The sequence below is a fragment of the Massilia sp. ST3 genome, assembly GCF_018119405.1.
GTDB lineage: Bacteria > Pseudomonadota > Gammaproteobacteria > Burkholderiales > Burkholderiaceae_D > Telluria.
Window position 1 is genome coordinate 1 of record NZ_JAGPWC010000003.1, and the last position, 57,671, is coordinate 57,671.

Below are 57,671 nucleotides of genomic sequence, written 5' to 3' on the forward strand. Positions count from 1 at the left end.
CAGCGATGCAAGAGGGAGGCGGCAGCGCCTCCCTCGAACAGCATTGTCGGGTACGCGCGTACCGTGTATAATGCTGGATTCAGCGAGAAGTTTTCGTAGGGGTGTAGCTCAATTGGCAGAGCGTCGGTCTCCAAAACCGAAGGTCGCGGGTTCGATTCCCTCCGCCCCTGCCACCGAATTCTGGTGCCAGGCACCGAAAGAAAAAGTATGTCGAACCAATCCGTGCAAACTGTCAGCACCTCGAATGACAAGTTCAAGGTCGCCCTGGCGGTAGTTGCTACGATTGCAGGCGTTGTCGGGTTCTTTTACCTGAAAGGCCAGAACAAACCAGCCTTGGTCGCCGCCGGCGCCCTCTTGGCTGGTTTAGTTTTTGCTGTCCTGCTTTTGTGGACTTCCGCTACCGGTCGCGACTTCCTGAGCTTCGCCAAGGAATCGGTGCGCGAAACCAAGAAGGTTGTTTGGCCGACCCGTCGGGAAGCCACCCAGATCACCGGCATCGTGTTTGCCTTCGTGGTCGTGATGGCGATTTTCCTGTGGGGCACGGATAAATTGCTCGAATTCCTGTTGTACGACGTGATCCTGGGTTGGAAATAAACATGAGCGAAAACCAAGACAAGGTGCCGGGCGACGTCCCGGCACAAGACGCTGGTGCTCCCCTGAGTGTCCCGGTGAGCAACAAGCGCTGGTACGTCGTGCACGTCTATTCCGGTATGGAAAAGAGCGTGATGCGCGCCCTCACCGAGCGCATCGAGCGCGCGGGCATGCAGGAGCAGTTCGGCCAGATCCTGGTGCCGACCGAGGAAGTCGTCGAGATGCGCAACGGCTCGAAAGCCGTTTCCGAGCGCCGCTTCTTCCCGGGCTACGTCCTCGTCGAAATGGAAATGACCGACGAGACCTGGCACCTGGTCAAGAACACCAGCAAGGTCACCGGCTTCATCGGTGGCAAGTCGAACAAGCCGACGCCGATCCCGGCGCGCGAGATCGACAAAATCATGCAGCAGGTCCAGGAAGGCGTCGAAAAGCCGAGGCCGAAGGTCCTGTACGAAGTGGGCGAGCAAGTGCGTATCAAGGAAGGCCCCTTCACCGACTTCAACGGCAACGTCGAGGAAGTCAACTACGAAAAATCGAAGGTGCGTGTCTCTGTCACCATCTTCGGCCGCGCGACTCCGGTGGAGCTGGAGTTCGGGCAGGTAGAGAAAGTCTAAAACGCTTTAATCGGAGCGTCGCAGCAGCAAGGCGGAATCCGGTAAGAGGAGCCCCGCCGAGCGAGTAGTCGCGGTGGGGCGCTACTACTCAAGTCAAGATAGGAGCCATTCATGGCAAAGAAAATCATTGGCTTTATCAAGCTGCAAGTTCCGGCTGGTAAAGCAAACCCATCCCCTCCGATTGGCCCGGCACTGGGTCAGCGCGGCCTGAACATCATGGAATTCTGCAAGGCGTTCAACGCCCAGACCCAGGGTTTCGAGCCGGGCATGCCGATTCCGGTCGTGATCACCGCGTTCGCCGACAAGTCCTTCACCTTCGTGATGAAGACCCCGCCGGCAACCTACCTGATCAAGAAAGCCGCTGGCATCACCAAGGGTTCGCCGAAGCCGCATACCGACAAAGTCGGTACGCTGACCCGCGCCCAGGCTGAAGAAATCGCAAAAACCAAGCAGCCGGACCTGACCGCTGCCGACATGGACGCCGCTGTGCGTATCATCGCCGGCTCGGCACGTTCGATGGGCATCACGGTGGAGGGTGTGTAATGGCTAAGCTGTCCAAGCGCGTCAAAGAAATGAAAGCAAAAGTGGACCGTAACAAGGTCTACGCCTTCGACAACGCAGTGTCGATCGTCAAGGAATTCGCCACCGCCAAGTTCAACGAGTCGATCGACGTCGCCGTTCAACTGGGCGTGGACCCGAAGAAGTCGGACCAGGTCGTCCGCGGCTCCGTCGTGCTGCCAGCAGGCACCGGCAAGAGCGTGCGCGTCGCCGTGTTCGCCTCGGGCGACAAGGCCGAAGCTGCTAAAGCAGCCGGCGCCGACATCGTCGGCATGGAAGACCTGGCAGAACGCGTCAAGGCCGGCGACATGCCGTTCGACGTGGTCATCGCTTCGCCGGACACCATGCGTATCGTCGGTACCCTGGGCCAGATCCTGGGCCCGCGCGGCCTGATGCCGAACCCGAAGGTTGGCACCGTGACCCCGGACGTGGCTGGCGCCGTCAAGAACGCCAAGGCCGGTCAGGTCCAGTACCGTACCGACAAGGCAGGCATCATCCACGCCACCATCGGCCGCAAGTCGTTCAGCGATGAACAACTGAAGTCGAACCTGGTTGCGCTGATCGACGCCCTGAACAAGGCCAAGCCGGCCACCTCGAAGGGCGTGTACCTGCGCAAGGTCGCGATCTCGTCGACCATGGGCGCCGGCGTCCGCGTCGACCACGCTTCGATCGCTGCCTAATAGGCTGAAGACGGTGCACTAGGCACCGTCGTTCCGGCGAAGGCCGGAACCCAGGTTTGCAAGAATTAAGTCCTCGTATGCAGTACCACGGGGCAGATCTTTGGGCTGTCGGAGCAAACCACCGCTCCGGCAGGCAATCAAAGACCGTTGGGCCGAAGGCAGAGCGAGTTGTATTAGCCTGCCGGAGGTTAATAGACAAACCCAACGCAGATGGTGTACCCGAACAAGTTTTGTAGTCCACGCTGCGTGAGTTCATCCGCGTTAGATTGACTTCTTAACTTCGGACGCCGTGTTCGAACCGATGCAGACAATGTTGTCCGCATCATTTAAGGAGATTGACCGTGGGTCTTAATCTGAATGACAAAAAGGCCGTCGTCGAAGAGGTGAGCGCTAAGGTTGCAACCGCGCAAACCATCGTCGTGGCTGAGTACCGTGGCATCCAGGTTGCTCACTTGACCAAACTCCGTGCAACCGCACGCGCCCAGGGCGTCTACCTGCGTGTTCTGAAGAACACGCTGGCTCGTCGCTCGGTCGAAGGCACGCAGTTCGCCGCGCTGGCTGATTCCATGACCGGTCCGCTGATCTACTCGATCTCGGACGACGCCGTTGCTGCAGCAAAAGTCATCAATGACTTCGCTAAAACCAACGACAAGCTGGTCGTGAAAGCTGGTAACTACGCTGGTAAGGCACTGGATGTCGCCGGCGTGACCGCGCTGGCAAGCATCCCGAGCCGTGAAGTCCTCATCGCCCAGCTGCTGGGCGTCATGCAGGCACCGGTGTCGGGCTTTGCACGAGTTCTGGCTGCAGTCGCAGCACAAAAAGGCGAAGGCGCCGCTGCTCCGGCAGCGGAAGCCGCCGAAGCGTAATCGCTTCGCGACTTTTTGTTCAAGTAGAACCAATCCTGTACTACACACACACAATATTTGGAGTTTCAAATGGCAATTAGCAAAGAAGAGTTCCTGGACGCAGTTGGCGCAATGTCGGTCATGGAACTGAACGACCTGGTCAAGGCTTTCGAAGAGAAGTTCGGCGTGTCGGCAGCTGCAATGGCAGCACCGGCAGCTGGCGGCGCCGCTGGCGGCGCAGCTGCTGCTGAAGAGCAGACCGAGTTCAACGTTGTTCTGTCGGAAGTCGGCGCGAACAAGGTCGGCGTCATCAAGGCAGTCCGTGAAATCACCGGCCTGGGCCTGAAGGAAGCCAAGGATCTGGTCGACGGCGCACCGAAGACCGTGAAAGAAGCCCTGCCGAAAGCTGACGCTGAAGCCGCCAAGAAGAAGCTGGAAGAAGCTGGCGCCAAGGCCGAACTGAAGTAATACATTCGCTCCGGGCATTGTTCGCAGTGCCCAAGCGTAGGAGTCAAAGCTTGCGGAACCCGTCGGAAGGCGGGGGAAGCGGCTTTGGCTCTTTTGTCGTCCCTGCGCCAAACGTCTGTTCCACCCGTCTGGCATGCAGCAGCAGTACCGCGGTTCAGAAATATCGTATCACAGCAGTTCGGTGTCCTTTTCATCTGGCGTGAAAGTTCGAGGCTTCAGGCCTTGCGTGTGGTTTCTTAGTGACGTAGAGCAACCACTGGCAATTCCTGAATTCTCATCCTTTCTGTCACTCACGGAGTGTCCATGCACTACTCATTTACTGAGAAGAAGCGCATTCGCAAGTCGTTCGCGAAGCGCGCCAACGTTCACAACGTTCCCTACCTGCTGGCTACCCAGCTGGAATCCTACGAGAACTTCCTGCAAGCAGACTCCGTCCCCTCCGTCCGGAAGAACGAAGGCCTGCAGTCGGCCTTCACCTCGATCTTCCCGATCGTGTCGCACAACGGTTTCGCTCGCCTCGAATTCCTGTCCTATGTCCTGGGCGACCCCGCGTTTGACGTGAAAGAGTGCCAACAGCGTGGCCTGACCTTCGCGTCGCCGCTGCGCGCCAAGGTACGTCTGGTGATCCTGGACAAGGAATCGCCGACCAAGCCGGTCGTCAAGGAAATGAAAGAGCAGGAAGTCTACATGGGCGAACTGCCCCTGATGACCACCAACGGCTCCTTCGTGATCAACGGCACCGAGCGTGTCATCGTCTCGCAGCTGCACCGTTCGCCGGGCGTGTTCTTCGAGCACGACCGCGGCAAGACCCACTCGTCGGGCAAGCTGCTGTTCTCGGCGCGTATCATTCCTTACCGCGGCTCGTGGCTGGACTTCGAGTTCGACCCGAAGGACATCCTGTTCTTCCGCGTCGACCGCCGCCGCAAGATGCCGGTGACGATCCTGCTGAAGGCCATCGGCATGACGCCGGAACAGATCCTGGCGAACTTCTTCGTCTTCGACAACTTCACCCTCCGCAATGAAGGCGGCGAGCTGGAGTTCGTGTCCGAACGCCTGCGCGGCGAAGTCGCGCGCTTCGACATCGTCGATCCGAAGTCGGGCAAGACCATCGTGACCAAGGACAAGCGCATCAATGCCAAGCATGTGCGCGACATCGAAGCCGCCGGCATCAAGAGCATCTCCGTGCCGGAAGACTACCTGCTGGGCCGCGTGCTGGCGCGCAACATCGTCGACCAGGACACCGGCGAGATCATCGCCAGCGCCAACGACGAGCTGACCGACGAAGTGCTGGGCAAGCTGCGCGACGCCAGCGTGACCGACATCCAGACGCTCTACACGAACGACCTGGACCAGGGCGCCTACATCTCGCAGACCCTGCGCACCGACGACACCGCCGACCAGACCGCCGCTCGCGTCGCGATCTACCGCATGATGCGTCCTGGCGAACCGCCGACCGAAGAATCGGTGGAAGCCCTGTTCAACGGCCTGTTCTACAGCGCCGAGCGCTACGACCTGTCGGCCGTGGGCCGCATGAAGTTCAACCGCCGCATCGGCCGTGACGAACTGACCGGCGACATGACCCTGTCGAACGACGACATCCTGGCCGTGATCAAGATCCTGGTCGAGCTGCGCAATGGCCGCGGCGAAGTCGACGACATCGACCACCTGGGCAACCGCCGCGTGCGTTGCGTGGGCGAACTGGCCGAAAACCAGTTCCGCGCAGGCCTGGTGCGCGTCGAGCGCGCCGTCAAGGAACGCCTCGGCCAGGCCGAAGCGGACAACCTGATGCCGCACGACCTGATCAACAGCAAGCCGATCTCGGCCGCGATCCGCGAATTCTTCGGTTCGTCGCAGCTGTCGCAGTTCATGGACCAGACCAACCCGCTGTCGGAAGTCACCCACAAGCGCCGCGTCTCGGCCCTGGGCCCGGGCGGCCTGACCCGCGAACGCGCCGGCTTCGAGGTGCGCGACGTGCACCCGACCCACTATGGCCGCGTGTGCCCGATCGAAACGCCTGAAGGCCCGAACATCGGCCTGATCAACTCGCTGGCACTGTACGCCCGCCTGAACGAATACGGCTTCCTGGAGACCCCGTACCGCAAGGTCGAAGGTTCGAAGGTCACCGACCAGATCCACTACCTGTCGGCGATCGAAGAAGGCCGCTACATCATTGCCCAGGCTAACGCCAAGATCAATGACGAAGGCCAGCTGATCGACGAGCTGGTGTCGGCCCGCGAAGCCGGCGAGACCATCCTGGTGTCGCCGGAACGCATCCAGTACATGGACGTGGCGCCGGGCCAGATCGTGTCGGTTGCAGCTTCCTTGATTCCGTTCCTCGAGCACGATGACGCGAACCGTGCACTGATGGGCGCCAACATGCAGCGCCAGGCCGTGCCTTGCCTGCGTCCGGAAAAAGCCGTGGTCGGCACCGGCATCGAGCGCACCGTGGCGGTCGACTCGGGCACCACCGTGCAGGCCCTGCGCGGCGGCGTGGTCGACTACATCGACGCCGGCCGCGTGGTGATCCGCGTGAACGACGACGAGGCGCAGGCCGGCGAAGTCGGCGTGGACATCTACAACCTGATCAAGTACACCCGTTCGAACCAAAACACCAACATCAACCAGCGTCCGATCGTGCAAGTGGGCGACCGCGTGGCCCGTGGCGACGTGATCGCCGACGGCGCATCGACCGACCTGGGCGAACTGGCACTGGGCCAGAACATGCTGGTGGCCTTCATGCCGTGGAACGGCCTGAACTTCGAAGACTCGATCCTGATCTCGGAAAACGTGGTCAAGGACGACCGCTACACCTCGATCCACATCGAGGAACTGAGCGTCGTCGCACGCGACACCAAGCTGGGCGCGGAAGAAATCACCCGCGACATCTCGAACCTGGCCGAGAACCAGCTGGCTCGCCTGGACGAGTCGGGCATCGTCTACATCGGCGCCGAAGTGCAAGCCGGCGACGTGCTGGTCGGTAAGGTCACCCCGAAGGGCGAGACCCAGCTGACTCCGGAAGAAAAGCTGCTGCGCGCGATCTTCGGCGAAAAAGCGTCCGACGTGAAAGACACCTCGCTGCGCGTGCCGTCGGGCATGGTCGGCACCGTCATCGACGTGCAGGTCTTCACCCGCGAAGGCATCCAGCGCGACAAGCGCGCCCAGCAGATCATCGACGACGAGCTGAAGCGCTACCGCCTGGACCTGAACGACCAGATGCGTATCGTGGAGGGCGACGCCTTCCAGCGTCTGGAGCGTATGCTGGTCGGTAAGGTCGTCAACGGCGGTCCGAAGAAACTGGCGAAGGGCGCCGCGATCACCGCGGAATACCTGGCCGACCTGGACAAGTTCCACTGGTTCGACATCCGCCCGGCGGACGACGACACCGCCAACGCGCTGGAAGCGATCAAGGAATCGATCAACGAGAAGCGCCACCAGTTCGACCTGGCCTTCGAAGAGAAGCGCAAGAAGCTCACCCAAGGCGACGAGCTGCAGCCTGGCGTGCAGAAGATGGTCAAGGTCTACCTGGCCGTCAAGCGCCGCCTGCAGTCGGGCGACAAGATGGCGGGCCGCCACGGTAACAAGGGTGTGGTCTCGCGTATCGTGCCGGTGGAAGACATGCCGTTCATGGCCGACGGCCGTCCGGCAGACGTCGTGCTGAACCCGCTGGGCGTGCCGTCGCGTATGAACGTCGGCCAGATCCTGGAAACCCACCTCGGTTGGGCCGCCAAGGGCCTGGGCTGGCGCATCGGCGAAATGCTGGCCGCGCAAGCGCAGGCACAAGACCTGCGCACCTTCCTGGGCAAGATCTACAACGAAACCGGCCGCAAGGAAGACCTGGACAGCTTCAGCGATGAAGAAATCCTGAGCCTGGCGCACAACCTCAAGAACGGCGTGCCGTTCGCGACCCCGGTGTTCGACGGCGCCCACGAGGACGACATCCGCCGCATGCTGGACCTGGCCTTCCCGGACGACATCGCTGCCCACCTGGGCATGACCCCGTCGAAGAACCAGGTCACGATGTTCGACGGCCGCACCGGCGAAGCCTTCGAGCGCAAGGTCACCGTCGGCTTCATGCACATGCTGAAGCTGCACCACCTGGTCGACGACAAGATGCACGCCCGTTCGACCGGTCCGTACTCGCTGGTGACGCAGCAGCCGCTGGGCGGTAAAGCCCAGTTCGGTGGCCAGCGCTTCGGTGAGATGGAGGTGTGGGCACTGGAAGCGTACGGCGCATCGTACGTGCTGCAGGAAATGCTGACTGTGAAGTCGGACGACGTGAACGGCCGTACCAAGGTGTACGAGAACCTGGTCAAGGGCGATCACGTGATCGACGCCGGCATGCCGGAATCGTTCAACGTGCTGGTCAAGGAAATCCGCTCGCTGGGTATCGACATCGACCTCGAGCGCAGCTAATCAGCACGGCCGCCAGCCTTCGGGCTGGCCAGCGACCTTCGAGTCGTCGCCCCGGCGCAGGCCGGGGCCCAAGTTCGGTGATTAGCCGAAGAAATTGGATCCCGGCCTGCGCCGGGATGACGCCTTCTAAGGCAGGTGGTCCGCAAGCACCGGCGAAAATCGGTGAGAAGCCGGCGGTAGTAGTCAGTAAAGAATTCAATCACCTGGAGTGATAAATGAAAGCACTGCTCGATCTATTCAAGCAAGTTCAGCAAAACGAAAGCTTCGACGCCATCAAGATTGGCCTGGCGTCGCCCGAGAAAATCCGTTCGTGGTCCTTCGGCGAAGTCAAGAAGCCGGAAACCATCAACTACCGTACCTTCAAGCCTGAGCGCGACGGCCTGTTCTGCGCCAAGATCTTTGGCCCGATCAAGGACTACGAGTGCCTGTGCGGCAAGTACAAGCGCCTGAAGCACCGCGGCGTGATCTGCGAAAAGTGCGGCGTGGAAGTGACCCTGGCCAAGGTGCGCCGTGAGCGCATGGGCCACATCGAACTGGCTTCGCCGGTCGCCCACATCTGGTTCCTGAAGTCGCTGCCGTCGCGTCTGGGCATGGTCCTGGACATGACCCTGCGCGATATCGAACGCGTGCTGTACTTCGAAGCATACGTCGTGACCGATCCTGGCATGACCCCGCTGAAGAAGTGCCAGATCATGTCGGAAGACGACTACGCCGCCAAGTACGAAGAGTACGGCGACGACTTCACCGCATTCATGGGCGCCGAAGGCATCCGTGAACTGCTGCGCTCGATCGACATCCACCGCGATGCCGAAGCCCTGCGCGTGGAGCTGAAGGAATCGAAATCCGAAGCCAAGATCAAGAAATACGCCAAGCGCCTGAAAGTGCTCGAGGCGTTCCAGCGCTCGGGCATCAAGCCTGAGTGGATGATCATGGAAGTGCTCCCGGTCCTGCCGCCGGAGCTGCGTCCGCTCGTCCCGCTGGACGGTGGCCGTTTCGCGACCTCCGACCTGAACGACCTGTACCGCCGCGTCATCAACCGTAATAACCGCCTGAAGCGCCTGATGGAACTGCGCGCGCCGGAAATCATTACGCGTAACGAAAAGCGCATGCTGCAGGAAGCGGTCGACTCGCTGCTGGACAACGGCCGTCGCGGCAAGGCGATGACCGGCGCCAACAAGCGTCCGCTGAAGTCGCTGGCTGAAATGATCAAGGGTAAAGGCGGCCGTTTCCGTCAAAACCTGCTGGGCAAGCGCGTCGACTACTCGGGCCGTTCGGTCATCGTGGTGGGTCCGCAGCTGAAACTGCACCAGTGCGGCCTGCCGAAGCTGATGGCCCTGGAACTGTTCAAGCCCTTCATCTTCAACAAGCTCGAACTGATGGGTCTCGCGACCACCATCAAGGCAGCGAAGAAGCTGGTCGAGATCCAGGAACCGGTGGTCTGGGACATCCTGGAAGAAGTCATCAAAGAGCACCCGGTCATGCTGAACCGTGCGCCGACCCTGCACCGTCTCGGTATCCAGGCGTTCGAGCCGGTCCTGATCGAAGGCAAGGCGATCCAGCTGCACCCGCTGGTCTGCGCGGCGTTCAACGCCGACTTCGACGGCGACCAGATGGCAGTCCACGTCCCGCTGTCGATCGAAGCGCAGATGGAAGCCCGCACCCTGATGCTGGCTTCGAACAACATCCTGTTCCCGTCGAACGGCGAACCGTCGATCGTGCCGTCCCAGGATATCGTGCTGGGCCTGTACTACGCGTCGCGCGAGGCGATCAACGCCAAGGGCGAAGGCATGATGTTCCCGGACGTGTCGGAAGTCATCCGCGCGTACGACAACAAGGAAGTCGAACTGGCGACCCGCATCACCGTGCGTATCGTCGAGTTCCCGAAGAACGCCAATGGCGAATTCGAGCAGACCCTGACCCGCTACGAGACCACCGTCGGCCGTGCGATCCTGTCGGAGATCCTGCCGAAGGGCCTGCCGTTCTCGGTGCTGAACCGCGCGCTGAAGAAGAAAGAGATCTCGAAGCTGATCAACACGTCGTTCCGCAAGTGCGGCCTGCGTGCGACCGTCGTCTTCGCGGACAAGCTGATGCAGTCGGGCTTCCGCCTGGCGACCCGCGCCGGCATCTCGATCGCCGTCGACGACATGCTGATCCCGGACGTCAAGAAGGGCATGATCGCGACCGCCGAAGCGGAAGTGAAGCAGATCGAGCAGCAGTACGCCTCGGGTCTGGTCACCGCCGGCGAGCGTTACAACAAGGTCGTCGACATCTGGGGCAAGACCTCGGACGAAGTCGGCAAGGCGATGATGGACCAGCTGAAAGTGGAACCGGTCACCAAGCGTGACGGCACCGAAGGCACCCAGGAATCGTTCAACGCGATTTACATGATGGCCGACTCGGGCGCCCGTGGTTCGGCAGCCCAGATCCGCCAGCTGGCCGGTATGCGAGGCCTGATGGCCAAGCCGGACGGCTCGATTATCGAGACGCCGATTACCGCGAACTTCCGCGAAGGCCTGAACGTTCTTCAGTACTTCATCTCGACCCACGGCGCTCGTAAGGGCCTGGCCGACACCGCGCTGAAGACCGCGAACTCGGGTTACCTGACCCGTCGACTCGTCGACGTGACCCAGGACCTGGTGGTGATCGAGGACGATTGCGGCACCAGCAACGGCACGCACATGAAGGCGATGGTCGAGGGCGGTGAAGTCATCGAAGCCCTGCGCGACCGTATCCTCGGCCGCGTGACCGGCCAGGACGTCGTCAATCCGGAAACCCAGGAAACCGTGTTCGAAGCCGGCACCCTGCTGGACGAAGACATGGTCGAAGAGATCGAACGCCTCGGCATCGACGAAGTGAAGGTCCGCACCCCGCTGAACTGCGACACGCGCTTCGGCCTGTGCGCCAAGTGCTACGGCCGCGACCTGGGCCGCGGCATGCTGGTCAACAGCGGCGAAGCGGTCGGTGTGGTCGCTGCGCAGTCGATCGGTGAGCCGGGTACCCAGCTGACCATGCGTACCTTCCACATCGGTGGTGCGGCGTCGCGTGCGGCAGTGGCCTCGTCGGTCGAAGCCAAGTCGAACGGCACGGTCCGCTTCACCGCGACCATGCGTTACGTCACCAACGGCAAGGGCGCGCAGATCGTCATCTCGCGTTCGGGCGAAGTCCTGATCACCGACGACCACGGCCGTGAGCGCGAGCGCCACAAGGTGCCGTACGGCGCGACCCTGATCGTCAAGGATGGCATGACGGTGAAAGCCGGCGTGGCCCTGGCGACCTGGGATCCGCTGACCCGTCCGATCATTACCGAGTACGCCGGCACCATCAAGTTCGAAAACGTGGAAGAGGGCGTCACCGTCGCTCGCCAGGTGGACGAAGTGACCGGCCTGTCGACCCTGGTGGCGATCGATCCGAAGCGCCGTGGTTCGGGCAAGGTCCTGCGTCCGCAGGTCAAGCTGCTGAACGACGAAGGCCAGGAAGTGAAGATCGCCGGCACCGAACACGCCGTGACGATCGGCTTCCAGGTCGGCGCACTGATCATGGTGAAAGACGGCCAGCAAGTGTCGGTGGGTGAAGTGCTTGCACGTATCCCGACCGAATCGCAGAAGACCCGTGACATTACCGGTGGTCTGCCGCGCGTCGCCGAACTGTTCGAAGCACGTTCGCCGAAGGATGCGGGCATGCTGGCGGAAGTCACCGGTACCGTCGCCTTCGGTAAGGAAACCAAGGGCAAGCAGCGTCTGGAAATCACCGACATGGACGGCAACAAGCACGAGTTCCTGATTACCAAGGACAAGCAAGTGCTGGTGCACGACGGCCAGGTGGTGAACAAGGGCGAGATGATCGTGGACGGCCCGGCCGATCCGCAAGACATCCTGCGCCTGCTGGGTATCGAAGCGCTGGCTCGCTACATCGTGGACGAAGTGCAGGACGTGTACCGTCTGCAGGGCGTGAAGATCAACGACAAGCACATCGAGGTGATCGTTCGCCAGATGCTGCGTCGTGTTCAGATCACCGATGCTGGCGACACCGACTACATCGTCGGCGAGCAGGTCGAGCGTTCGGAGCTGCTGGAAGAGAACGATAAGGTCAACGCCGTTGGCAAGCTGCCGGCACAGTACGAAAACGTGCTGCTGGGTATTACGAAGGCATCGCTGTCGACCGACTCGTTCATCTCGGCCGCATCGTTCCAGGAGACCACCCGCGTGCTGACCGAAGCCGCGATCATGGGCAAGCGCGACGGTCTGCGCGGCCTGAAGGAAAACGTGATCGTCGGCCGTCTGATCCCGGGCGGTACCGGTCTGGCATTCCACCGCGCCCGCAAGGAGAAGGAAGTGTGGGAAGCGGAAGAGCGCCAGGCGCTGCTGCAGCAGGAGAAGGCCAACATGGCTGCCGAACTGCAGGCGATGGAAGACCAGCAGAATGCGACCGCTTCGGTCGAACAGCATCAGGGCGATGGCGAGTAATCGTCCTAGATGCTAATGAGAACGGCACCCTTCGGGGTGCCGTTTTTTTTTGCCGCGGTTTTAGCGAGGTGTGCCGGTCATTGGGAGGCGGCGTCTGCTGGTTGAAAAGTTTCAGCGGATCCAATGGCGCAGCTAATGGCCTCAAGCGACGCCTATCCTTGATCCAGATAAAGGAAACGCTGAGTTGTTACTTTCTTGCTTGGTCGAACTGACACAATAGCATTCCATGTGGGCCCAGCGTAAAGAGCTTTAGGTCGACATCGCGGCAGTAATATCCCAGCAAACTGGCTATGTGAGCACATCGTTCCGATTACATGACCGCGTCGACGTCCTCGATCGAGCGCATGCTGCTGCATGTCGCCTCTTTGTATATTGCTTTGTCTCGCGCGATTCGTCGCGCCTATCTCATTTCAGCTCGTTCCCTAGAACGAAACAAGAAATAAGGTGTCTTTGCAATGACCGATCTGAAAGAAACATTATCCCTGACCAGAGCACTCATCGATCAAACCGACCGGCTTCTTAAATTGACGACGCCTCTTGGCGACGACATCCTTCTGCCTCAACGTGGTATCGGTCACGATCGACTGGGAAGAAGCTATGACTACACGATCGATGTGATATCGGTACGCGACGATTTCAACTTAAAGGCGCTCGTTGCGCAGCCCGTCACGCTCTGGGTCCGCCAAGAAGATCGAAGTTACTTGCCCATCAATGGATATGTGCACACGATCAAGCGTCTCGGAAGTGATGGGCAGCTCACTTTTTGCCAGATATCGTTTGCGCCTTGGCTGCATTTTCTGAAGTTCCGCAAGGACGCCCGGATATGGCAAGACAAGAGCGCGGATGAGATTCTGACTGACATTTTCATCGCGCATCCGCAAGCAGGCAGCCGGTTTCGATTCGACCTGAGTGAACCTACGCTACCTCGTTCCTACTGTACACAGTATGAAACCGACTGGCATTTTGTCCACCGCCTGATGGAAGAAGAGGGCTGGTACGGTTACCACGAACAACAGCCCGATGGCAGTGGCCATCTGTTTGTTATCACTGACACGACACACCAGCTCAAGCAGCTTGTAACTGAGCGGGTTCACTTTCACGTCGCAGGGACCAAAGATGAGCTCCATAAAATTGTGCACTGGAGTGCAAGCCGAAAGCTAGCGCCGAGTCAGCTCACTACCCGAACTGACGACTACAAATCGCCTCACGACCATAAACAGAGCAATACTCCTGTGCTTAGGGAACATGGCGACTTGCCGAGTCAGCTGGAGGTCTACGAATACACAGGCGCCTATACGTATTCAAAACGCGAGCAAGGAGACCGGCAGTCCCGCATCCGAGTGGAGGAATGGGAGTCCAGAATGAAACGCTATAACGGAGTTTCCGGCGTGCGTTCTCTACGGGTAGGTAACTATTTCACACTTGAAGATCACCCGGCACATCAGCGCGACGCGGAAGAAGACCGCCGGTTTGTCGTCGTTGCAGTTGAATGGGGTATCGAGAACAATCTTCCCCTCTCAAACAAAGCTGGAGATCTTCCGGGCAGTCTTTCGGAGGAATTGGAAGCATTCAAGGCGACTATCCGACGTAAAAGGACGGTGCCGCATAGCAGCGAGGACGTTTCAGATACGGAATACGCCGGCTACTGCTTCAATCGGTTCGAAGTCCAGCGCCAAAAAGTCCCCTTCCGTAGTCCGGCTGAACACGCCAAGCCGGAGCTGCATCCACAGACTGCAGTGGTCGTAGGCCCGGCCGGCGAAGAGATCTATACCGATCACCTCAATCGCGTCAAAGTCCAGTTTCGCTGGGACAGGCAAAATCCTGGTGACGAGAAGGCCTCGTGTTGGGTACGCGTCAGTTATCCCAATGCAGGCCAAGGCTGGGGCGGGCTTAATGTACCGCGGATTCGACAAGAAGTCATCGTCACGTTCTTAGGGGGCGACGTGGATCGGCCGGTGATTACAGGCCGACTCTATAACGAAGACCAGGCTCCCCCGTGGCACACCAATGGCAAGCTATCAGGCTTCAAGTCCAAGGAGCACAAAGGAAATGGTTTCAATCAGCTAGTCCTTGATGACACAACCAATCAGAACAGGATACATCTCTATAGCACAAGCGCACATGCGCAGTTGAACCTCGGGTATCTGGTCACTCAGCGTGGCAACGAGAGAACGCGCTTCTACGGATCAGGTTTCGCGCTCAGTACCGATGATTTCGGTGCAATTGTTACGCACAAGGGCCTATACATCAGCGCATTCGGCCGCCCGGGCGCGCAGGGCTCGCAGCTGGACGTAAGCGAAGCTACCGGCCAACTCAAGGCAGGCGCATCACTCACAAAAACACTATCTGACACAGCGGCAAAAGCCGGCGCCGAAGTGCTTGCCGGGAAAGACGCGCTCAACAAATTCATCGAAGCGACCGAAGAACCTTATTCAGGCGAAGGGCAAACCGGTGCCAATCGGTTCAAAGAACCCATCCTTCTCGCAGGGGCTCCAGCGGGGATCGGCTTTGCCAGCACCCAGGGAACACATGTTCATGCCGGTGCTGAGGTTACCCTATCCTCAGGCATGGATACCAACGTTGCGGTAGGTAGGAGCTTGTTAGCCAGCGTCGCCGAAAAGATCAGTCTGTTTGCCTGCAACGCCGGTATCAAACTGTTCGCGGCGAAAGGCAAGGTCGACATACAGGCACAAAGCAATGATCTCGACATCATTGCCGAAAAAGTCCTGCGCCTGCTATCAACCACCTCTCGCATTGAAATCCACGCAAAGGACGAAGTCTCGATCTCTGCGGGAGGCTCTTCCATCAAGATTAACTCTTCAGGTATCACGAACAGTACGTCTGGTAAGTGGATCGCACAGGCGTCAATGCATACCATGCCAGGACCGGCAACCACTTCCTACGTAATGCCGCACTTGCCCAAGACCGAGCTTCAAAATACCGATCTGGAATTTCGGCATGTAACTGACTGGGGCGAGCCCTTAGCAGGTGCAGCGTATAAGGCAATACTGAGTGACGGCAGCATACGCAAAGGAACACTGGACGCACAAGGTATCGCCCGCATCAGTGATGTTCCGGCAGGCAGCGGTGCGAAAATCGAGTATGACTACAAATCGATGGGCGCAAGTTCGACCGTCGCAATGGAATTAGATGAGGACGTACATGAATTCTTAAACTGGACCGTTGGCAGTGCTGCCAAGAAAGGTACAGTGTGAGACAAGAGCGCCCAGCATCTGATCAGCAAACCGTACTAGACGATGCCTGGAAACAGGTAGTCGGCTGCATGGACTGGCTTCAATCGGTCCTCTACGGTGAGTTCGCTGACGATCGTCCTCTCTCAGCTGTCGTTGCCGATATGCTGATTAGCTTTATCCCTGGGGTCGTCATCGTTACCAGCGCGCGGGACGCGATTGCTATTATTTTAAGATTGGCTAACCACCCTGAAAGGCGCGAAGAGCTTGCGGAGTGGGTGCTTCTCAGCGCATGCTTAATTGTCATCGCATTGCCAGTGGCGATGGTTGCTGCTGGTGCAGCCGCCCTGGGAGCAGGCGCGGTTCTCGGCGGTATTGCGGGATCAGAACTTGGAGCCGCCCTGCGAGCTGTCATGCTCATGCTAATTAAGGAGGCGACGAAGCTTGTAGAGCTGGTGCGCTTCCTGCAGACGTTCATTAAAGGAGATAGCTTAAAATTTTTGCGGGCCATTAAGTTCGCTAAGTACGAAAAAGCGTTAATACAGGCGGCACGTCAAATCACCGGAAAACTTATAGAAATCGTTAAAGCTCTACGCATGCATCTCGAAAGTTTGCAGTGCTTTGATGCAGTCAAGAAAAAAATTACGATTTGGCGGAGTGGGAAAATAAGTTTTACAAGGTTCAGCAAGATGCGCTCAAACAAATGCCGAAAGCGCTTGTCGAACTGGACGCCAGACTAGCGAAAGTTTTAGCGGAGACTGCACCAAAAGAAGCACATGCCGTAGCCACCGGTATACAGGTCAAAAAACCGGCGGTAGAACTGCCGACCAAACAGCGAGTAAAGGATACGCCGGGGAGCGTGCTGGCGAAGCTAAAGGGAAAAACAGTTGACAAAAATGTCGCGACGAAACCCTTGGCGAGATCGAGCTCTGTACAAAAGGGAAAAGCAAATACGACTCCAGATGCGGCGCCGAAAGAGAAGCCTGATCCAATTCAGTCTCTGGATGATGGTGCGAATACCAAAAAACAGACGGTTGCTGACGCTACTGTGGCGGCAGATAGGGAGCGTATTACACTATTGTCCAAAGAAGGTAAAATCCCTGAGGCACGGGCGATTTTTCAGCCTCATCTAGACGCAGCAAAAAATGCAAAAACACCGGCAGAGAAGAAGGCAGCGATGGACGCGATTGTACAAAGACTAGATGTGACCTCCGACAGGGAAAAGATGTTCTGGTCAGGCGATAAGAAACTGGCGGCAAGAATTGCGACTGAAAAGGGGAAAACAATCTTAGAACAAACTCCAGGAGGGAAAGTAATCGATGATTGGGATGAGTTGAACACAACATTCTCTTGGAGAAAAGAAGACATGCCGCCTTACGGCTGGGATTTGTGGGGCGATGTTTCTGCTCAATATTCTAAAGGCGCAACTGGGGAGATCGAAGTTATACAAGCTATCAGTAGCTTTCCGCGAGGCGGGCCAACATGGAGGGGAAGAGAATGGCCAACTATTGTTGACGAAGGCAAAGTCAGTTTGATTAATATCTACGGTATGGACAATGCTGGCAACGTGTTAGAGACGATGAGAGTTAAGCCGGATAGCATGATCGCTGAAGAACTATTTGGAGCACATTGACATGACCTTGGCATTTGAGAAGTTTATGAGGCAGTACCAAGCGACAGGAAGCGAAAAGGCTGATGGCTATAGCCGCGATGCGTTCATCGAATTGGATGATTCCGAGAAGGAAGTCGTATTTAAATTATTAGAGTCTGAACTCCCGTTTTCCATTGAATGGCTGTTTTTTCTTGATGTGAAAAGAGCTCTGGCCGTTGCGAAGGAAGAGGAAGAGAAGACGCGTGGCAATGGCTATCAGCATGTCTACATCCTTCAAGAGCAGTTGGTTAAGCATTCCGGGGACTTGATTTATCAAAAGCGTATGATTGAAGACTATCCTGGATATGTAGATAGCTTGAAGCCTTTAGTTATCGATGCGATTGGGCGGACACCTGCAAACAAAGCGGTAGTTGATTTTTTCAAGCAAATTGTACTCGTTGAAGTTAACGATAGCGCAGTAGCTCGAGCTGCCCGCAAATTGTTGATGGCCTTAAAAGTGCCGCGCTCTAATGAGATAGAGGAGCGGAATTATTTGCAGCTGTTAAGCGAGTTGCGCAATAATAATATAAAAATAAAGATGAAAGCGATTGCTCAGATTGAGAGGTATGAGAAGTATAAACCTACCCTTTCGGTCAATAGTTGAAGCCATGATGTAATGTGACAGATGATAAGGATCAACTATCAGGCAACTTGATTGCTGTATCGCTTAGGCACATGAGACGCAAGAGGTGCGGTGAAATTCATGGTTAAATGCGCTAGTGCGGACAAAGTGAGATTCATAGTTTTGCTTGGGACCCAGTTCGGAGGCGGTGTACTTAGTTGCTCTAACGAGAAGGTGGGGTTTCACAGTCGATCTTATCTGCAATGAACACTCGACATTAACCGTACGTCGCCGTAACTACACTAGCTATCAGCACGCAGCCACATGCACAGTGATGGCCATGCAAAGCCACTTTGCGTTCGCCAACTAAGTATGTCGCTGCGCCTTCTACAATGGTATTAATGCCATGCCCAGGTATTGGGCAGGTTATCATGTCGCCCAATCGAGCAATGCCGATACCGTCAATGAGGTGTGTAGTGGACGCCGATATGACCTTGCCGCCATGTGAAGTGCGGTCTCCTAGGCGTACAATTGGTAGTGCCATGTTTATCCTGTTTTACGATTTCGATGCTAATTAATAATGGTAAGGAAAATTTTCAAGGAAAAATATGTTTTTGTTGCTGAGGATTCGCAAGCAATAAAGGAGCGACGGAATCTGCGTTGAGAGAAGTGGTATCAATGAAAAACATCAATTTTTCTCTTTTTCAGGAAAAATATTCCAGTATACTGGATGAATGGATGTCAACAACCTCATCGCTCAACGAATACGGCAACTGCGTGCTCTTCGGAAACTATCCTTGGCGGCCTTGTCCGAGCTCAGCGGAGTCAGTCGCTCGAATATTTCGCTTATTGAACGAGGAGAAAGCAGTGCTACAGCAACGGTTTTAGACAAGCTCAGCGCAGCCCTCGGAGTAACACTCACATCCCTATTTGAACAGCTGGGTGATACGAATATTCCGATCACTCGTGCGGCAGACCAGCCAATATGGACCGATCCGGGCTCAGGCTACGTCCGCCGCAACCTGTCCCCACCCATCGACTCACCCATCCAGCTGGTCGAAGTCAGCTTCCCCCCTGGCCAGCGCGTCGCCTACGACACCGCCGCCCGCGACGTCGACGTGCACCAGCAGGTCTGGCTGATCGAAGGCACGATGGACGTCACGGTCGGCGAAGCGCAATGGACGCTTTCCGCAGGCGACTGCCTCGCCATGCGCCTCGACCAGCCAATCAGCTATCACAACCCCACGGCAGAACCGGCGCGCTATCTGGTCGCGCTGGTCAGCCAGCCCTACAAACCGCCCAGGAGAAGCGCATGACAAGCACCCTCGCCATCCGCCGCATCGAAGCAAGCGAAGCCGGCGACTGTATCGACGGCCTGACTGACCTCCTGCTCGATTGCGTAGAAGGCGGCGCGTCTGTCAGCTTCATGCTGCCTCTGGAGCGCAGCAAGGCGCGCAGCTTCTGGCAGGGCGTCCTCGACGGCATCAAGCGAGGCGAACGCACCCTGCTGGTGGCCCAGGACGAAGACGGAACCATCGTCGGCACCGTCCAATTGATCACCGCCATGCCCGACAACCAGCCCCACCGCGGCGACATCGCCAAGCTGCTCGTGCACCGTCAGGCGCGCAAGAGCGGGGTAGGGCGGCAGCTGATGCTGGCCATCGAAGAGGAAGCGAAGCGCCAGCAGCGCACCGTGCTCGTCCTGGACACGGCGAGTCCCGATGCCGAGCGCCTGTACGAACGCCTAGGCTGGCAGCGCGTCGGTGTGGTGCCAAACTACGCGCTGATGCCCGACGGCGCCCTGTGCGCGACCACCTATTACTACAAGCAGCTCTGACCCATGACCACCCTTCCGACCCTGATCATCATCGACATGCAGAACTGCATGGCCAGCCCTGATGCCGGCCCGCGCAACAACCCGCAGGCCGAAACCAACATCGCCAGCCTGCTCGCGGCCTGGCGCGAACACCAGGGCACGGTGGTCCACGTCCGCCACATCTCGCGCAGCGCTTCCTCCGGCTTCGCCCCGGGCCAGCCCGGCGCCGCTTTCCAGCCGGCCTTCGAGCCGCGCGCCGGCGAACACGTGGTCGAGAAAAACGTCCCGGACGCCTTCGTCAATACGGGTCTCGAACGCTGGCTGCGCATGCGCGGCATCACCGACCTGGTCGTCGTTGGCGTCAGCACCAACATCTCGGTCGAAGACAGCGCCCGCTCCGCCGGCAACCTGGGTTTCAGGACCACGGTCGTCGCCGACGCCACGTTCGCCTTCGCCAAACGCGACCACGCCGGCGCCCAGCGTACGGCCAGGGAAGTCCACGCCATGTCCCTCGCCAACCTGGATGGCGAGTACGCGACCGTCGCCGATACGGGCGATGTACTGGCCGGCCTGGAGCACGCCACCGGGCGGTAAATACGGAGTGAAGACCAAGCTGTTGTTTTGACCACGCGTTTTCCCCAGCAGTACGACCCGTTCCGGATAGGGCTGCTATGATGCGGAGATCAAAAATTTAACAGTCTGTTCTTTCTGTCCACTCCTAGCACGATGCCCTGGCCCTACGACGCTGAACCGAGCCTCGCGACCATGTCCGACATGGAACGGCAAATGCGTTCCCACGCCTGGGAGAACACGCCTCTCGGCCCCGTCGCCGCCTGGCCGCAGAGCCTGAAGAACGCGGTCCGCACCCTGCTCGACATACGCCTGCCGGCCTACCTGGCCTGGGGCGAGGGCTATACCCAGTTCTTCAACGACGCCTACCGTCCCATCCTCGGCGACAAGCATGTCGACGCCCTGGGCAACGACGCGCGCGTCACCTGGTCCGAGATCTGGCCCACCATCGGCCCGATGTGGGCCAAGGTGCGGGCGGGCGAATCGATCGGCTCCGAAGGCTTCTCGCTGACGATCAACCGCTACGGCTACGACGAAACCGTTTACTTCAATTACTCCTACAGCCCTGTCTACGGCGACACCGGCAAGCCCGAAGGCGTGCTGGTCACCTTCGTCGAAACCACCAGGGCCGTACTGGGCGAACGCCGCCACGCCTTCCAGCTCAAGCTGGCCGACACCCTGCGCCGCGAGACCGAGTTCGATCCCATGCTGAAGGCGACCATCCGCCTGACCAGCGAATACTTCCTCGGCTCGAAGGTCTCCTATGTCGAGATCGACGAGGCGGCGCGCACCATGCAGGTCAAGGAGGAGTGGAAGGACGGCATCGCCACCGGCGGCGCCCAGGCCACCCTGCCGCTCGGCCTGCTGACTAGCGCGCAGCTCGAACAGCTCCAGGCCGGCACCACGATCTGCACGGTCGACGTCGCCAGCGACCCGGCCTGTGGCGCGGTGGCGCCGCAATGCCTGGCCCTGGGCATCCATTCGGTGATCGTGATTCCGCTCAAGGACGGCAACAAGCTGGTCGGCGCCGGCTTCCTGTACAAGGACCACGCCTACCGCTGGACCGACGACGAGCGTACCCTGGCCGAAGACCTGGCGCGCCGCACCTGGGAAGCGCTGCGCCGCATCCGCGCCGAGGAAGCGCTGCGCGAAGAAACCCGCCTGCTCGAGCTGCTCAACCGCGCCGGCAACGTGCTGGCGTCCACGCTCGACCTGGACACTTTGCTGCAGTCGGTCACCGACGCCGCCACCGAACTGACCGGCGCCGAATTCGGCTCCTTCTTCTACAACGGCCGCAACGAGCAGGGCGAAGCCTACCTGCTGTACACGCTCAGCGGCGCGCCGCGCGAAGCCTTCGAAAAACTGGGCCAGCCGCGCCCGACCGCCGTGTTCGGCCCCACCTTCCGCGGCGGCCCGCCGATCCGCAGCGGCGACATCCGCAAGGACCCGCGCTACGGGCAAATGGGACCGCACCACGGCATGCCGAAGGGCCACCTGCCGGTGGTCAGCTACCTGGCGGCGTCCGTCATTTCGCGCTCGGGCGAAGTCCTGGGAGGCCTGTTCTTCGGCCATTCGCAGCCGAACCGGTTCGACGAGCGCACCGAGAAGATGATCACCGGCTTCGTGGCGCAGGCCGCGGTGGCGATCGACAATGCGCGCCTGTACGAGCTGGCCCAGCGATCCGCGCGCGAGCGCGAAGGCATCCTGGCCAGCGAGCGCGCGGCGCGCGCCGAGGCCGAGCGCCACAACAAGATGAAGGACGAGTTCCTGGCCATGCTGGCGCACGAGCTGCGCAATCCGCTGGCGCCCATCACCAACGCGGCCCAGCTGCTCAAGATGCCGAGCGTGGACGAGAACCTGCGCCTGAAGGCGACCAGCATCATCTCGCGCCAGGTGCGCCACATGACCGAACTGGTGGACGACCTGCTGGACGTCTCGCGCGTCACCCGCGGCCTGGTCAAGCTCGAACTCGAATCGCTCGACCTGAACGCCGTGGTGCGCGCCGCCGTGGAACAGGCGCGCCCGCACATCGAAGCCAAGGCCCACACCCTGAGCGTGGATGCGCCGGCCCGGCCGGTGGTGGTGGCGGGCGACCGCACGCGCCTGGTGCAGGTGCTGGTCAACCTGCTGAATAACGCCGCCAAGTACACGCAGGCCGGCGGCAGCATCCAGCTGCGCCTCGAGGCCGGGAAGGAAGAAGCGCGCGTCACCGTCATCGACAACGGCAGCGGCATCGACACCCAGCTGCTGCCGCACGTGTTCGACCTGTTCACCCAGGGCGAACGCGCGCCCGACCGCTCGCAGGGCGGGCTGGGGATCGGCCTGGCGCTGGTCAAGAGCATCGTCCAGATGCACGCAGGCCAGGTGCAGGCCCACAGCGACGGCCCCAACACGGGCGCCTCGGTCTCGGTGCTGCTGCCGCTGGCCGACGCCGCCGTGCTGCACGGGCCGGGACGCATCCGCCACGCGCCGGGCAGCGGGGTGCCGCGCGTGCTGACCATCGTCGACGACAATGCCGATGCGGTGCAATCGCTCGCCGTGCTGCTGCGCGCCCAGGGCCACACGGTCAAGGTGTTCGAGGACGCGGTGCGCACCCTGGCCTCGACCGAGCTGGCCGGCACCGAGGCCTTCATCCTCGACATCGGCCTGCCCGACATCACCGGCTACGAGCTGGCGCGCCGCCTGCGCCGCGACCATCCAGCCGCCACCTTCATCGCCTTGACCGGCTACGGCCAGGCGCGCGACCGCGACCTGTCGAAGCAGGCCGGTTTCGACCATCACCTGGTGAAGCCGGTCGAGATCCGCGCGCTGTCCGACATCCTGGCCCAGCTGCCGGTGCGCGGCGCCGCCCTTGGCAAGGATGAGACAGGTTTGGTGATGCCAGTTGACAATGTTGCGGCAACTCCGCAATATTGAAATCCTGATATCATTTTAGCCTGATTCGTGTCCCGAAAGAAGAACAGCCGCCAGTGGGCGCGGCTCCGGATCCTGTGTTCCGGCGGCCTGCACCTGATGACGATCATTCCCGACGCCCTGGAGCTGGTGCGCGAACTGATTCCCAACAGCGCGTCCCAGCTGTTCCTGCACGCGCCGCGCGCGGCGGAAGAGGACATGCAGGAAGCCACCGTGCTGGGCGTCCTGCCCCCGCCCAACGGCTATTTCTACGGCGACGCGGCCAACTTCGGCGCCGTCGCGCCGAGCGAGGCGCGCGCCCGCGCATCCCACGTGCTGGAAGTGCAGCTGGGAAGCAGCGCCGCGCCCTTCGGCACCGTCACCCTGCTGCGCGAGGACGGGCCCGCCTTCGACCAGGACGACGAGGAAGACCTGGGCCGCGTCGCCAATTACTTTGACTACGCGCTGCGCAATGCCGACAGCGCCGGCGCCGGCATGTCGGGGACCATCGAGGACGAGGCCATGCTGCTGGCCACCCTGGGTGGCGACATCCTGTTCCTGAGCGATTCGGCCGGCGCGCTGCTCGACTTGCTGGCTTCGCAGGAGCAGCAGGTGTTCGACCGCCGCACCCTGCCGCCGTTCTGCCTGCGGCTGGTGGAGTCGGTGGTGCACGGCGAGCGCTACCCGTGGCGCCTGCCGGCCGGCACGCTCGACCTGGCCGGCGGCGTGCTGGAAGCGCGCGCGCAGTGGATGAGTTCCGGCAGCCAGGACGTGCTGCACCACCGCACGGTCGGCATCTTCCTCAAGTATGTGGTGCCGATGCCGCTGCGCATCTGGCGCGCGCTCGGCAGCGTCGAGCTGTCGCCGCAGCAGATGGAAGTGGCGTTCTGGATGGGCCTGGGCGGCGGCCGCGAAGCCGCGCGCTCGCGCATGGACGTCAGCGACGCCGTGCTGCGCGATTGCGTGAAGGCGGTCTACGAGAAGTTTGGGTGTACGTCCGAAGCGGGCCTGCTGGCCATTCTTCGCCCCACCGTTTCCCGGATGTAGGGTGGACGGCTCTGCCGTCCACCCTACGTTTTCGTGGTTCGCCACCGTTGTAAAACCCCCCACCACTCCCTCTTCCGGAACACCCCCCATCCGTGGGGATGGTCTACACTTCATTGGCTTTTTATTATCTCTATGAATCTCTTCGAGGAGGAAGTATGAACATTCGATGGATGAGTGCTGTCCTGCTGGGCGCCGTGTGCGCCAGCGCCAACGCCGCCGACATGAAGGTCACGCTGAAGATGGCAAGCGACAAGGGCGAAGGCGCCGAGGTCGGTACCGTGACCATCAGCGAGAGCAAGTACGGCCTGGTGTTCACGCCCCAGTTGTCCAAGTTGCCGCCCGGCCTGCACGGTTTCCACGTGCATGAGAACGGCAGCTGCGCCGCCAACCAGAAGGATGGCAAGACGGTGCCCGCGGGCGCCGCCGGCGGCCACCTCGACCCGAGCGGCAGCAAGCGCCACGGCACGCCGTGGGGCGATGGCCACCTGGGCGATTTGCCGGGCCTGACCGTCGACGACAAGGGCAACGCCACCAATCCGGTCCTGGCGCCGCGCCTGAAACTGGCCGACGTCAAGGGCAAGGCCCTGATGGTCCACGCCGGCGGCGACAACCATGCCGACCACCCGGCGCCGCTGGGCGGTGGGGGAGGCCGGATGGCCTGCGGAGTGATTCAATAGTCCATCCCTGGACGATCAGGGATGAAATAAAATTTCACATATAAGGTGTTCTTGAAATGAAATTTCACAAGCTGATGGCGACGGCCCTGCTGTTCGTGGCCCTCGACAGCCGTGCATCCCTGATCCACCACTACGAACTGAACGGCTCGCTGGCCGACAGCCAGGGCGGCAAGTCCCTGGTGGCGCACGCCGGCGGCCAGCTCGGCGCCAGCGGCTATGCGTTCGGCCCCAACCAGGGCCTGCGCCTGGACGAAAAGCTGGGCGGCGTCTACACGATCGACATGACGTTCCGCCTCGACGCCTTCAATGCCTACAACAGCTACACCCGCCTGCTCGACTTCAGGAACCTGGCGGACGACACCGGCCTGTACACCTGGACCGACAAGTTCAACCTTTACAACTACGGCACCTCGGCCGGCAAGCTCGAACTGGGCAAGGACACCCGCCTGACCATCACGCGCGACAGCGGCAAGATGTTCAACCTGTACAAGAACGGCGACCTGGTGATGAGCATCCTCGACAAGGACAACGTGGCCGACTTCACGGCCAACGCCATGCACTTCTTCCGCGACAACGGCGGCGAAGCGGGACGCGGCGCGGTCGACTACATCAGCATCTACAACCACAGCATGACCGGCGCCGAAGTGAAAGTGCTGCAGCCGCCCGCCACCGACCTGCCTGAACCAGGCTCGCTCGGCATGATGGCGGGCAGCCTGGCGATGCTGGGCTGGATGGTCCGCCGCCGCCGCAAGGCTGAGCAGGGCCTGGACGCCTAATCGTCCTCGCGCGGCGGCAGGTCGACCTGGGGCACCCCCGTCTCCTGCGCCGCGATGAAACCGGCAAGCGCCGCCGACAGGTCGTCGACCACGCGCTTGCCCCACGCCTTTTCCATCAGCCGGTACTGGCGCTCGATCAACGGCGCAATGTCGTCGACCAGCCGGTCTCCCTTTTCGCCCAAGCGCACCGTCACGCGGCGCTGGTCGGCCGCCATGCGTTCGCGCTCGACCAATCCCAACTCTTCCATACGCGCCAGCATGCCGGCCATGCTCGGGCTCAGGATCTGGCACAGCTCGCACAGTTCGCGCGGCTCGAGCGCCTCGTGCTCGTCCAGCGCACGCAGGATGCGCCACTGCTGCTCGGTCACGCCGTAGTGGTTCAGCACGGGGCGGAAATGCGACATCAGGGCGTCGCGCGCCTTCAGCAGCTGCTGGGGCAAATTGCGGTGGGTGATCCGGCCGGGCAAGGGTAACTCCAATCGACGGCGCCAGCCAATCCGCTTGACTGGCTAACATATTAGTGATTAACTGCGAATATATTAGCGAATCCGGGGATTCGCTTCCATGTTCCGCATGCGACTACGATCGTGATTATCCGAGACCGGCCCTCTGGGCTCAAGCTGTTCCTGCTCCTGCGCGGTTCCATCCTGCCGCGCATCCTTCCCTCCCTGGTGGTCAACATCGCGGTGGCCCTCCTGGTGACCTGGTCGCACGGCGACTTGTGGGACCTGAAGATCACGCTCACCACCATCCCTTTCACCCTGATCGGCCTGCCGCTCGCGATCTTCCTCGGCTTTCGCAACAACTCGGCCTACGACCGCTTCTGGGAAGGACGCAAGCTGTGGGGCGAGCTGGTGCTGCGCAGCCGCAACCTCGCGCGCCAGTGCCTCAGCCTGGTCGAAGGGGAGGGCGAAGGCTGCGCCGCCGACGGCCTCGGCGACCTGCGGGTGCGCATGGTCCTGCGCGCCATCGCTTTCTCCCATGCCTTGCGCGACCAGCTGCGTCAGCAGCCGCTCGACCCCCGCCTGGCCGGCATGCTGCAGCAAGAAGAACACGCGCAGCTGGCCCGCGCCGCCAACCGTCCCGACTACCTGATGCAGCGCATGGGCCAGGACCTGCGCCGCTGCCTGGCCGACCAGCGCATCGATCCCTGCCTGGCCGCGAGCGTGGACGCCAGCTTGTCCGCGATGACGGCCGCCGCCGCATCCTGCGAGCGCATCAAGAACACGCCGGTGCCGTTCTCGTATTCGCTGCTGCTGCACCGCACCGCCTACCTGTACTGCTTCCTGCTGCCCTTCGGCCTGGTCGACACCATCGGCTTCATGACGCCGGTCGTGGTGGCCATCGTGGCCTACACCTTCTTCGGCCTCGACGCCCTGGGCGACGAGCTGGAAGAACCCTTCGGCACCGAACCCAACAACCTGCCGCTTGACGCCATCTGCCGCGCGATCGAGATCGACCTGCGCAGCGCCCTGGGCGACGAACATTTGCCGCCGCCGCTGGCGCCGCTCGACTACCTCCTCACCTAGCATCGGGAACACTGCCATGCACCACGACGACCACGTTCGACAAGACCGCATCCGCCTGCCGCTCCTGCGCGAGCGCATCACCAGCGCCGCCCGGGCGGCCGAATGGATCAGCGACGGCATGACCGTCGGCATGAGCGGCTTCACCCGCGCCGGCGACGCCAAGGCGGTGCCGCTGGCCCTGGCCGAGCGCGCCCGCAACGCGCCCCTGAAGATCACCCTGATGACCGGCGCCTCGCTCGGCAGCGACATCGACAGCACCCTGGCGCAGAGCGGCGCCCTGGCGCGGCGCATGCCCTTCCAGGCCGACCCCGCGCTGCGCGCGGCGATCAACCGCGGCGAGGTGATGTTCGTCGACCAGCATCTGTCCGAGACCGTGGAACTGCTGCGCACGCGCCAGATCGCCCCGGTCGACGTGGCCGTGATCGAAGCGGTGGCCATCACCGAAGACGGCGCCATCATCCCGACCACCTCGGTCGGCAACAGCGCCAGCTTCGCGATCCTGGCCGACAAGGTGATCGTCGAGATCAACCTGAGCCAGTCGCCGGAACTCGAAGGCCTGCACGACATCTTCATCCCCAAGCACCGTCCGCGCCGCGAGCCCATGCCGCTCATGAACGTGAGCGACCGCATCGGCGCCAGCGCCATCGCCATCCCGCCGGAGAAGATCGTCGCCATCGTCCTGACCGAGAAGCACGACAGCGCCTCCACCATCCTGCCGCCGGACGAGGAGACGGCCGCCATCGCGCGCCACCTGACCGGCTTCTTCAACGCCGAGATCGCGCAAGGCCGCCTGACCGAGCGCCTGATGCCGATCCAGGCCGGCATCGGCACCATCGCCAATGCGGTGCTGGCGGGGCTGGTCGACGGACCGTTCCGCAACCTGACCATGTACTCGGAAGTATTGCAGGACTCGACCTTCGACCTGTTCGACGCAGGGCTGCTCGACTTCGCATCGGGGTCCTCGATCACCCTGTCCGAGGCCAAGGGCCGCCAGGTGTTCGCCGACTTCGGGCGCTACAAGGACCGCCTGGTGCTGCGCCCGCAGGAGGTGAGCAACCATCCGGAAGTCATCCGCCGCCTCGGCATCATCGCCATCAACACGGCGCTCGAGTGCGACATCTACGGCAACGTGAATTCGACCCACGTGTCGGGCACCCACATGATGAACGGGATCGGCGGCTCGGGCGACTTCGCGCGCAACGCCTATTTATCCGTGTTCGCGACCAAGTCGGTGGCAAAGGGCGGGAAGATCTCGAGCATCGTGCCGATGGTGTCGCACGTGGACCACAACGAGCACGACGTCGACATCATCGTCACCGAAGCCGGCCTGGCCGATCTACGCGGGCTGGCGCCGCGCGAACGGGCGCAGCGCATCATCAACCACTGCGTGGCGGAGCCGTACAAGGCGATGCTGAGGGAGTATGTGGAGGAGGCGCAGCGCGGAGGAGGGCAGACGCCGCATGTGCTGGAGAAGGCGTTCTCGTGGCATGTGCGGTACAGGGAGACGGGGTCGATGCTGCCGACGTAAGCTCGGTGCACATCAACTTGGGTCCCCGCCTCCGCGGGGATGACGGAGCATGCGTCAGTGGTACTGCTTGCACGTCATCCCCGCGAAGGCGGGGACCCAAGTTCTTCAAGCGAAGTCGTACAGCCAGTTACTTCGCCGCCGTCCGCCCCTTCCCAAACGCATCCCCCGCCTTCCACGCCGGCATCTTCGGCGCATCGGCGACGGCGCGCCCCAGGTTCAGCGTGAATTGCGCCTGCTGCACCATCCCCGCCAGGTCCCAGCTCGGATCATATTCGTCCGACACCTGGTGGTAGCGTGCGCGATAGGCCTTCTGCTTGGCGTCGTTCGCCTCCACATCCTTCACCCAGCTGTGTCCCGCGCCCACCGAGAACGCCGGCACGCCGGCCTTGGCGAAGCTGAAGTGGTCGCTGCGGAAGTAGCCGCCGGCCAGGTCGGGCTTGACCGGGGCGATCTGCAGGCCCATGGACTTGGCGGTGGCGGCGGCCATCGCGCCCAGGTCGGTGCGCTCGCTGCCCGGCACGTTGACGTCCTTGGCCAGGCCCACGAAGTTCAGGCTGTCCAGGTTCAGGTTGGCGGCGGTCTTCTCGATCGGCCACAGCGGCTTGCTGGCGTAGGCGGCGCTGCCCAGCAGGCCTTGTTCTTCGGCCGCGACCCACAGGAACATCTGGCTGCGCTTGGCCGGGTTGCGCACGGCTTCCTGCGCCATCGCCAGCAGGGCGGCGGTGCCGGAGGCATTGTCGACCGCGCCGTTGAAGATGGTGTCGCCTTGCTCACCCTGCTTGCCCATGTGGTCCCAGTGCGCGCTGTAGATCACGACTTCGTCCTTGAGCTTGGGGTCGGTGCCCGGCACCACGCCGGCCACGTTGAACTCGTTCAGGGTGCGCACCGCGGCGCGTGCCTCGCCCTTGACGCGGGCGTTCAGCACCACCGGCTTGAAGTTCTTGTCTTCCGCGGCGGCGCGCAGCTTGTCCAGGTCCTGGCCGGCGGCTGCGAACAGCTTGCGCGCGGTGGCGTCGGTCATCCAGCCTTCGAAGCCGGCGCCCAGCTCGCCCTCGGCCAGCTGGAAGCGCTCGGCGTTGGCCCAGCTGTTCTGCACCACGCTCCAGCCGTAGGAGGCCGAGGCGTCGGTATGGATCAGCAGCACGCCGGCCGCGCCCTGGCGCGCCGCTTCCTCGAGCTTGTAGGTCCAGCGGCCGTAATAGGTCAGGCCGGCGCCGTTGAAGCGCTTCGGCTCGGCCGCGGTCGGGGCCGGGTCGTTCACCATCATCACCAGGACCTTGCCCTTGGCGTCCAGGCCCTTGAAGTCGTCCCAGCCTTCCTCGGCGGCGCTGATGCCGTAGCCGACGAAGACCATTTCCGCGTCCAGCGCGTGGTCGGCCTTGGCGTCGCCCGGACCCCAGACCCAGTCGGCGCCGAACTGCAGCGGCAGCGCCTGGCCGCCGGCCACGATGCCGACATTGCTCTGCTGCGGCAGGGCGCGCACGCCGGCGATCTTGACCGGCTGGCGGAAGCTGGCGCCGTTGGCCGGCTTCAGGCCGGCAGCAAGCGCCTGGGTCTCGAGATAGGTGACGGTCAGTTCGCCGCCGCGCTGGCCGGTGCCGCGTCCTTCGACGGCGTCGGAGGCCAGGAAGGCCAGGTGTGCGCGCAGCGGCGCTTCCTTGACGGTGGCTTGCGACACAGCTTGCTTTTTAGCGGCCGCGTGGGCCGGGTAGGCCAGTGCCAGGCTGCCCGCCAGGGCGGTGAGGACAACGAAGGAGACGATCTTGTGCATGGAATCCTGCTGCGGAAGTGGGTTGTGTATTTACCGTGATGGGCACGCACGCCAGCGCGTGCGCGGACATTGTATGCCAAGCGCCTAGTAAAACCGCAGGATGTCCTTCGACACCGTGGTCCCCGTGTCCGGCAGCAGCGGCGGGGCATCGGCAGGGCGCGCCGGCAGCAGGTGCTGCGGCAGTCCCGGGATGCGCTCTTCCACCGTCACCGCGAAGATGTCTTCGGGCTTGGCCTCGATCTCGAACTCCATGGTGCGGTCCTCCATGCCGTACAGCGACACCCACCACGGGCCTTCCGTGCTGGTCAGCGGGCGGCCGTCCAGGCGCGAGCGCAGCGGCTTGGTGCCGGACACCCACATCTCGATGTGCGGCGCCTTGTTCTTCGAGCGCACCGTGAAGCGCCCGTAGCGCACCTTGCCCTCCGCATTGCGCATCACGGTACTGCGCAGGAGGTAGGTCTCGGGGAAGGACAAGGCATCGTCGCGCGGCGCCACCGCATGCCACTGGCGCGGGCTGTTCCAGCCGAAGGCGTCGACGTAGATGGCCGGCTCGCGCTGGTCCGGGAACACCTGCCGGGTCCAGGCGTCGAGCGGCTGCGGCGGCATCAGCCAGTAGGCGCGCCAGGTGTTCATGTCCTTGAGATAGGTGAGCCGGTTGGGTGGCGGCGTGGATTCGTCGGGTGTGGGCGCGGCCGTGGTGCGCGGCAGCGCAAGGCCCAGCGCCAGGGCCAGCGCCAGCGCGGCGGTGAGCGCATGCGGCGCGCGCAGCATCAGCAGCGGCGCGGCGAAGCACAGCATCGGCAGCGCGACCAGCACGGCCGCCACGTACAGGCCATGCGGCGCCAGGGTCGTCCAGGCTTCGCGCAGCCCGGGCGGCAGCAGGAGCGCGGCGGGCGCCAGCCCGGCCAGCAGCACCAGCGCGCGCACGGCCGGCAGACGGGCCGGCGCCCAGCTTGACGCCAGCACCAGGTAGGCCGCCAGCGCCCCCAGCAGCGGCCAGGCATACAGGTAGCCGGCGCCGGGCCGCAGGGACATCAACAGGACCAGCGCCGCCAGCGCCCAGGCCAGCGGCCCCAGCACCGCGGCCGCCTGGCCCGCCACGCGCCGCACCACCAGCAGCGCGGCCAGGAAACCGATCGCAACAAACGCGCCGGCGGCCAGCGCCACGCTGTAGTCATCCGCCAGCGCCGCCGCCCACAAGGATTCGCGCTGCCACCAGACGGCGGTACGCGCCGCCACCAGCAGCAGCGCCGCCCCGAACAGTCCCTGCACGGCCGGGACCGCGCCCAGCTGGCGGAAGGAGAGCACGCAGGCGCCCAGCAGCAGCAGGAGCGCCACCCGCGCCACGCCCCAGGCCAGGTCGGGCGAGTGGTGCACCGGTCCCAGTCCGGGCAGCGCAAACCAGGCGTGGCCGGGATGCCGGCCGCGCGCCAGCGTCGCGTCGCCGAACTCGCGCGCCAGGCGCAGCATGGCGTCCCCCATGTGCAGCAGGGTGGCATGCTCCAGCCTCGCCGGCACGTCGTTGGCGCGCTCCCAGTCGAAGCGCTTTTCCGTGTTCGCGAACAGCAGCACGGGCGCGTCCAGTTCCGCCAGCGGTCCGATATCCGGGTGCTGGGGCATGGGCGGCATCAGCGCCGCCGCCAGCGAGGTGCCGCCGGCGTCCGGCGCGGCGCGCGCCCAGCCGCGCAGCGCGTCCTTGCCGGCGCCGCTGGCTGCGAACAGGCGCAACGGACCGCCGCTGCCCGCACTGTCGAAGCGCAGGGCCAGGCCGATGTGCCGGGACAGCGGATGCTGCTCGACGAAGCCCTTGGTCCCGAGCCCGCCCACGTGTTCGCCGTCGGCGAACAGCAGGACGATGTCGTTGGCGCTGGGGCCCTCGCGCCGCAGCGCCCGTGCCGTTTCCAGCAGCGCCGCCACCGGGGCCGCCGCACGCGCCGCACCCAGCGTAGCGCCGCCGCTGTCGTAGTGGGCGGTGAGCAGCAGGGCGGGCCGGCGCAACCGGTCCTGCCTGTGGCCGGGAATGCGCAGCACGATGTTGTTCACCACGCCGATGCTGGTGTGGACGCCGAATTGCAGCACCGAGCGGCGCACCGTGGCGCGCTGGACCTCGGGCGCGTAGCCCATGGCGCGCAGCTGGCCGAGGATGTAGTCGCGCGCCCGGGCGTTGGCCGCGGTGGCGATCGGCCGCGGCGCCACGCTCAGCGCCGTCACGTGCTCCATGGCGCGCGCCTGCCAGCGCGCGGGCTCGGGCAGCACCGGCGCCGGGATCGGCACGGGCGCCAGGGCAAGCCAGGCCAGGATGGCCAGCGCCAGGCAGGCGGCCAGGCTGGATAGCAGCCCTGCCAGCGGCCTGGTCCCGGCCAGGCGCGAAAGCGGCACGACTGAGGGAATGGCTGAGGGAATGGCTGAGTGTACTACGGGGGGAACGGCGTCTTCCATGCTTCTCTCTCCTTATTGTTGTTGTGCTCCCGCAGGCCTTGCCGGCCTGTCTGTAAACAAAAAAAAGCCCGCCGAACTGGGAGAAGCAGGGCGGGCAAGAGGGGAAAATCGATACGGCTATTCAAGGGTCCAGACATAGGCCAGCTGCGCCCAGCCGGCTTCGGCGACGCCGTTGTTCATGGCCGGCTTGAACTGGCACAGCGACAGGGCGTTGACGGCGGCGCGGTCCAGTTCGCGCGAGCCGCTCGAACTCTGGATGCGCGAATCCTTCACGCGGCCGTCGGCGCCGACCATCAGGGCCAGGGTCACGGTGCCGGTCTCGCCGTTGCGGGCGGCGCGCGCCGGGTAGTCGGGCTTGGCGCAGCCGTTGGCGTCGGCCAGCACGGCGCTGCGCATCTGGCCGCTGTTGGCCGAGGGCTCGGCCGGCGGCGCGTCGCTGGGCGCCGACTGCATCGGTTCGGCCGGCTGCGGCTGGGCCTCGAGGGTGGCGCTCACGGTCGGCTCCGGCGGCGGCTCGACCTCGGCCACTTCGACCTTGGGCACCACGATTTCCGGCGGCGCGACCTTGGTCTGCGGCTTGGGCGGTTCCGGCGGCGGCGAGGGTGGCGGGATGTCCGGCTTGATCCAGACCAGCTTGTCCTCGACCATCGCCGGCAGCGAGATGGTTTTCGAGTTCATCGTCTGGATGACCCCCATCGCCACCAGCACGTGCAGTCCCGCGACCAGGGCCACCCGGCCCGCCTTGCCGCCCGTTCCATCGTTCAGGTGAGAGAAATGCATGACATTCTCCTTTTCTTAAAGCGCCCGGCTGACCGCTTGGCTGAGCTTGTGTTACCTCGAAGGAAGACAAAAACTACATACGTTGGAATCAATATATGCTAGGACATAGCAATATGTAAAGCGATTCCTTAGCAAAATCGTTACCAGATGTGAGATAGAAAACTGTTGCGCTTGCTCGTCTATACAGCCGAGGCCCCTCGCGCGCCGCGGCGTTGTATGGAATAATCCATTTGTCACATTGGTCCTTCCGGGTGCTGGTAAGTCCGGATGCCACCGTTTGGTAGGTAGATGTCAGCGGCTGCGATAGCCCGGAGAGAAGATGGCAACACAGAACAGCAAACCCATCCGTGTCATGCTTGCCGACGATCATCCGATCGTCATGACCGGCTTCGCCATGTCGCTCGAAGCGGCGGGCATGCAAGTGGTGGGACAGGCCAAGACGCCGGATGAAGCGACTGCGCTGTACGCCGCCGAGCGTCCGGACGTCGCCGTGCTCGACATGCGTTTCGGCACCGAACTGACCGGCCTGGACGCCGCCCAGACCATACTCAAGAATGATCCCCAGGCAAAAATCGTTTTCCTCAGTCAGTTTGATCAAGATAGTTTGATCAAGGAAACGTACCGCATGGGCGCCCACGCCTTCGTTACCAAGGATTGCGACCCGGCCGACCTCGCCACCGCAGTGCGCTATGCGCGCGAAGGCAAGTTGTACTTCCTGCCGCAGATCGCCGCCCGCCTGGCCAGCATGGCGGTGCGCGGCGAAGTGACGCCCCAGTCCCAGCTCGACGAGCGCGGGCTGGAGATCTTCAAGCTGATGGCCGAGGGCATGACCAACGCCGAGATCGCCGAAAAGCTCGACCTGTCGACCAAGACGATCAGCAACATTAGCCAGTCGATCAAGGAAAAGCTGGGCGTGCACCGCCAGGCCAGCATCACCCTGCTGGCCGTCAAGCACGGCCTGATCGAACCCTGAGCCCGCGATGAAGCGCATCCTGCGGCAGGCCAGGCTGGCGTTCGGCGCGCTGGCGCTGGCCGCCGCCTGCGCACCTGCCTTCTCCCAGTCCACGGCCGACCAGTACCGCGACCCCGAAGCCAGCGGCTTCCGCTTCCAGATCGTCACCGGCGACGACACCGAGGTCACGCGCCGCATCGCGGAAGACCTGTACAAGCGCCTGGTGCCCACCTTCGCCGCCTTCCGCACCGAACTGGCCCAGCGCCGCCGCATGCTCTACGTGGCGATCGGGCCCACCGCGCTGCGCGACGCCGTGGCGCGTCGCTGCGACTGCGTGGTGATCTCGGCCTACACCTCGAGCCAGGTGTGGCATGCGGTGACCTCGCGCCAGCCGCGCAACCGCGCCATGTCGCTCACCGCCGTGTACGCCGAGCCGGCGCCGGCCGACCAGCTGCGCCTGGCCGCGCTGCTGTACGGGCGCCAGCCGCGCATCGGCGCGATCCTCAGCCCCGACACCGCTTTCCTGCGCCCGGTGCTGGACGGCGAAGTCGAGATCCAGCATTTCGAATCCGGCGACGACATCAACCACACGCTCAACCGCATGACGCGCTCCGAAGTGCTGCTGGCGATGCCCGACAGCGCGGTCTACAACACCGAGAGCGTGCGCAACATCCTGCTCTCGACCTACCGCCGCAAGCAGGGCGTGATCGGCTTCTCGGCCGACATGGTCAAGGTCGGGGCGCTGGCCAGCACCTATTCCGAGATCGAGGACATCAATACCCAGGTGGCCGAGATCGCCGCCGCCTTCGTGATCACGGGCGAGCTGGCGCCGCCGCAGTTCCCGCGCTACTTCCGCACCATGATCAACGAGGGCGTGGCCAAGTCGCTCGACCTGCGCGTGACCGAGACCGCGCGCCACTTCGCGCGTCCCGCGCCCGGCGCCGTGCTCGCCCCCGCGCAGAACGCGGCGGCGAATGCGCCTTCGACCGCGCCCTCACGGGCGCCGTCCGGCGTGGCGGTGGCGCGATGAAGCTGCGTTTCTGGCGCGGCTGGGGCATCGGCCGGCGCATGGCCTTCATCACCATGCTGCCCGTGGTGTTCCTGTTCACCTCCTTCGTCTGGTACTCCTGGTACGCGCACCGCGCCCAGGTGGCCGAGGAACTGGCCGAGCGCGGACGCATTCTGTCGCGCGCGCTGGCCGAGACCAGCGAATACAACGTCATCTCGGGCAACCTCTCCGACCTGCGCCTGACCATCAACGGCCTGGTGCAGTCCGACATCAGCATCTACCGCATCGACGTGATCGACGCCAGCGGCCGCGCCGCGGTGCGCGTGGTGTCCGAAGCCGCGCGCGACGCCCAGCCCCATTACTACGAGGCGCCGATCCGCAAGCAGGTGGTGTGGATCAATCTGTTCTCGGACAACGGCACGCCCCACGTCTCGGCCTCCAGCGTGTCGCGCCCGCCGACCCTGACCACCGAGGTGGTGGGCTGGGTGCGGGTGACGATGTCGCCGGCGAACATGATGGACAAGCAGGCCGCGCGCTTCCGCGTCGAACTGACCATCGCCGCGCTGGCGCTGGCCGCCTCCGGCGTGCTGGCCTGGGTGCTGGCGCGCTCGCTCACGGTGCCGCTGCGCGAGGCGATCGGCGCGCTGCGCTCCATCCGCGGCGGCAACTACCGCGTCAACCTGCCGGTGACCACCGGCGGCGAGATCGGCGAACTGCAGTCCTCGATCGGCGACATGTCGCTGGCGCTGGACGAATCCAAGCGCGACCTCGAGAACAAGGTGGCCGAGCGTACCCGCGACCTGCTGGCCTCGCGCAACGAGGCGGTGCGCGCCGACGCCGACAAGCGCAAGCTGATCCAGAAGGTCAACTCGATCATCGAGGACGAGCGCAAGAGCATCGCGGTCGAGATCCACGACGAACTGAACGCGTCCCTGATCGCCGCGCGCCTCGAGGCCCAGGCCATCGGCGCGCTGGCCGTCAAGGCCCCGCCGGGGCAGGAAGTGGACGAGATCAAGCGCAAGTCCGAGGCCATCACCAAGCTCGCGCTCGACCTGTACGCCAATGGCCGGCGCCTGGTGCGCCGCCTGCGCCCCGAGGTATTGGACATGCTCGGCCTGCACGGCGCGGTGGAAGAAATGGTGCGCCACTACGATTCGACTTCCGGCTGCCGCTTCGACCTGCACAGCGAGGGCGACTTCGCGCGCCTGCCGAACGAGCTCGCGATCTCGGCCTACCGCATCGTGCAGGAAGCCCTGTCCAACGTGATGAAGCACTCCGGCGCGCGCTCGGCCCACGTCAGCCTGCTGCTCGACGAAGCCAAGGGCAAGCTGCGCATCCGCGTGGTGGACGACGGCCACGGCTTCGACGTCGCCAGCGCTTCCGAAGGCATCGGCATCATCGGCATGCGCGAGCGCGTGTATGCGCTGCAGGGCGTGTTCGAGGTGCGCTCCGCGCCCGGCGACGGCACCGACGTCGCGATTTCCCTGCCCCTGGAGGCGCCGGTGACCCTGGCGCAATCCTTAACATCCTAGCTTTGAACATACCATGTCCAATGAACTGAAGACCCCTTACGAGAGGGGCAACCTGAACCAGACCACCACCTGGGCCGAGTGCATCGCCTGGTACGAGGAACTCGCGCGCGCCTACCCGCAGGTCCTGCGTTTCGAGAAGGTGGGGACCTCGGACGCGGGCGTGCCGATCCACGCGGGCGTGGTGAGCAGCGACGGCGTGTTCGACCGCGAGACCATCAAGCGCGCCGGCCGTCCGGTCTTCTTCAACAACAACGGCATCCACCCGGGCGAGCCCGAAGGCGTGGACGCCTGCATGGCCCTGGTGCGCGACTTCTGCCTGCAGCCGGAGCGCCTGGCGGCGCTGGGCAAGACCGTGTTCCTGTTCGTCCCGCTGTACAACGTGGACGGCAGCCTGAACCGCGCCGACACCTCGCGCGTGAACCAGGACGGCCCCGAGCAGTTCGGCTTCCGCGGCAACAGCCGCCACCTGGACCTGAACCGCGACTTCGTCAAGTGCGACACGCTGACGGCCCAGGTCTTCAACCAGCTGTTCACGGCCTGGGACCCGGACGTGATGGTCGACACCCACACCTCCAACGGCGCGGACTACAGCTACACCATGACCCTGATCCACACCCAGACCGACAAGCTGGGCGGCGGTTTGGGCGACTTCCTGCGCGACGAGATGCTGCCGGCGATGTACGCCGGCATGGAGCAGCGCGGCTGGCCGACCTGCCCGTACGTGAACCCGGTGAAGGACAGCCCGGACCACGGCATCGCCGACTTCCTGGAAACCGCGCGCTTCTCGACCGGCTACGCGGCCCTGCACCACACCATCGGTTTCATGCCCGAAACCCACATGCTGAAGCCCTTCCAGGACCGCTACGACTCGATGCGCGCCCTGGTCGAGACGGCGCTGGATTTCACCGTCGCCAACGCCGGCCGCATCCAGCAGCTGCGCCGCGCCGCCAGGGAAGAGGGCCGCGCGCGCCGCGAGTGGCCGGTGCGCTGGGCGATGGACGAAGCCAACCCGTCGACCTTCCGCTTCAAGGGCTACGAGGCCAAGTACAAGAAGAGCGTGCTGGGCGAGTACACCCGCCTGTGGTACGACCGCACCAGCCCGTGGGAACGCGACATCGCCTGGTACAACCGCTTCCCGGCCGACGTCAGCGTGAGCGCCCCGCGCGCCTACGTGGTGCCGCAGCAGTGGCGCGAAGCGATCGAGCGCCTGCAGTGGAACGGCGTGCGCATGGAACGCGTGGAAGCCGACCGCGTGCAGGAAGTAGGCTACTACCACATCGTGTCGGTGGCTTCGCGCCCGAACGCCTACGAGGGCCACATGTTCCACGACGAGGTGGTGCTGGAAAAGCGCCAGGGCGCCGTGCAGCTGCGCGCGGGCGACTACATCGTCCCGCTGGACCAGGACCAGGCCCGCTACGCGGTCGAGACCCTGGAGCCGCTGGCGCACGACAGCTTCTTCCGCTGGGGCTTCTTCAACAGCGTGCTGGAGAAGAAGGAAGCGTATTCGGATTACGTGTTCGAGGACCACGCGGAAGAGCTGCTGCGCGCGGAGCCCCTGCTTGCCGAGAAGTTCGGCGCGTGGAAGGCGGCCAATCCAACGCTGCTGGCCAACCAGGAGGCGGTGCTGGACTTTATCTTTGCGAACTGCGAACGGTATCGCGAGCCGGAGTGGCGGCGGTATCCGGTCTTCATGATCGAGCGGTAAATGAAAAACCGGGGCGTGCCCCGGTTTTTTATTAGTACCACCAGCCCCAAGACCGTCATTCCCGCCATTGGCGGCAATGACTCCCCGCGAAGGCGGGGACCCAAGTTCCTTGCGTCGCCACTTACTTCAAGCGTAGTAGGTTGCGTGCAAACTTGGGTCCCCGCCTTCGCGGGGATGACGTTTGCAGGATGCGGGCCACGACGAGCGTCACTTCGACTCGGCAATCCACTTATCCACCTTCGCCTCCAGCACTGCCAGCGGCAAGGTCCCTTCCCCCAGCACGATCTCATGGAACTTCGGCAAACTGAACTTGCCGCCCATCGCCGTCTCCGCGCGCTTGCGCAGCTCCACGATCTTGAGCGAGCCGATCTTGTACCCGAGCGCCTGCCCCGGCCACACCATGTAGCGCTCGATCTGCGCGCGGGCCTCATGCTCCGAGTACCCCAGCGTCTCCTGGAAGTACTGGATGCCCTGTTCGCGGCTCCAGCCCTTGGCGTGCATGCCGGTGTCCACCACCAGGCGCGCGGCGCGCAGCATCTCGTCGTTCAGGTGGCCGAAGTAATCCTCAGGTTTGTCGAACAGGCCCATCTCCTTGCCCAGGGTTTCGGCATACAGCGCCCAGCCTTCGGTAAAGGCGTTGTTGCCGCCGAACTTGCGGAAGTTCGGCAGGCCCAGCTCCTGCACCAGGGCGATGTGGAAGTGGTGGCCCGGCTGGCCTTCGTGCAGGTACAGGGTCACCATGCCGGTGCTGCCGTACTGCTTCGGATCGTTCACCACCGACCAGAACACGCCCGGACGCGAACCGTCCACCGCCGGCGGGGTGTAGTGGTCCGAGGCCGTCGCGCGCGACAGTTCCGGCTCCAGGCGCAGGTCGAGCGGCGACTTCGGCATCAGGGTGAACAGGGCAGGCAGCTTGGTGCGCACCTTGGCGTCCAGCTCGCGGAACACCTCGATCACCTGCTGGTCCGAGGTGAAGGGCTTGTACTTGGGCTGTTCCGACACCCACTTCGGCAGGCCCGCGGCCGGGCCGCTGTAGCCCATCTTGGGACCGATCTGGGCGTACTCGCCCTGGATGCGCGCCACTTCCTTGCGGCCGATCTCGTGGATCTGTTCAGGTTGCAGGTCGGTGGTGGTCATGGCCGCCACGCGCGCCTGGTACCAGGCGGCGCCGTTCGGCAATGCGCTCCAGCCGGCGCTGGTGCGGGTCGCCGGCAGGTATTCCTTCTCGACGAAATTGGCCAGGCGGGTCAGGGCGGGATTCAGCTTGGCGCCGATGGTCTTGCGGTAGCCGTCGGCCAGGCTGCGCTTGTCGCTTGCTGCGAAGGCGGCCGGCATGTTCTTGACGGGCGTATAGAAGATGCTCGCTTCCGGCTTGTCGGCGGCCAGCTGGCGCAGCTGCGGTAGCAGCGACTGCATCGGCTCGCGCGGATGCACGATGCCGGCCTTCATCCCTTCGCGCATGTTGGCGATCGCCTGGTCGATGTAGGGCGTGAGCTGGTTCAGGCGGTTCAGGTAGGCCTTGTAGTCCTTGACGGTGGACAGGGGCTGGGCGCCCTGGCCGCCGGCGTAGTTGGCCAGGATCACCGGCATGCTGACCATCTGGTCGACCGGCAGCAGGTGCTCCGGATACTGGGCCAGGCGCAGCGCGGTGTCGAGCTCGAACTTGAGGATGTCGTAGCTGGTCTGGTCGCGGGCGTTCAGCTTGTCGCGCGGGATCGCGCCCAGGCGCTTGAGGTAGCCGCGGTAGAGCGCGAACTGGCGCTCGCGGTTCTTGGGCGCGATCGACAGGCCGAGCTGGTCGATGAAGCGGTTGTCGCCGCCTTCGCTGGCGTAGACCGGCTCGAAGCGCGCCAGCGCGTCGTAGTACTCGTCGGCCAGCTTGTTGATCGCCTTGCCGGGCTGGGTGTCCACGCGCTCGGTCTTGGCCGGCGCGGCGATGGCTGCTGGAGAGAGCGGAGCACAGGCCAGCACGGCGGCCGCGGCGAGTGCGCCGAGCTTGAAGGTATTGTTCATTGTTGTTGTCCTCGTCGGGTTGGATGCTCAGTAGCTGGCCAGCGGGCTCAAGACGCCGTTCTTGAAGGTGTACACGGTGACGGCGGTCTTCTTTAGGTTGCCCTTGGGGTCGTAGCCGTAGTTGCCGACCACGCCCTGGTAGCTGATGCTGTGCATGGCCTGGCCGACCTTGGCGGGGTCGAGCGAATTCGCGCTCTTCATCGCCTGGGCGATGAACTTGGTCTGGTCGTAGAAGGAGGGCGCGTAGACGTCCGGCTCGCGCTTGAAGCGCTGCTTGTAGGCGGCCAGGAAGGCCGGTCCGCCCGGCTGTTTGGCGACAATCGCGCCGGCCTGGGCGCAGCGCACGTTCTCGCCGACGGCGGGGCCGCCCAGCTTGGCCATCTCGGGGCTGCAGAGGGTGTCGCCGCCCAGCAGCGGCACGTTCAGGCCGAGCTGCTTCATCTGGCGCGCCATCGGCGCGGCTTGCGGGGCGTAGCCGCCGTAGAACACGGCGTCCACGCGCTTGGCCTTGAGCGCGGTGAGGATGGCGGCGAAGTCGCTCGCCTTGTCGGTGGTGAACTCGTGGCCCGCGACCTTCATGCCGGCGCTCTGCGCCTGGCGCTTGAATTCCATCGCGATGCCCTGGCCGAAAGCGGTGCGGTCGTCGATCACGCCCACGTTCTTCACCTTGAGTTCCTTGGCCGCGTACGAGGCCACCGAGGCGCCCACCTGGGTGTCGCTGGCGACGATGCGGAACACGGTCGGGTAGCCAGCCTGGGTGATCTTGGGATTGGTGCCGACCGTCGACATCAGGATGCCGTTGTCGTTGTAGACGCGCGAGGCGGGAATCGCCACGCCCGAGTTGTAGGGCCCGAGCACGAACTTGACGCCGGCGTCGGCGAACTTCTGGGCCACGTTCACGCCCTGTTTCGGGTCGCCTCCGTCGTCCTCGGACTGCAGCTCGAAGCGGATGGTGTTGCCGCCGACCTGGAGCTTCTGCGCGTTGAGTTCCTCGACGGCCAGGCGCACGCCGTTCTCGTTATCCTTGCCGGCGAAAGCGTTCGCGCCGGACAGCGGCCCGCTCACGCCGATCTTGACGACCTGTTCGGCGGCGTTGGCATGGACGGCGAACAGCGCCGCCAGCGCCAGCGGCGCCAGTTTCATTGTGGATGGCATTCCCTTGTCTCCGTTATAGCAACGGCCGCCATCATCGCACGAATTTGGAGCGCTTAACAAAGCCCATGGCGGCGTTGCATCGTCTCGCCGTACTGACGTACTGTCTTCGACGCTGCGCCTTGCCCTGGGCTTTGTTAAGCGCTCCAAAAAACGCTGCGCCCGGTTAAGCGAACCCTATGCCGCCAGCCCGTGCGAGATCAGCTCCAGCGGCAGCGCCGTGGTGCACTTGATCTGCTCCATCGAGAAGGCGGAGGAGACGCCGCTCAGGCGCGCGGTCTTGATCAGCTTCTTGTAGAAGCGGTCGTAGCCGGCGATGTCGGTGGTGACCACCTTGAGCAGGTAGTCGACGTCGCCGCTCATGCGGTGGAATTCCAGTACCTCGGGCAGGGCCTCGACGGCCGAGGCGAAGCGCGCCAGCCATTTCTCGTCGTGCTCGGGCGTGCGCACGCTGACGAAGACCGTCACCGGCAAGCCGACCTTGTTGCGGTTGACGATACTGACCCGGCTTTCGATATAGCCCTCTTCTTCGAGGCGCTTGACGCGTTTCCAGCAAGGGGTGCTGGACAAGCCGACCTTCTCGCTGAGGCCGGAAATGGAAAGTGTGGCGTCCGCTTGCAGTGCTGCAAGGATCGCGCAGTCAAACTTATCGAGAGAATTCATGTGTCGATTTATTGATTATGAGAATGATTGTGCTTCATTTCGACCATAAACCAGTGAATATAGGACATCCCTACCGCTATAACTCCGTACCATATTACTAAAAATAACAGTCTGCGCCGACTTTTTTTTGCATTTTTGTCACTTACTCATGACCATGGAAATCTACCTCGACGCCAACGCCACCTCGCCCGTCCTGCCCGCCGCCATCGACGCCGCCACCGCCGCGATGCGCGACTGCTTCGGCAACCCGAGCAGCAGCCATGCGGCCGGATTGCGGGCGCGGGCGCTGCGCGAAGCGGCGCGGGCGGCGGCGCGGCGCGTGATCGGGGCGCCCACAGGGCGGGTCATGTTCAACAGCGGCGCCACCGAGGGCATCCAGACCGCGGTGCTGTCGGCGCTGTGCGCGGTGCGCGAACGGCGCGCGCGCGGCGAAGCCTGCGGCGAGCTGCTGCTCTACGGCGCCACCGAGCACAAGGCGGTGCCGGAAAGCCTGGCGCACTGGAACCGCGTGCTCGGCACAGGGCTGGAACTGCGCGCGCTGCCGGTCGACGCCGACGGCCGCCACCGGCTTGAGATCCTGCGCGAGCTGGCGCCGCGCGCCGCCCTGGTCTGCACCATGGCCGCCAACAACGAGACCGGCGTCGTCTCCGACCTGGCCGCGATCGAAGGCGTGCTGGAGGACTGCGCCAGCCCGGCGCTGTGGATGGTCGACTGCGTGCAGGCGCTCGGCAAGCTGCCGCTGGACCTGGGCCGCAGCCGCATCGACTACGCGCCGTTCTCCGGCCACAAGCTGTACGCGCCCAAGGGCATCGGCATGCTGTACGTGCGCGAAGGCGCGCCCTACACGCCCCTGATGTGCGGCGGCGGCCAGGAAGAGGGCCAGCGCTCCGGCACCGAGAACATGGCCGGCATCGCGGCCTTCGGCGCCGTGCTCGAGGCGCTGGAGCGGGGCGACACCTTCCGCACCCATGCGGAGCTGCTGGTCTGCCGCGAGCGCCTGGTGCAGGCCTTGCGCGCGGCCTTCCCGGACATCGCCTTCAACGCGCCGTTGGCGCATGCGCTGCCCACCACGCTCAACTTCTCGGTGCCGGGCGCCAGCAGTTCGGACCTGCTCGAGATCTTCGACGCCGCCGGCGTGCGCGTCAGCGCGGGCTCGGCCTGTTCGGCGGCCAAGGCCGCGCCCAGTCATGTCCTGGACGCGATGGGCCTGCCGCCCGGGCGCAGCGCCGCGGCGGTGCGCCTGTCCTTCGGCCCGCTGGTCGATGACGCCACCATCGACGCCGCCTGCGCCGGCATCGCGCGCTGCGGCCGCGCCCTGGCATTGTCGGTGCTGGCGCCGTCGCCGCTGCTCGGCAGGCCGCACGGCCTGGTGCAGCTCGATGCCGAAGGCAAGACCGGCTGGCTGCTGTTCGATGCGGACGCGCGCGCCTGCATCGCGATCGATCCCCCGGCGGCCCAGGCCGCGCGCGCGGCGGGCATGCTGCGCGCGGGCGGCTACCGCCTGCTGGCGGCCCTGCATACGGGTCTCGATGATGCGGGCGCGGCCAGCCTGTGCCGGGAGTGCGGCGGCGCGCCGGGCTGGCCGTTCGCCGCGGACGCCATCGCGTTCGGCGGTGAACGCCTGGGCCGGGTGGAGCATGGCGCCGGCAACGTCTACCTGTTCGGCGCGGCGCAGGAGCCGCGCTTCGTATTTACGGGCGGCTGCGAACTGTGGCCGGAACTGGCGCAAGGCGGGGTGCGCTGCGGCGCCGACAGCGAGCGACCGGTCGCCGTCTCCGCGGCCGTACCGCTGGGCGACGAGGACATGGAACTCGACAGCGAGGCGGCGCTGCGCCTGCTGGAGCAGTATCCGGACGCCCTGGTCATCGACGTGCGCGACCTGCGCGAACATGGCGCCGGCGAAGCGCGCCTGCACGGCCGCCCGGCCCACAACTTGCCCCTGGCGCGCCTGGCGGAACACAGCGGCCATTTCCTCCACGGCGAGCGCCGTCCGCTGCTCTTCGTTTGCCGCAGCGGCGCACGCAGCCTGCGCGCCGCGCGCGTCCTGCGCCAGCTGGGCCGCGGCCAGACCTGGTGCCTGGCCGGCGGCCTCGCCCTCATGGACTGACTCATCCGGGCAACAGGACAAGGGGCGGTCAGCCATACTGAGCACCTTTGTTCGTCAGCGCACAGTATCCGCCATGCCATTCTTCTAGCATGGCGGAGGCCGTGCGCACCCAGCTGCGCAGGCCTCCGTGTCGAGGTCCCTGTTGAAACTGGAGAACAATCCGATGGCCGACGAGCCGCCCGCGCGTCCTGGCCCGGATCAGGACGATGACGCCCCCTTGCGGGCCGCCCCCCTGAGCGCGGCCCAGCTGGCCGTGCACGGGCGCCAGCTCGCCGCGCGCCACCAGACGGCTGGCACCGCACCTGCCGCCGACCTGCCAGTCCTCCTGTCACAGAATGCGGACGCCATCGCGCGCGCCTGCGACACGCTCGACCGCGCGGCGCGCGCCGGCATCGAGATCCCGGCCGCGGGCGCGCGCCTGCTCGACCAGTACCACCTGGTGGATGCCCAGGTGCGGCTGGCGCGCGGCCAGCTGCTGCAGGGCGTGCGCCCGCTGCCGCACCTTGGCGCCGGCGGCAAGGTGGAAGGCGAGCCGCGCGCCTGGCGCCTGGTGCTGGAAGCCGTCGCCCATGGCGACGGCCGGGTCGAGCCGGACCAGCTGGCACGCTTCCTGGCCGCCTACCAGGAAGGCGCGCCGCTGGCGCTGGCCGAACTGGACGCGCTGCCCTGCCTGCTGCGCCTGGCCCTGATCGACAACCTGCGCCGTCTTGCCGCGCGCGCCGCGCGCGCCTGCCTCGAACGCGACAAGGCCGCCGGCTGGGCCGTGCGCATGGTCGACACCAGCGAACAGCGTCCCGGCGACCTGATCCTGCTGGTGGCGGACATGGCGCGCGAGGTCCAGCCGCTGGGCAGCAGCTTCGTGGCGGAACTAGCGCGCCGCCTGCAAGGGCAGGGCGGGGTGCTGGCGCAGGCGCTGGACTGGATCGACACGCGCCTGGCCGACGAGGGCTCCGGCATCGCCCAGCAGCTGCAGCTGGAGCGCAGCGAGCAGGCCGACGACGCGGTGTCCGCCGCCAACAGCCTGGCCAGCCTGCGCCTGGCGGGTGGCGTCGACTGGCGCGCCTTTGCCGAACAGATCGGCGCCGTCGAACAGGTATTGCGCGCCGATCCGGACGGCAGCTACGCCCGCATGGACGGCGCCACCCGCGACCAGTACCGGCAAGCCGTCGAACGACTGGCCCGGGCCACGGGCCATGGCGAGACCGAAGTGGCGCAGGAGGCGCTGGCCCTGTCCGGCATCCACCTGGCGCCGGGCGAGGGGGGACTGGACCGGCGCACCCGCCACGTCGGCTATTACCTGGCCGGGCCGGGACGCGAGCAGCTGGAAGAGCGCCTGCGCGCCGATGCGGGACCGGCCCGCCGGCTGCGCCGCCTGGCCCAGCGCCGCCCCCTGGCCGCCCGCATCGGCGCGCTTGTCCTCCTGGCCCTGCTGTTCACCGCCACCCTCGTGTCCCATGCGCGCCAGGACGGCGTCGGCGCCGGCCTGCTGGCGGTAATCGGGCTTCTGGCCCTGGCCGGCGCGAGCGAGCTGGCGCGCGCCATGGTGCGCATGATGGCGGGCTGGATCGCGCCGCCGCCGCCAACGCCGCGCATGGACTTCGGCGCCGGCATCCCGCACGGCGCCCAGGCCCTGGTCGCCGTGTCGGCCTCGCTGGGTGACGAAGGCCAGGTAGCCGCCCTGTGCCGCGACCTGGAGGTGCGCTACCTCGGCAACCGCGACCCGCGCCTGCGTTTCTGCCTGCTGGCCGACTTGCCCGACGCCGGCAGCGCGCAGATGCCGGGCGACCAGGCGCTGCTAGAGCGCGCGCGCGCCGCCATCGACGCGCTGAACGCCAGGTACGGCCACGAGCAGGTGGTCGAGACCTACGACGAACAGGGCGAGCCGGATGCGGCGACCGCCAGGATCGAACCCTTCCTGCTGCTGGTGCGCACCCGCACCTGGAGCCCGAGCGAGCATGCCTGGATCGGACGCGAGCGGCGCCGCGGCCAGCTGGCCGACCTGAACGACTACCTGTGCGGCGCCAAAGGAAATGCAAGCGAGCAGTTCGTGCTGGCCGCCGGCGCGCTCCAGGCGCTGGCCGAGCTGCGCTATGTCATCGCCATCGATTCCGCCACCAGCCTGCCGATCGACGCCGCGCGCCGCCTGGTGGCGGCCATGGCGCATCCGCTCAACCAGCCGGTGCTGGGCAAGGACGGCCGCGTGCTGGAAGGCCATGGCCTGCTGCGCCCTGCTGTGCGCGCGGCGCTGCCGGAGCAGGGCGCGACCCGCTACGAGCGGCTATGGGCGGATGGCGCGGGCACCTGGGCCGGGCCGGGCGCAGGCTGCGGCGCGAGCACCGATCCCGGCCTGGGCTGGGCGGCCATCTACGACATCGATGCCTGGCAACGCGCCTGCGGCGGCGAAGGGCGCGGCGAGGGACGCCCCGCACCGGGCTTGCCGGAAGAAGACCGCCTGCGCTGCGGCGCCGTGCACGACCTGCGCCTCGACGCCCTGCATCCCGCCACCTATGGCGAGCATGCGCTGCGCCGCCACCGCGCGGCGCGCGCCCACTGGCAGATCGCGGGCAGCCTGGGAAGCAGGAAGGACCCCGCGCCGCTGGTGCAGCCGCATGCGCGCTGGCGCCTGTTCGACCGCCTGCGCGAAAGCCTGGCCGCGCCCGCGCTGCTGGTGCTGCTGGTCCTGTGCTGGTCCCTGCTGGCCGCGCCCGTGTTCTGGAGCATGGCCGTGCTGTCCGTGTACTTTTTGCCGGCCCTGTTCGGCAGCCTGGTGGCGCTGGCCGACCGGCCGCACGACGCGCCCTGGCGCCAGCACCTGGACGGCTGGGCGCGCGGAGCCCGGGTGCCGCTGGTGCGCGCCGCGCTGTCGGCCGCCTTCCTGCCGCATGCCGCCTTTTGCCAGTTCGATGCCGCGCTCAAGGGACTATGGCGGCGCAACGTCTCGCGCCGCCGCCTGCTGGAGTCGCGCCCGGCCTTCCTGGCGCGCCCCGGCGCCGCCATCGACAGCAACTGGCGCAGCATGTGGTTCGCCCCCGCGCTGGCGGTCGGTGTCGCCGTGCTGCTGACCTTCGTCAATCCTTATGCCCTGTTCTCGGCCGCGCCCCTGCTGCTGGTGTGGTTCCTGTCGCCGACCCTGGCCTGGTGGATCAGCCAGCCGGCGCGCTCGCGCACGCCGCGCCTGGCCGCGGCCGAAAACGCCTTCCTGCGCGCGCTGGCGCGGCGCAACTGGAGCTTCTTCGAAGACCATCCGGGCGCCAAGCGGCTGGCGCCGGAAGCGGTGCTCGAGCATCCGCAGCCGGCGGTCGACGCGCGCGTCTCGCCGGCGGGCATGGGCCTGTCGCTGCTGGCCGGGCTGGCGGCCCACGATTTCGGCTTCCTGCCGGCCAGCGCGCTCCTGGACCGCACCCAGGCGATCCTGGCTTCGATGGAGCTGCTGGAAAGCTGGCGCGGACACGTCTTCGAGTGGTACGACGGCGCCACCCTGGCGCCGGTCGAGCCGGCCTTCGTGTCCACCGCCGCCAGCGGCAGCCTGCTGCTGTCCCTGCGCACCCTGGCCGCCGGCCTGGACGAGCTGCCGGAACGCCTGGTACTGGAGCCGGCGCTGCTGGACGGCATCCGTGCGGCGCTGCGCGTGGTGGAGGATTGCGCGGCCGATGCGCCGCCCGCGCTGCGGGGCGCCGTGGCCGCCGTCGCGCGCACCCTCGAGCCGGACCGCTGCCGCGCCATCGATACCTTGCCGGGCCTCACCGATTGCCTGCGCGCGGTGGCCACCGAAGCGCTGCATCTCAGCCAGTCGCTGCCCGAGGACGCGCCCGCCGCGCTGCGGTCCTGGACCACGCGCCTGGCGAAGCAGTGCGACGCCCAGGTGGAGGAGCTGTTCGCCCTGGCGCCCTGGATGCGCACGGCCCAGGAATATGTGATCGGCGCCGACCTGACCCGCATTCCCACCCTGCGCGAACTGGCCGCCTTCGAGCCGCCTTCGTCGAACGCGGCGCTGGCGCGCCACGTGGCCCAGGGGCGCGACGCTGCACGGCGCCGGCTGGCGCGCATCGACGAGCTGGCGCAGCAGGCGCGCGAGCTGGCGAAAATGGACTTCCGCGCGCTCTACGACGCCGCCGCCGGCCTGCTGGCGGCGGGGTGGCACGTGCGCGACGAACGCCTCGACGGCGACAGCTGTGACCTGCTGGCATCGGAGGCGCGCATGGCCAGCTACGCGGCCGTGGCCCAGGGACAGCTTGGGCAGGAGCACTGGCAGTCGCTGGGCCGGCCCGTGCGCATCGAAGAAGCCGGGCCGCTGCTGCTGTCGCGCTGCGGCGCGCTGTCGGACTACCTGGCGCCCCAGCTCCTGATGCCGTCCTGGCGCGACACCCTGCTCGACAGCGCGGGGCGCGCCCTGGTGCGCGCCCAGGCCGCACACGCGCGCCGTCACGACCTGCCCTGGGGCTTCTCGGAATCCGGCTGCAACGCGGTCGACGGCGCCGCGCGCTACCGTTTCAGCCGCTTCGGCATCCCGGCCGCCTCCCTGCAGCGGCGCGCGCCGGACGAGCTGGTGGCCGCTCCCTACGCCACCCTGCTGGCGCTGCCCGTGGCGCCGGCGCTGGCGCTGGCCAACCTCGAGCGCCTGGGCGCGGCGGGGCTGCTGGGCGAGCATGGCTACTACGAAGCGGTCGACTACGCGCCTTCGCGCCTGCCGCAGGGCGAGCGCCAGGTGGTGGTGCGTGCCTGGGTGGCGCGCCACCAGGCAATGGGTTTGCTGGGACTGGCGCAAGCCCTGCTGGACGCGCCGATGCAGCGCCGCTTCATGGCCGACCCCGAGCTGCGCGCCGCCAGCGTCCTGCTGCAGGAAGCCTTGCCCGCTTCCGGCGCGGCGACGCCGGTACGCTATGGCCCCGGCGCGCTCCAGGACGATCTGCCGGCGGCGCGCGCCTATGCCCGCGTGATCGCCCAGGGCGCCAGCGCGCTGCCCGAGGTCCAGCTGCTGTCGAACGGCACCCTGCACGCCGTGGTCGGCAGCGATGGCGCCGGCCCCACCCGCTGGGAAGGCAGCCTGCTCACGCGTTCCGGCATGGCCTGCTACGTGCGCGACGCCGGCAGCGGCCAGCTATGGTCCAACACCCCGCAGCCGGCCCTGGTCCAGCCGGAGCGCAGCGAGACCGTCTTCGCCGAAGGACGCGCCAGCTTCCGCCGCCACGACCACGGCATCGACATGGTGACCGACGTGGTGGTGGCGCCGGACGAGGACGTCGAGCTGCGCCGCGTCCGCATCGCCAACCGCGGCGCGGCGCCGCGCACGCTGGAGCTGACCAGCTGCGTGGAACTGGTGGCGCCGCCGGTGGAGGCAGGCAGGAAAAGCAGCGTGTCCGCCTGGCTGGACGAGCAGGCCGGCGCCCTGATGTGCGTGACGGAGCAGGACGCGCCGGTGGTGCTGCACCTGATGGTGCTGCGCGGCGAGGCCGGCGAGCTTGATGACTCCAGCTGCGAGACCAGCCGCGCGCGCTTTATCCGGCGCGGCCACGACCGCCGCGCGCCGCAGGCGGTGCTGCGCGGCGGCGCGCTGCCGGGCGTGGATCCGGAGCCAAGCCGGCCGCTGCTGGCGATGCGCCGCATCCTGCACCTGGCGCCCGGCCAGGAAGCGGTCGTCGACCTGGTGCTGGGCGCCACTGGCGGACTGGCCTCCGCGCGCGAACTTGCGCAGCGCTTCCAGTCGGGCCATGCGGTCGACCATGCGGTCGAGGCGGCCTGGACCCACGGCCAGGCTTTCCTGCGCCGCGTGGACGTGAGCGAGGCCGACGCCCAGCTCTACACCCGCCTGGCCGGCTGCCTGCTGCATCCGGTGCCGGCCCTGCGCATCGACGCCGCCGTCATCGCCCGCAACGTGCGCGGGCGCGAGGACCTGGCGCCCTACGGGATCGACGGGACCCTGCCGGTGGTGCTGCTGCAGGTCGGCCAGGGCCCGGAGTCCGACCTGGTGCGCCAGACCCTGCAAGCCCACGCCTACTGGCGCAGCCGCGGCCTGGCGATCGACCTGCTGGTGCTGTGCGACAGCGCCGCCGCGCGCGAGCAAGTGATGCACCTGGCCGCGCCGGTGCTCGATCCCTCCACCTTCGAGCAGCCGGGCGGCGTGCACGTGCACCTGCTGCCCGAGGTGGCGCAGGAAGACCGCATCCTGCTGCGTTCGATCGCCAGCGCCGTGCTGTCGGACCAGCGCGGCGGCCTGCACGACCAGCTGCGCCGGGCGGCGCGTCCACGCGGTCCGGCGCAACCCGGCTTCGAACCGCTGTCCGAGCTGCCGGCGTGGACGGTGGACGCGCCGCCGCTGCAGGCGCCGCAGCTCGTCGACGACAACGGCATCGGCGGCTTCACCCCGGATGGGCGCGAATACGTGGTGAGGATCGGCCCCGGCGTGCCTGTTCCGCCAGCGCCCTGGGTCAACCTGCTGGCCAATCCCGACTTTGGCAGCGTGGTGTCGGAACGCGGCCATGCCGCGAGCTGGAGCGGCCACCACGACGCGCGCGTGACCGCGGGCGACAGCGCGGATCTGGCGCCGCAGGCGGGCGAAGCCTTCTACCTGCGCGACGAGGACAGCGGCGCATTCTGGTCGCCCACGCCCTGGCCGGCGCCGTCCGGCGAGCCCTACCTGGCCCGCCATGGCTTTGGCTACAGCGTGTTCGAGCACCGGGCGCAGGGCATCCGTTCCGAGCTGCGCTGCTTCGTGGCGCCGGATGCGCCGCTCAAATATGCCGTGCTGCGCCTGCGTAACGACAGCAGTGCGCCGCGCCGCCTCTCCGCCACCGCCTATGTGGAGTGGACCCTGGACGCCCAGGGCGCCGCGCCCGGCCTGCAGGTCGTCACCGGCGCCGACCTGGCCAGCGGCGCGCTGTTCGCGCGCAATGCCTTCGGCGAAGGCTTCCGCGACAAGGTCGCTTTTCTTCACGCGGACGCCGAGCAGGTGGCGTCCACGGCCGACCGGCTGGAATTCCTCGGCCCCGCCGGGAACATGGCGCAGCCGGCGGCGATGGCGCGCGCCGGCCTGTCCGGCACTAGCGGCGCGGGACACGACCCTTGCGGCGCGCTGCAAGTCGCAATCAGCCTGCAGCCGGGCGAGGAGGCCGAGCTGGTGTTCGTGCTCGGCGTGGCCGGTCCGGGCAGCCTGGACGCCAGCCGCGTGGTGCAGCGCCACGGGGGCGCGCAGGCGGCCGCCGCGGCCTGGGAGCAGATCCGGCGCTGGTGGGAAGACACGCTCGGCGTCGTCGAGCTGCATTCGTCCGACCCTTCGTTCGACCGTTTGGCGAACGGCTGGCTGCTCTACCAGGCGATCGCCGGCGCCATGGGTGCGCGCTCCTTCGCCCTGCGTTTGCAGTCGGCGCTGGCGGCGTTGCACGCGCGTCCGGAACTGCTGCGCGAACAGCTGCTGCGCGCGGCGCGCGACAGCGCCGGCGGGCCGCCCCCGCCCGTCGAGGACTTCCTGTGGCTGCCTTTTGCCGTGGCGCGCTACGCCGCCGTGACGGGCGACCACGCGGTGCTGGGCGAGCATCCCGTCGACCAGGGGGACGACCTGTACCAGCATTGCGTGCACGGGCTGCGCGGCTGCCTGCAGTTCGGCGCGCGCGGCCTGCCGCTGGCCGCGGCCCGCCTGCACCACGAAGCGCAGGGGCCGGGCAGCCGCACCGAGAGCGTGCAGCTGTCCTTCTTCATGAACCTGGTCCTGCTGCGCTTCGCCGAAGTGGCCGACCGCCGCGGCGACTTCGGCTTCGCCACCACCTGCCGCGGCGCCGCGCTGGCGCTGGCGGCGCAGACCGAGGAACACGGCTGGGACGGCGCCTGGTACCGCTGGGCCTTCCTCGGCGACGGCACGGCGCTCGGCTCCGGCGCGAATGCGCTCTGCCGTATCGACCTGGCGACCCAGGCCTGGGCCCTGCTGGCCGGCGCGCCGCGTGCGCCGCAAGCCATGGACGCGGTGCGCGGCCTGGCCGAGCGTTCCGACCCGCCGTTCGACCGCCACTGGGCCGACGGGCTGGATGCCTGGCCCGGCCAGGACCACCGCGCCGCCGCCTGGGCCGGGATCGGCTTCGCCCGGCTGGGGGACGCGCGCCAAGCCTGGGAGCTGGCGCGCCTGCTCGACCCGGCGCGGCGCACGGTCACTGAGGAGGACTGCGAACGCTACGCGGGGCCGCCGTATTTCCTGACCGACGGCGTGCGCACGATTGAACCCCATGCGGGCCACGCCATCGGCGGCTGCTACACTGGCGCGGCTGCGTGGACCTGGCTGCTGGTCGCCGAGTCGCTGCTGGGTCTTGAACGCAGCGGACAGCGCCTGCTGCTGGCCCCGCGCCTGCCTCCGGACTGGCCCGCATTCAGGCTGCGCTACCGCTACCGCAGGACGATCTACGAGATCGCGGTGCAGCGCGGCGGCGGAGCGCAAGGCATGACGCTCGACGGCGAGCCGGTGCCGGAAGACGGCATCGCCCTGGTGGACGACGCGCGCCTGCACCGCATCGAACTGCGGCTGGCGGGCGACAACGACGACAAAAGGACAAACACATGACCAAGACCATCCGCTGCGCCGCGTTGCTGCTGGCCGCCGGCGCGACTGCAAGTACGGCCCAGGCGCTCGACTGGACCGACAACGCCATCAGCTGGCGCTACGGCACCCGTTTCGCCGAGCCCTTCAACCCGGAGCACATCAACAAGCACGTGATCGCGCTGACCCACGCCAGCGGCTACAAGTACGGCAGCAACTACTTCAACCTGGACCTGCTCAAGTCCGACAGCAAGGATCCCAGGTCGCTGACCGACAGCTCGGGCGCCGAAGAAGCCTACCTGCTGTACCGCCACACGCTCGACATCGGTGCGCTGAGTGGGCGTGAGCTGCGTTTCGGCAAGGTCAAGGGGCTGGGCCTGACGGCCGGCTTCGACCTGAACACCAAGGGCGACGTCGGCTACAACTCGCGCAAGCGCATGCTCGTGCTGGGCCCGACCCTGATGTGGGACGTGCCGGGCTTCCTCAACACCAGCCTGCTGCTGCTCCACGAAAGCAATGCGCCGAGCGGCGCCTTCCCGCCCATCTCCGGCGTGGCGGGGCGGCGCTACACCTTCGACAACCACCCGATGCTGAGCGCCAGCTGGGGCATTCCGGTAGCCGAGGGCTGGTCCTTCGAAGGCTACGCCAACTTCATCTCCTCCAAGGGACTGGACGAAGTGGGCAACCCGACCAGCGCCGAGACCAACATCGACATGCAGCTGATGTTCGACATCGGGGCACGCTACGGCCAGAAGAAGAACCGCTTCCGCATCGGCGTCGAGTACCAGTTCTGGAACAACAAATTCGGAAATTCGCGGGTCACCACGGGCGGGCGCGGGCAGCGGGCCAGTACGCCGATGGTGCGGGCGGAGTATCACTTCTGACGCTGGCTTCGGCCTGCTGCCCCGGCACGTCGTAGCTGTCAGTGGCAGCTACGACGGTTTTTCGGCTAAGGTTTCAATTCGCGCGACAGAGAGTACGGCGCGTCCTGCTCGCGGGTCCCCCGCTTCATGTTCGGCTTGGCCGACATGCTGAAGTCCAGCTTGACCCCTTTCATCAGCTCCTCGTGGCCCAGCCAGGTGCGCTCGACCGCGCGGCCGTTGACGCGCAGCGCGTCGACGTAGCGTCCGTCGCCCTGTGCGTTCACGGTGAAGCTGCGCCCGTTCTCGAGCCTGACGGTGGCTTTCTTGAACAGCGGCGTCCCGACCACGTACTGGTTCACACCCGGCGTGACCGGATAAAAGCCGAGCGCCGAGAACACGTACCAGGCCGAGGTCTGGCCATTGTCCTCGTCGCCGCAATAGCCGTCCGGCGTGGGCGCGTACATGCGGTCCATGGTTTCGCGGATCCAGTGCTGGGCTTTCCATGGGGCGCCGGCATAGTTGTACAGGTAGGTCATGTGCTGAATCGGCTGGTTGCCGTGGGCGTACTGGCCCATGTTCGCGATCTGCATCTCGCGGATCTCGTGGATCACCGAGCCGTAGTAGCTCTCGTCGTAGACCGGCGGCAGCGAGAACACCATGTCGAGCTTGTCGACGAAGGCCTTGCGCCCGCCCATCAGGTCCGCCAGCCCGGCCACGTCGTGGAACACCGACCACGAATAGTGCCAGCTGTTCCCCTCGGTGAAGGCGTCGCCCCACTTGAAAGGATTGAAGGGCGTCTGGAAGCTGCCGTCGCGCTTGCGGCCGCGCATCAGGCCCGTCTCGGGATCGAACAGCTTGCGGTAGTTCAGGCTGCGCTGGGCGTAGATGTCGATCTCGGACTTCGGTTTGCCCAGCGCCTTGCCGAGCTGGTAGATGGTGAAGTCGTCGTAGGCGTATTCCAGGGTGCGGGCGGCGTTCTCGTTGATGCCGACGTCGTAGGGCACGTAACCGAGCTCGTTGTAGTACTTCACACCGGCGCGGCCCACGGCCGTCATCGGGCCTTCGTTGTTGGCGCCTTTCTTGAGGGCCTGCCACAGGGTCTCGATGTCCTGGCCGCGCACGCCCTTGATCCAGGCGTCCGCCACCACCGAGGCCGAGTTGTTGCCGACCATGATGTCGGCATAGCCGGGGCTGGACCATTCCGGCAGCCAGCCGCCTTCCTTGAAGGCGTTGGCCAGGCCTTCCTGCATCTCGCTGTTGATCGAGGGGTAGACCAGGTTCAGGAAGGGGTAGAGGGCGCGGAAGGTGTCCCAGAAGCCGGTGCCGGCGAACAGGCGGCCAGGCAGGACCTGGCCGTTGTAGGGGCTCCAGTGCACCGGCTTGCCGGCGGCATCGAGCTCGTACATCTTGTTCGGGAACAGCACGGTGCGGTACAGGCTGGAATAGAAGGTGCGGGTCTGGTCGACCGAGCCGCCTTCGACCTGCAGCCTGCCGAGCACCCCGTTCCATGCGGCCTTGCCCTTGGCGCGGGTGGCCTCGAAGTCGTCCCGGCCCAGTTCGCGCTTCAGGTTCAGTTCCGCCTGCTCGAAGCTGATGAAGGAGGAAGCGACCCGCATGTGCACCTTCTGGCCCTTGGCGGTCTTGAAGCCGATCAGGGCTCCGCTATGCTCGCCCTGCGTCTCCAGCCTGCCTTCTTCCAGCTTGTCGCCCTGCCAGGTATCGGTGGAGGCGAAAGCCTGGTCGAATTCGATGACGAAGTAGTTGCGAAAGTTCTTCGGCAGCGGGCCGCGTGCGTAGCGGGTGCTGTAGCCGATCACCCTGCGCTGGTCAGGCAGGATCTTGACATAGGAGCCCTTGTCGAAGGCGTCGACCACGACGTAGCTGGCGTCCGACTTCGGGAAAGTGAAGCGGAACTGGGCGGCGCGCTCGGTCGGCGCGATCTCGGTGGTGACGTCGGCGTCGGCCAGGTAGACGCTGTAATAGTATGGCTTGGCGGTCTCCGACTTGTGCGAGAACCAGCTGGCGCGCGCGTCCTGGTTGAAGCGCTTGGCGCCGGTCACCGGCATGACGGCGAACTGGCCGTAGTCGTTCATCCAGGGCGAAGGCTGGTGGGTCTGCTTGAAGCCGCGGATCTTGTCGGCGTCGTAGGTGTAGGCCCAGCCGTTGCCCATCTTGCCGGTCTGCGGGGTCCAGAAGTTCATGCCCCAGGGGACGGCGATGGCCGGATAGGTGTTGCCGTTCGAGAGCTCGGGCTTGCTGGCCGTGCCCATCAGGGGATTGACCCATTCCACCGGGTCGGCCAGCTTGCCGACGACCTGGGCGGAGGCGCTGAATGCGCAGGTGGCCAGCAGGGTGGCGGCGCAGCGGATGATCGTGTTCGTCTTCATGAGTCGTCTCAGTAGCGGGTCTGGGTGTAGGGACGGGCGCTGTGGTCCTTGCCCCAGTCCTTGTTCGGCGTGGCCTGCATGGTGAACACCAGTTCGCCGCCGGCGACGATGTCTTCGTGGCGCAGGAAGGTCCGGGCCAGCGGCTTGCCGTTCAGGGTCACGCGGCCGACGTACACGTTGGCTGCCGACAGCTCCTCGGCGCGCACCGTGAAGCGCTTCCCGTTCGGCAGGTTCAGGGTCGCCCTGTCGAGGAAAGGGCGGCCGATCACGTATTCGTTCGAGGCCGGGGCCACCGGATAGAAGCCGAGCGCGGTGAAGGCGAACCAGGCCGACATCTGGCCCAGGTCGTCGTTGCCGGACAGGCCATCCGGGCGGTTGGCGTACTGGGTCGCCATGATGTGGGTCAGGCGCTCCTGGGTGCGCCAGGGCGCGCCGGCGAAGTTGTACAGGTAGGCCACGTGGTGCGAAGGCTCGTTGCCGTGGGCGTAGTGGCCGATCAGGCCCGAGATGTCTTCCATGTGGGCGTAGACATTGTCCTCGACCTTGGCGTCGAACACCTGGTCCAGCTTCGACACCAGGGCCGCGTCGCCGCCCAGCATGGCGATCAGGCCGGCATTATCGTGCGGCATATACCAGGAATACTGCCAGGCGCTGCCTTCCGTGTAGTCGCTGCCGAAGTTCGACTGCACCGGGTTGAAGGGCGTGCGGAACTCGCCGGTGGACTTGCGGGCGCGGATGAAGCCCGTCTCCTTGTCGAACACGTTGCGGTAGTTCTGGGCGCGTCCGTAGTAGCGGGCGGCCACATCCTTCCTGCCCATCTTCTCGGCCATGCGCGCGATGGTCCAGTCGTCGAACGCGTATTCCACGGTCTTCGACGCCGCTTCCGGCTCGCGGTCGATCGGCACGTAG

38 protein-coding genes and 1 tRNA gene (1 of these 39 running past the window's edge) are annotated in these 57,671 nt (G+C 65.2%); 29 read left to right on the forward strand and 10 right to left on the reverse strand.

Annotated elements, in window-relative coordinates:
• Positions 1–97: 97 nt before the first annotated feature.
• The 13 genes from KBW98_RS01485 (at position 98) to KBW98_RS01545 (ending at position 18,078) form a co-directional block, all read left to right on the forward strand.
• A tRNA-Trp gene (locus KBW98_RS01485) sits at positions 98–173 on the forward strand.
• A 34-nt stretch (positions 174–207) separates the two neighbouring features.
• On the forward strand, positions 208–594 hold the full coding sequence (gene secE, locus KBW98_RS01490) for a preprotein translocase subunit SecE (RefSeq protein WP_211518317.1): 387 nt from the start codon (positions 208–210) through the stop codon (positions 592–594).
• Between the two features lie 2 nt (positions 595–596).
• Positions 597–1,205, forward strand: a complete 609-nt coding sequence (nusG, locus tag KBW98_RS01495; RefSeq protein WP_229428916.1) for a transcription termination/antitermination protein NusG — start codon at positions 597–599, stop codon at positions 1,203–1,205.
• 111 nt (positions 1,206–1,316) lie between these two features.
• Positions 1,317–1,748, forward strand: a complete 432-nt coding sequence (rplK, locus tag KBW98_RS01500) for a 50S ribosomal protein L11 (protein ID WP_211518318.1) — start codon at positions 1,317–1,319, stop codon at positions 1,746–1,748.
• Positions 1,748–2,443, forward strand: a complete 696-nt coding sequence (gene rplA / locus KBW98_RS01505) for a 50S ribosomal protein L1 (RefSeq protein WP_211518319.1) — start codon at positions 1,748–1,750, stop codon at positions 2,441–2,443. The genes rplK and rplA overlap by 1 nt, the downstream gene beginning before the upstream one ends.
• A 341-nt stretch (positions 2,444–2,784) precedes the next feature.
• Positions 2,785–3,309: a 50S ribosomal protein L10 gene (gene rplJ, locus KBW98_RS01510; protein ID WP_211518320.1), complete on the forward strand. Its 525-nt coding sequence runs from the start codon at positions 2,785–2,787 to the stop codon at positions 3,307–3,309.
• 69 nt (positions 3,310–3,378) lie between these two features.
• Positions 3,379–3,756 (forward strand): 50S ribosomal protein L7/L12, encoded by a 378-nt coding sequence (rplL, locus tag KBW98_RS01515; protein ID WP_211518321.1) that lies wholly within the window; start codon positions 3,379–3,381, stop codon positions 3,754–3,756.
• A 303-nt stretch (positions 3,757–4,059) separates the two neighbouring features.
• Positions 4,060–8,169, forward strand: coding sequence for a DNA-directed RNA polymerase subunit beta (gene rpoB / locus KBW98_RS01520; RefSeq protein WP_211518322.1), 4,110 nt, complete (start codon positions 4,060–4,062; stop codon positions 8,167–8,169).
• Positions 8,170–8,384: 215 nt separating this feature from the next.
• Positions 8,385–12,632: a DNA-directed RNA polymerase subunit beta' gene (gene rpoC / locus KBW98_RS01525; RefSeq protein ID WP_211518323.1), complete on the forward strand. Its 4,248-nt coding sequence runs from the start codon at positions 8,385–8,387 to the stop codon at positions 12,630–12,632.
• Positions 12,633–13,087: 455 nt separating this feature from the next.
• Positions 13,088–15,847, forward strand: coding sequence for a type VI secretion system Vgr family protein (locus tag KBW98_RS01530; RefSeq protein ID WP_211518324.1), 2,760 nt, complete (start codon positions 13,088–13,090; stop codon positions 15,845–15,847).
• Positions 15,848–15,915: 68 nt separating this feature from the next.
• Positions 15,916–16,563 (forward strand): hypothetical protein, encoded by a 648-nt coding sequence (locus KBW98_RS01535; RefSeq protein ID WP_211518325.1) that lies wholly within the window; start codon positions 15,916–15,918, stop codon positions 16,561–16,563.
• Entirely contained in the window at positions 16,527–17,456 is a 930-nt protein-coding gene (locus KBW98_RS01540; protein WP_211518326.1) for a hypothetical protein, read from the forward strand. The genes KBW98_RS01535 and KBW98_RS01540 overlap by 37 nt, the downstream gene beginning before the upstream one ends.
• A gap of 1 nt (position 17,457) precedes the next feature.
• A complete protein-coding gene (locus KBW98_RS01545; protein WP_211518327.1) occupies positions 17,458–18,078 on the forward strand; it encodes a hypothetical protein in 621 nt (206 codons plus the stop codon).
• A 235-nt stretch (positions 18,079–18,313) separates the two neighbouring features.
• Here the strand turns inward: KBW98_RS01545 and KBW98_RS01550 are convergent, their stop codons facing one another.
• The gene (locus KBW98_RS01550; protein WP_211518328.1) at positions 18,314–18,580 is read right to left on the reverse strand and encodes a PAAR domain-containing protein; all 267 of its coding nucleotides are present in this window, start codon (positions 18,578–18,580) and stop codon (positions 18,314–18,316) included.
• Positions 18,581–18,770: 190 nt separating this feature from the next.
• Here KBW98_RS01550 and KBW98_RS01555 point away from each other — a divergent pair, with 190 nt between their 5' ends.
• The 7 genes from KBW98_RS01555 to KBW98_RS01585 all read left to right on the forward strand — a co-directional run bounded on the left by KBW98_RS01555 (position 18,771) and on the right by KBW98_RS01585 (position 25,814).
• Entirely contained in the window at positions 18,771–19,352 is a 582-nt protein-coding gene (locus tag KBW98_RS01555; RefSeq protein ID WP_211518329.1) for an XRE family transcriptional regulator, read from the forward strand.
• Positions 19,349–19,873 carry a GNAT family N-acetyltransferase gene (locus KBW98_RS01560; RefSeq protein WP_211518330.1) on the forward strand — a complete coding sequence of 175 codons (525 nt, stop codon included), beginning with the start codon at positions 19,349–19,351 and terminating at the stop codon, positions 19,871–19,873. The genes KBW98_RS01555 and KBW98_RS01560 overlap by 4 nt, the downstream gene beginning before the upstream one ends.
• Before the next feature lie 3 nt (positions 19,874–19,876).
• On the forward strand, positions 19,877–20,446 hold the full coding sequence (locus tag KBW98_RS01565) for a cysteine hydrolase family protein (protein ID WP_211518331.1): 570 nt from the start codon (positions 19,877–19,879) through the stop codon (positions 20,444–20,446).
• Positions 20,447–20,638: 192 nt separating this feature from the next.
• Complete coding sequence (locus tag KBW98_RS01570) at positions 20,639–23,338, forward strand: ATP-binding protein (RefSeq protein WP_211518332.1); 2,700 nt, start codon at positions 20,639–20,641, stop codon at positions 23,336–23,338.
• A 27-nt stretch (positions 23,339–23,365) separates the two neighbouring features.
• Entirely contained in the window at positions 23,366–24,361 is a 996-nt protein-coding gene (locus tag KBW98_RS01575; RefSeq protein ID WP_211518333.1) for a hypothetical protein, read from the forward strand.
• Between the two features lie 155 nt (positions 24,362–24,516).
• Positions 24,517–25,038 (forward strand): superoxide dismutase family protein, encoded by a 522-nt coding sequence (sodC, locus tag KBW98_RS01580; protein ID WP_229428918.1) that lies wholly within the window; start codon positions 24,517–24,519, stop codon positions 25,036–25,038.
• 56 nt (positions 25,039–25,094) lie between these two features.
• Positions 25,095–25,814, forward strand: a complete 720-nt coding sequence (locus KBW98_RS01585; protein ID WP_211518414.1) for a LamG-like jellyroll fold domain-containing protein — start codon at positions 25,095–25,097, stop codon at positions 25,812–25,814.
• Here the strand turns inward: KBW98_RS01585 and hpaR are convergent.
• On the reverse strand, positions 25,811–26,281 hold the full coding sequence (hpaR, locus tag KBW98_RS01590; protein WP_211518334.1) for a homoprotocatechuate degradation operon regulator HpaR: 471 nt from the start codon (positions 26,279–26,281) through the stop codon (positions 25,811–25,813). The genes KBW98_RS01585 and hpaR overlap by 4 nt on opposite strands.
• 120 nt (positions 26,282–26,401) lie before the next feature.
• Between hpaR and KBW98_RS01595 the strand changes: the two genes are divergently transcribed.
• Positions 26,402–27,343 carry a bestrophin family protein gene (locus KBW98_RS01595; RefSeq protein ID WP_211518335.1) on the forward strand — a complete coding sequence of 314 codons (942 nt, stop codon included), beginning with the start codon at positions 26,402–26,404 and terminating at the stop codon, positions 27,341–27,343.
• Positions 27,344–27,359: 16 nt separating this feature from the next.
• Positions 27,360–28,871, forward strand: a complete 1,512-nt coding sequence (locus KBW98_RS01600) for an acetyl-CoA hydrolase/transferase family protein (RefSeq protein ID WP_211518336.1) — start codon at positions 27,360–27,362, stop codon at positions 28,869–28,871.
• Between the two features lie 127 nt (positions 28,872–28,998).
• On the opposite strand, the gene KBW98_RS01605 is transcribed toward KBW98_RS01600, so the two are convergent.
• From KBW98_RS01605 to KBW98_RS01615, 3 genes are all read right to left on the reverse strand, one after another.
• The gene (locus KBW98_RS01605; protein WP_211518337.1) at positions 28,999–30,642 is read right to left on the reverse strand and encodes a M28 family peptidase; all 1,644 of its coding nucleotides are present in this window, start codon (positions 30,640–30,642) and stop codon (positions 28,999–29,001) included.
• 84 nt (positions 30,643–30,726) lie between these two features.
• Positions 30,727–33,021: a M28 family peptidase gene (locus KBW98_RS01610; protein ID WP_373888884.1), complete on the reverse strand. Its 2,295-nt coding sequence runs from the start codon at positions 33,019–33,021 to the stop codon at positions 30,727–30,729.
• A gap of 177 nt (positions 33,022–33,198) precedes the next feature.
• Positions 33,199–33,861, reverse strand: a complete 663-nt coding sequence (locus KBW98_RS01615) for an energy transducer TonB (protein ID WP_211518339.1) — start codon at positions 33,859–33,861, stop codon at positions 33,199–33,201.
• A gap of 319 nt (positions 33,862–34,180) precedes the next feature.
• Between KBW98_RS01615 and KBW98_RS01620 the strand changes: the two genes are divergently transcribed.
• The 4 genes from KBW98_RS01620 to KBW98_RS01635 are packed head-to-tail and all read left to right on the forward strand — an operon-like array spanning position 34,181 to position 39,059.
• Complete coding sequence (locus tag KBW98_RS01620; protein WP_211518340.1) at positions 34,181–34,834, forward strand: response regulator transcription factor; 654 nt, start codon at positions 34,181–34,183, stop codon at positions 34,832–34,834.
• A gap of 7 nt (positions 34,835–34,841) precedes the next feature.
• Positions 34,842–35,843, forward strand: coding sequence for a hypothetical protein (locus KBW98_RS01625; protein WP_229428919.1), 1,002 nt, complete (start codon positions 34,842–34,844; stop codon positions 35,841–35,843).
• Positions 35,840–37,354: a sensor histidine kinase gene (locus KBW98_RS01630; protein ID WP_211518341.1), complete on the forward strand. Its 1,515-nt coding sequence runs from the start codon at positions 35,840–35,842 to the stop codon at positions 37,352–37,354. Before KBW98_RS01625 ends, KBW98_RS01630 begins: the two co-directional genes overlap by 4 nt.
• A 13-nt stretch (positions 37,355–37,367) precedes the next feature.
• Positions 37,368–39,059, forward strand: coding sequence for a M14 family zinc carboxypeptidase (locus tag KBW98_RS01635; protein ID WP_211518342.1), 1,692 nt, complete (start codon positions 37,368–37,370; stop codon positions 39,057–39,059).
• A gap of 207 nt (positions 39,060–39,266) precedes the next feature.
• On the opposite strand, the gene KBW98_RS01640 is transcribed toward KBW98_RS01635, so the two are convergent.
• The 3 genes from KBW98_RS01640 to KBW98_RS01650 all read right to left on the reverse strand — a co-directional run bounded on the left by KBW98_RS01640 (position 39,267) and on the right by KBW98_RS01650 (position 42,887).
• Positions 39,267–41,072: a DUF885 family protein gene (locus KBW98_RS01640; protein ID WP_211518343.1), complete on the reverse strand. Its 1,806-nt coding sequence runs from the start codon at positions 41,070–41,072 to the stop codon at positions 39,267–39,269.
• A 27-nt stretch (positions 41,073–41,099) separates the two neighbouring features.
• Positions 41,100–42,227 (reverse strand): branched-chain amino acid ABC transporter substrate-binding protein, encoded by a 1,128-nt coding sequence (locus tag KBW98_RS01645; protein WP_211518344.1) that lies wholly within the window; start codon positions 42,225–42,227, stop codon positions 41,100–41,102.
• A gap of 174 nt (positions 42,228–42,401) precedes the next feature.
• Positions 42,402–42,887: an Lrp/AsnC family transcriptional regulator gene (locus KBW98_RS01650; RefSeq protein WP_211518345.1), complete on the reverse strand. Its 486-nt coding sequence runs from the start codon at positions 42,885–42,887 to the stop codon at positions 42,402–42,404.
• Positions 42,888–43,035: 148 nt separating this feature from the next.
• Here KBW98_RS01650 and KBW98_RS01655 point away from each other — a divergent pair, with 148 nt between their 5' ends.
• The 3 genes from KBW98_RS01655 (at position 43,036) to KBW98_RS01665 (ending at position 54,396) form a co-directional block, all read left to right on the forward strand.
• Positions 43,036–44,994, forward strand: a complete 1,959-nt coding sequence (locus tag KBW98_RS01655) for an aminotransferase class V-fold PLP-dependent enzyme (protein WP_211518346.1) — start codon at positions 43,036–43,038, stop codon at positions 44,992–44,994.
• 127 nt (positions 44,995–45,121) lie between these two features.
• On the forward strand, positions 45,122–53,536 hold the full coding sequence (locus KBW98_RS01660; protein ID WP_373888885.1) for a GH36-type glycosyl hydrolase domain-containing protein: 8,415 nt from the start codon (positions 45,122–45,124) through the stop codon (positions 53,534–53,536).
• Positions 53,533–54,396 (forward strand): outer envelope protein, encoded by an 864-nt coding sequence (locus KBW98_RS01665; protein WP_211518347.1) that lies wholly within the window; start codon positions 53,533–53,535, stop codon positions 54,394–54,396. Before KBW98_RS01660 ends, KBW98_RS01665 begins: the two co-directional genes overlap by 4 nt.
• A gap of 65 nt (positions 54,397–54,461) precedes the next feature.
• On the opposite strand, the gene KBW98_RS01670 is transcribed toward KBW98_RS01665, so the two are convergent.
• A complete protein-coding gene (locus KBW98_RS01670) occupies positions 54,462–56,762 on the reverse strand; it encodes a GH92 family glycosyl hydrolase (RefSeq protein ID WP_211518348.1) in 2,301 nt (766 codons plus the stop codon).
• Between the two features lie 8 nt (positions 56,763–56,770).
• On the reverse strand, positions 56,771–57,671 hold the 3' portion of the coding sequence (locus tag KBW98_RS01675; protein WP_211518349.1) for a GH92 family glycosyl hydrolase. The gene runs 1,439 nt beyond the window's last position; only the last 901 of its 2,340 coding nucleotides appear in the window; the start codon falls outside the window, past its right edge; the stop codon is at positions 56,771–56,773.

What these genes read in the sequence shown, in the direction of transcription:
- secE (WP_211518317.1), top strand. Translation starts at nt 208, where the DNA reads ATGTCGAACCAATCCGTGCAAACTGTCAGCACCTCGAATGACAAGTTC.
- nusG (WP_229428916.1), top strand. Translation starts at nt 597, where the DNA reads ATGAGCGAAAACCAAGACAAGGTGCCGGGCGACGTCCCGGCACAAGAC.
- rplK (WP_211518318.1), top strand. Translation starts at nt 1,317, where the DNA reads ATGGCAAAGAAAATCATTGGCTTTATCAAGCTGCAAGTTCCGGCTGGT.
- rplA (WP_211518319.1), top strand. Translation starts at nt 1,748, where the DNA reads ATGGCTAAGCTGTCCAAGCGCGTCAAAGAAATGAAAGCAAAAGTGGAC.
- rplL (WP_211518321.1), top strand. Translation starts at nt 3,379, where the DNA reads ATGGCAATTAGCAAAGAAGAGTTCCTGGACGCAGTTGGCGCAATGTCG.
- rpoB (WP_211518322.1), top strand. Translation starts at nt 4,060, where the DNA reads ATGCACTACTCATTTACTGAGAAGAAGCGCATTCGCAAGTCGTTCGCG.
- rpoC (WP_211518323.1), top strand. Translation starts at nt 8,385, where the DNA reads ATGAAAGCACTGCTCGATCTATTCAAGCAAGTTCAGCAAAACGAAAGC.
- KBW98_RS01530 (WP_211518324.1), top strand. Translation starts at nt 13,088, where the DNA reads ATGACCGATCTGAAAGAAACATTATCCCTGACCAGAGCACTCATCGAT.
- KBW98_RS01535 (WP_211518325.1), top strand. Translation starts at nt 15,916, where the DNA reads ATGGACTGGCTTCAATCGGTCCTCTACGGTGAGTTCGCTGACGATCGT.
- KBW98_RS01540 (WP_211518326.1), top strand. Translation starts at nt 16,527, where the DNA reads ATGCCGAAAGCGCTTGTCGAACTGGACGCCAGACTAGCGAAAGTTTTA.
- KBW98_RS01545 (WP_211518327.1), top strand. Translation starts at nt 17,458, where the DNA reads ATGACCTTGGCATTTGAGAAGTTTATGAGGCAGTACCAAGCGACAGGA.
- KBW98_RS01550 (WP_211518328.1), bottom strand. Translation starts at nt 18,580, where the DNA reads ATGGCACTACCAATTGTACGCCTAGGAGACCGCACTTCACATGGCGGC.
- KBW98_RS01555 (WP_211518329.1), top strand. Translation starts at nt 18,771, where the DNA reads ATGGATGTCAACAACCTCATCGCTCAACGAATACGGCAACTGCGTGCT.
- KBW98_RS01560 (WP_211518330.1), top strand. Translation starts at nt 19,349, where the DNA reads ATGACAAGCACCCTCGCCATCCGCCGCATCGAAGCAAGCGAAGCCGGC.
- KBW98_RS01565 (WP_211518331.1), top strand. Translation starts at nt 19,877, where the DNA reads ATGACCACCCTTCCGACCCTGATCATCATCGACATGCAGAACTGCATG.
- KBW98_RS01570 (WP_211518332.1), top strand. Translation starts at nt 20,639, where the DNA reads ATGCGTTCCCACGCCTGGGAGAACACGCCTCTCGGCCCCGTCGCCGCC.
- sodC (WP_229428918.1), top strand. Translation starts at nt 24,517, where the DNA reads ATGAACATTCGATGGATGAGTGCTGTCCTGCTGGGCGCCGTGTGCGCC.
- KBW98_RS01585 (WP_211518414.1), top strand. Translation starts at nt 25,095, where the DNA reads ATGAAATTTCACAAGCTGATGGCGACGGCCCTGCTGTTCGTGGCCCTC.
- KBW98_RS01600 (WP_211518336.1), top strand. Translation starts at nt 27,360, where the DNA reads ATGCACCACGACGACCACGTTCGACAAGACCGCATCCGCCTGCCGCTC.
- KBW98_RS01605 (WP_211518337.1), bottom strand. Translation starts at nt 30,642, where the DNA reads ATGCACAAGATCGTCTCCTTCGTTGTCCTCACCGCCCTGGCGGGCAGC.
- KBW98_RS01615 (WP_211518339.1), bottom strand. Translation starts at nt 33,861, where the DNA reads ATGCATTTCTCTCACCTGAACGATGGAACGGGCGGCAAGGCGGGCCGG.
- KBW98_RS01620 (WP_211518340.1), top strand. Translation starts at nt 34,181, where the DNA reads ATGGCAACACAGAACAGCAAACCCATCCGTGTCATGCTTGCCGACGAT.
- KBW98_RS01625 (WP_229428919.1), top strand. Translation starts at nt 34,842, where the DNA reads ATGAAGCGCATCCTGCGGCAGGCCAGGCTGGCGTTCGGCGCGCTGGCG.
- KBW98_RS01630 (WP_211518341.1), top strand. Translation starts at nt 35,840, where the DNA reads ATGAAGCTGCGTTTCTGGCGCGGCTGGGGCATCGGCCGGCGCATGGCC.
- KBW98_RS01635 (WP_211518342.1), top strand. Translation starts at nt 37,368, where the DNA reads ATGTCCAATGAACTGAAGACCCCTTACGAGAGGGGCAACCTGAACCAG.
- KBW98_RS01640 (WP_211518343.1), bottom strand. Translation starts at nt 41,072, where the DNA reads ATGAACAATACCTTCAAGCTCGGCGCACTCGCCGCGGCCGCCGTGCTG.
- KBW98_RS01645 (WP_211518344.1), bottom strand. Translation starts at nt 42,227, where the DNA reads ATGCCATCCACAATGAAACTGGCGCCGCTGGCGCTGGCGGCGCTGTTC.
- KBW98_RS01650 (WP_211518345.1), bottom strand. Translation starts at nt 42,887, where the DNA reads ATGAATTCTCTCGATAAGTTTGACTGCGCGATCCTTGCAGCACTGCAA.
- KBW98_RS01655 (WP_211518346.1), top strand. Translation starts at nt 43,036, where the DNA reads ATGACCATGGAAATCTACCTCGACGCCAACGCCACCTCGCCCGTCCTG.
- KBW98_RS01665 (WP_211518347.1), top strand. Translation starts at nt 53,533, where the DNA reads ATGACCAAGACCATCCGCTGCGCCGCGTTGCTGCTGGCCGCCGGCGCG.
- KBW98_RS01670 (WP_211518348.1), bottom strand. Translation starts at nt 56,762, where the DNA reads ATGAAGACGAACACGATCATCCGCTGCGCCGCCACCCTGCTGGCCACC.